This window comes from Nonomuraea antimicrobica (assembly GCF_039536965.1).
GTDB lineage: Bacteria > Actinomycetota > Actinomycetes > Streptosporangiales > Streptosporangiaceae > Nonomuraea > Nonomuraea antimicrobica.
On the sequence record NZ_BAAAZP010000016.1, the window covers coordinates 1 to 56,463 of the forward strand.

51 protein-coding genes, 6 tRNA genes and 1 riboswitch (1 of these 58 only partly in view) are annotated in these 56,463 nt (G+C 71.1%); of the genes, 29 read left to right on the forward strand and 28 right to left on the reverse strand.

Annotated features, from left to right (window positions below; all coding sequences use genetic code 11):
- The 3 genes from ABD844_RS05500 to ABD844_RS05510 form a co-directional block, all read left to right on the forward strand.
- Positions 1-1,542, forward strand: a 1,542-nt coding sequence (locus ABD844_RS05500) for an ATP-binding cassette domain-containing protein (RefSeq protein ID WP_344873599.1), incomplete at its 5' end; no start/stop codon positions are given.
- A complete protein-coding gene (locus tag ABD844_RS05505) occupies positions 1,539-3,236 on the forward strand; it encodes an ATP-binding cassette domain-containing protein (RefSeq protein WP_344873601.1) in 1,698 nt (565 codons plus the stop codon). The genes ABD844_RS05500 and ABD844_RS05505, both read left to right, overlap by 4 nt.
- On the forward strand, positions 3,233-5,239 hold the full coding sequence (locus ABD844_RS05510) for a prolyl oligopeptidase family serine peptidase (RefSeq protein ID WP_344873603.1): 2,007 nt from the start codon (positions 3,233-3,235) through the stop codon (positions 5,237-5,239). Before ABD844_RS05505 ends, ABD844_RS05510 begins: the two co-directional genes overlap by 4 nt.
- A 53-nt stretch (positions 5,240-5,292) precedes the next feature.
- Here the strand turns inward: ABD844_RS05510 and ABD844_RS05515 are convergent, their stop codons facing one another.
- Positions 5,293-5,898, reverse strand: coding sequence for a response regulator transcription factor (locus ABD844_RS05515; RefSeq protein WP_344873605.1), 606 nt, complete (start codon positions 5,896-5,898; stop codon positions 5,293-5,295).
- A gap of 174 nt (positions 5,899-6,072) precedes the next feature.
- On the opposite strand from ABD844_RS05515, the gene ABD844_RS05520 reads away from it, so the two are divergent.
- Positions 6,073-6,558 carry a carboxymuconolactone decarboxylase family protein gene (locus ABD844_RS05520; RefSeq protein ID WP_344873607.1) on the forward strand — a complete coding sequence of 162 codons (486 nt, stop codon included), beginning with the start codon at positions 6,073-6,075 and terminating at the stop codon, positions 6,556-6,558.
- A gap of 3 nt (positions 6,559-6,561) precedes the next feature.
- Here ABD844_RS05520 and ABD844_RS05525 read toward each other — a convergent pair whose 3' ends face one another.
- Both ABD844_RS05525 and ABD844_RS05530 read right to left on the reverse strand, forming a co-directional pair.
- Complete coding sequence (locus ABD844_RS05525) at positions 6,562-7,599, reverse strand: zinc-dependent alcohol dehydrogenase family protein (RefSeq protein WP_344873609.1); 1,038 nt, start codon at positions 7,597-7,599, stop codon at positions 6,562-6,564.
- Position 7,600: 1 nt separating this feature from the next.
- Positions 7,601-8,431, reverse strand: a complete 831-nt coding sequence (locus ABD844_RS05530) for a helix-turn-helix transcriptional regulator (protein ID WP_344873611.1) — start codon at positions 8,429-8,431, stop codon at positions 7,601-7,603.
- A gap of 103 nt (positions 8,432-8,534) precedes the next feature.
- Between ABD844_RS05530 and ABD844_RS05535 the strand changes: the two genes are divergently transcribed.
- From ABD844_RS05535 to ABD844_RS05545, 3 genes are all read left to right on the forward strand, one after another.
- Positions 8,535-9,245 (forward strand): SDR family oxidoreductase, encoded by a 711-nt coding sequence (locus ABD844_RS05535; protein ID WP_344873613.1) that lies wholly within the window; start codon positions 8,535-8,537, stop codon positions 9,243-9,245.
- A 35-nt stretch (positions 9,246-9,280) separates the two neighbouring features.
- Entirely contained in the window at positions 9,281-10,678 is a 1,398-nt protein-coding gene (locus ABD844_RS05540) for a glutamate-cysteine ligase family protein (protein WP_344873615.1), read from the forward strand.
- 189 nt (positions 10,679-10,867) lie between these two features.
- Positions 10,868-11,896, forward strand: a complete 1,029-nt coding sequence (locus ABD844_RS05545; protein WP_344873617.1) for a hypothetical protein — start codon at positions 10,868-10,870, stop codon at positions 11,894-11,896.
- A gap of 88 nt (positions 11,897-11,984) precedes the next feature.
- On the opposite strand, the gene ABD844_RS05550 is transcribed toward ABD844_RS05545, so the two are convergent.
- Positions 11,985-12,704 (reverse strand): PaaX family transcriptional regulator C-terminal domain-containing protein, encoded by a 720-nt coding sequence (locus ABD844_RS05550; RefSeq protein WP_344873619.1) that lies wholly within the window; start codon positions 12,702-12,704, stop codon positions 11,985-11,987.
- A 46-nt stretch (positions 12,705-12,750) separates the two neighbouring features.
- Here ABD844_RS05550 and ABD844_RS05555 point away from each other — a divergent pair, with 46 nt between their 5' ends.
- The 3 genes from ABD844_RS05555 to ligD all read left to right on the forward strand — a co-directional run bounded on the left by ABD844_RS05555 (position 12,751) and on the right by ligD (position 16,635).
- On the forward strand, positions 12,751-14,409 hold the full coding sequence (locus ABD844_RS05555; protein WP_344873621.1) for an acyl-CoA dehydrogenase family protein: 1,659 nt from the start codon (positions 12,751-12,753) through the stop codon (positions 14,407-14,409).
- Between the two features lie 95 nt (positions 14,410-14,504).
- Entirely contained in the window at positions 14,505-15,254 is a 750-nt protein-coding gene (locus ABD844_RS05560; protein WP_344873623.1) for a crotonase/enoyl-CoA hydratase family protein, read from the forward strand.
- A 190-nt stretch (positions 15,255-15,444) separates the two neighbouring features.
- The gene (ligD, locus tag ABD844_RS05565; protein ID WP_344873624.1) at positions 15,445-16,635 is read left to right on the forward strand and encodes a non-homologous end-joining DNA ligase; all 1,191 of its coding nucleotides are present in this window, start codon (positions 15,445-15,447) and stop codon (positions 16,633-16,635) included.
- An 83-nt stretch (positions 16,636-16,718) separates the two neighbouring features.
- Here the strand turns inward: ligD and ABD844_RS05570 are convergent, their stop codons facing one another.
- Positions 16,719-18,146: an NAD(P)/FAD-dependent oxidoreductase gene (locus tag ABD844_RS05570; protein ID WP_425568508.1), complete on the reverse strand. Its 1,428-nt coding sequence runs from the start codon at positions 18,144-18,146 to the stop codon at positions 16,719-16,721.
- Positions 18,147-18,206: 60 nt separating this feature from the next.
- Positions 18,207-19,106, reverse strand: coding sequence for an SDR family oxidoreductase (locus tag ABD844_RS05575; RefSeq protein ID WP_344873628.1), 900 nt, complete (start codon positions 19,104-19,106; stop codon positions 18,207-18,209).
- Positions 19,107-19,309: 203 nt separating this feature from the next.
- Here ABD844_RS05575 and ABD844_RS05580 point away from each other — a divergent pair, with 203 nt between their 5' ends.
- Entirely contained in the window at positions 19,310-19,621 is a 312-nt protein-coding gene (locus tag ABD844_RS05580) for a DUF6401 family natural product biosynthesis protein (protein ID WP_344873630.1), read from the forward strand.
- A gap of 225 nt (positions 19,622-19,846) precedes the next feature.
- Here ABD844_RS05580 and ABD844_RS05585 read toward each other — a convergent pair whose 3' ends face one another.
- The 8 genes from ABD844_RS05585 to ABD844_RS05620 form a co-directional block, all read right to left on the reverse strand.
- Positions 19,847-20,659 (reverse strand): mechanosensitive ion channel family protein, encoded by an 813-nt coding sequence (locus ABD844_RS05585; protein WP_425568510.1) that lies wholly within the window; start codon positions 20,657-20,659, stop codon positions 19,847-19,849.
- A 93-nt stretch (positions 20,660-20,752) separates the two neighbouring features.
- On the reverse strand, positions 20,753-21,421 hold the full coding sequence (locus tag ABD844_RS05590) for a TetR/AcrR family transcriptional regulator (protein ID WP_344873634.1): 669 nt from the start codon (positions 21,419-21,421) through the stop codon (positions 20,753-20,755).
- On the reverse strand, positions 21,418-22,932 hold the full coding sequence (locus ABD844_RS05595; protein WP_344873636.1) for an N-acyl homoserine lactonase family protein: 1,515 nt from the start codon (positions 22,930-22,932) through the stop codon (positions 21,418-21,420). The genes ABD844_RS05590 and ABD844_RS05595 overlap by 4 nt, the downstream gene beginning before the upstream one ends.
- Before the next feature lie 301 nt (positions 22,933-23,233).
- A tRNA-Val gene (locus ABD844_RS05600) sits at positions 23,234-23,308 on the reverse strand.
- A gap of 19 nt (positions 23,309-23,327) precedes the next feature.
- Positions 23,328-23,399 (reverse strand) — tRNA-Gly (locus ABD844_RS05605).
- Between the two features lie 48 nt (positions 23,400-23,447).
- Positions 23,448-23,518 (reverse strand) — tRNA-Cys (locus ABD844_RS05610).
- A 15-nt stretch (positions 23,519-23,533) separates the two neighbouring features.
- Positions 23,534-23,605 (reverse strand) — tRNA-Gly (locus tag ABD844_RS05615).
- Positions 23,606-23,703: 98 nt separating this feature from the next.
- Entirely contained in the window at positions 23,704-25,818 is a 2,115-nt protein-coding gene (locus ABD844_RS05620; RefSeq protein ID WP_344873638.1) for an N-acetylmuramoyl-L-alanine amidase, read from the reverse strand.
- Between the two features lie 244 nt (positions 25,819-26,062).
- On the opposite strand from ABD844_RS05620, the gene ABD844_RS05625 reads away from it, so the two are divergent.
- The 9 genes from ABD844_RS05625 to ABD844_RS05665 all read left to right on the forward strand — a co-directional run bounded on the left by ABD844_RS05625 (position 26,063) and on the right by ABD844_RS05665 (position 35,198).
- Complete coding sequence (locus ABD844_RS05625) at positions 26,063-26,338, forward strand: hypothetical protein (RefSeq protein WP_344873640.1); 276 nt, start codon at positions 26,063-26,065, stop codon at positions 26,336-26,338.
- A gap of 12 nt (positions 26,339-26,350) precedes the next feature.
- On the forward strand, positions 26,351-28,171 hold the full coding sequence (glmS, locus tag ABD844_RS05630) for a glutamine--fructose-6-phosphate transaminase (isomerizing) (RefSeq protein WP_344873642.1): 1,821 nt from the start codon (positions 26,351-26,353) through the stop codon (positions 28,169-28,171).
- A gap of 60 nt (positions 28,172-28,231) precedes the next feature.
- Positions 28,232-29,017 carry an SAM-dependent methyltransferase gene (locus ABD844_RS05635; RefSeq protein ID WP_344873644.1) on the forward strand — a complete coding sequence of 262 codons (786 nt, stop codon included), beginning with the start codon at positions 28,232-28,234 and terminating at the stop codon, positions 29,015-29,017.
- A 137-nt stretch (positions 29,018-29,154) separates the two neighbouring features.
- On the forward strand, positions 29,155-30,096 hold the full coding sequence (locus tag ABD844_RS05640; RefSeq protein ID WP_344873646.1) for a Bug family tripartite tricarboxylate transporter substrate binding protein: 942 nt from the start codon (positions 29,155-29,157) through the stop codon (positions 30,094-30,096).
- 4 nt (positions 30,097-30,100) lie between these two features.
- Positions 30,101-30,298: riboswitch (cobalamin riboswitch) on the forward strand.
- A gap of 122 nt (positions 30,299-30,420) precedes the next feature.
- Complete coding sequence (locus ABD844_RS05645) at positions 30,421-32,601, forward strand: ribonucleoside-diphosphate reductase subunit alpha (protein WP_344873648.1); 2,181 nt, start codon at positions 30,421-30,423, stop codon at positions 32,599-32,601.
- 12 nt (positions 32,602-32,613) lie between these two features.
- Positions 32,614-33,609: a ribonucleotide-diphosphate reductase subunit beta gene (locus ABD844_RS05650; RefSeq protein WP_344873650.1), complete on the forward strand. Its 996-nt coding sequence runs from the start codon at positions 32,614-32,616 to the stop codon at positions 33,607-33,609.
- Positions 33,610-33,627: 18 nt separating this feature from the next.
- Positions 33,628-34,698: a mechanosensitive ion channel family protein gene (locus ABD844_RS05655; RefSeq protein WP_344873652.1), complete on the forward strand. Its 1,071-nt coding sequence runs from the start codon at positions 33,628-33,630 to the stop codon at positions 34,696-34,698.
- Between the two features lie 240 nt (positions 34,699-34,938).
- Positions 34,939-35,014, forward strand: a tRNA-Pro gene (locus ABD844_RS05660).
- A gap of 110 nt (positions 35,015-35,124) precedes the next feature.
- Positions 35,125-35,198, forward strand: a tRNA-Leu gene (locus ABD844_RS05665).
- Between the two features lie 36 nt (positions 35,199-35,234).
- Here the strand turns inward: ABD844_RS05665 and ABD844_RS05670 are convergent.
- Entirely contained in the window at positions 35,235-36,614 is a 1,380-nt protein-coding gene (locus ABD844_RS05670) for a serine hydrolase (RefSeq protein WP_344873654.1), read from the reverse strand.
- 537 nt (positions 36,615-37,151) lie between these two features.
- Here ABD844_RS05670 and ABD844_RS05675 point away from each other — a divergent pair.
- Positions 37,152-37,790: a hypothetical protein gene (locus ABD844_RS05675; RefSeq protein WP_344873656.1), complete on the forward strand. Its 639-nt coding sequence runs from the start codon at positions 37,152-37,154 to the stop codon at positions 37,788-37,790.
- Between the two features lie 3 nt (positions 37,791-37,793).
- Here ABD844_RS05675 and ABD844_RS05680 read toward each other — a convergent pair whose 3' ends face one another.
- Both ABD844_RS05680 and ABD844_RS05685 read right to left on the reverse strand, forming a co-directional pair.
- Positions 37,794-38,183: a VOC family protein gene (locus tag ABD844_RS05680; protein WP_344873658.1), complete on the reverse strand. Its 390-nt coding sequence runs from the start codon at positions 38,181-38,183 to the stop codon at positions 37,794-37,796.
- Entirely contained in the window at positions 38,180-38,521 is a 342-nt protein-coding gene (locus ABD844_RS05685) for an ArsR/SmtB family transcription factor (protein WP_425568511.1), read from the reverse strand. The genes ABD844_RS05680 and ABD844_RS05685 overlap by 4 nt, the downstream gene beginning before the upstream one ends.
- Before the next feature lie 83 nt (positions 38,522-38,604).
- Between ABD844_RS05685 and ABD844_RS05690 the strand changes: the two genes are divergently transcribed.
- From ABD844_RS05690 to ABD844_RS05700, 3 genes are all read left to right on the forward strand, one after another.
- Positions 38,605-39,453, forward strand: coding sequence for an alpha/beta fold hydrolase (locus ABD844_RS05690; RefSeq protein WP_344873662.1), 849 nt, complete (start codon positions 38,605-38,607; stop codon positions 39,451-39,453).
- A gap of 95 nt (positions 39,454-39,548) precedes the next feature.
- Positions 39,549-41,351, forward strand: coding sequence for an alkyl/aryl-sulfatase (locus tag ABD844_RS05695; protein ID WP_344873664.1), 1,803 nt, complete (start codon positions 39,549-39,551; stop codon positions 41,349-41,351).
- Between the two features lie 222 nt (positions 41,352-41,573).
- Positions 41,574-42,860: an ArsB/NhaD family transporter gene (locus ABD844_RS05700; protein WP_425568509.1), complete on the forward strand. Its 1,287-nt coding sequence runs from the start codon at positions 41,574-41,576 to the stop codon at positions 42,858-42,860.
- Here ABD844_RS05700 and ABD844_RS05705 read toward each other — a convergent pair.
- The 3 genes from ABD844_RS05705 to ABD844_RS05715 all read right to left on the reverse strand — a co-directional run bounded on the left by ABD844_RS05705 (position 42,848) and on the right by ABD844_RS05715 (position 45,231).
- Entirely contained in the window at positions 42,848-44,149 is a 1,302-nt protein-coding gene (locus ABD844_RS05705) for a HAMP domain-containing sensor histidine kinase (RefSeq protein ID WP_344873667.1), read from the reverse strand. The two genes, ABD844_RS05700 and ABD844_RS05705, sit on opposite strands and share 13 nt — an antisense overlap.
- Before the next feature lie 353 nt (positions 44,150-44,502).
- Complete coding sequence (locus ABD844_RS05710; protein ID WP_344873668.1) at positions 44,503-44,739, reverse strand: hypothetical protein; 237 nt, start codon at positions 44,737-44,739, stop codon at positions 44,503-44,505.
- A 15-nt stretch (positions 44,740-44,754) separates the two neighbouring features.
- On the reverse strand, positions 44,755-45,231 hold the full coding sequence (locus ABD844_RS05715) for an AraC-like ligand-binding domain-containing protein (RefSeq protein ID WP_344873670.1): 477 nt from the start codon (positions 45,229-45,231) through the stop codon (positions 44,755-44,757).
- A 26-nt stretch (positions 45,232-45,257) separates the two neighbouring features.
- Between ABD844_RS05715 and ABD844_RS05720 the strand changes: the two genes are divergently transcribed.
- The 3 genes from ABD844_RS05720 to ABD844_RS05730 all read left to right on the forward strand — a co-directional run bounded on the left by ABD844_RS05720 (position 45,258) and on the right by ABD844_RS05730 (position 46,836).
- A complete protein-coding gene (locus ABD844_RS05720) occupies positions 45,258-45,455 on the forward strand; it encodes a hypothetical protein (RefSeq protein WP_344873672.1) in 198 nt (65 codons plus the stop codon).
- Positions 45,452-46,210 carry a thioesterase II family protein gene (locus ABD844_RS05725; protein ID WP_344873674.1) on the forward strand — a complete coding sequence of 253 codons (759 nt, stop codon included), beginning with the start codon at positions 45,452-45,454 and terminating at the stop codon, positions 46,208-46,210. The genes ABD844_RS05720 and ABD844_RS05725 overlap by 4 nt, the downstream gene beginning before the upstream one ends.
- Positions 46,211-46,344: 134 nt before the next feature.
- Positions 46,345-46,836: a cupin gene (locus ABD844_RS05730; protein ID WP_344873676.1), complete on the forward strand. Its 492-nt coding sequence runs from the start codon at positions 46,345-46,347 to the stop codon at positions 46,834-46,836.
- On the opposite strand, the gene ABD844_RS05735 is transcribed toward ABD844_RS05730, so the two are convergent.
- From ABD844_RS05735 to ABD844_RS05760, 6 genes are all read right to left on the reverse strand, one after another.
- On the reverse strand, positions 46,778-47,983 hold the full coding sequence (locus tag ABD844_RS05735) for a hypothetical protein (protein ID WP_344873678.1): 1,206 nt from the start codon (positions 47,981-47,983) through the stop codon (positions 46,778-46,780). The genes ABD844_RS05730 and ABD844_RS05735 overlap by 59 nt on opposite strands.
- A complete protein-coding gene (locus tag ABD844_RS05740; RefSeq protein ID WP_344873680.1) occupies positions 47,980-49,047 on the reverse strand; it encodes a HesA/MoeB/ThiF family protein in 1,068 nt (355 codons plus the stop codon). Before ABD844_RS05740 ends, ABD844_RS05735 begins: the two co-directional genes overlap by 4 nt.
- Positions 49,048-49,345: 298 nt before the next feature.
- Positions 49,346-50,494: an oxalate decarboxylase family bicupin gene (locus ABD844_RS05745; RefSeq protein ID WP_344873682.1), complete on the reverse strand. Its 1,149-nt coding sequence runs from the start codon at positions 50,492-50,494 to the stop codon at positions 49,346-49,348.
- Positions 50,491-50,829, reverse strand: a complete 339-nt coding sequence (locus ABD844_RS05750; protein ID WP_344873684.1) for a hypothetical protein — start codon at positions 50,827-50,829, stop codon at positions 50,491-50,493. Before ABD844_RS05750 ends, ABD844_RS05745 begins: the two co-directional genes overlap by 4 nt.
- 109 nt (positions 50,830-50,938) lie before the next feature.
- On the reverse strand, positions 50,939-52,210 hold the full coding sequence (locus ABD844_RS05755) for an Nramp family divalent metal transporter (protein ID WP_344873686.1): 1,272 nt from the start codon (positions 52,208-52,210) through the stop codon (positions 50,939-50,941).
- Positions 52,211-52,594: 384 nt separating this feature from the next.
- Positions 52,595-53,044: a cupin domain-containing protein gene (locus ABD844_RS05760; protein WP_344873688.1), complete on the reverse strand. Its 450-nt coding sequence runs from the start codon at positions 53,042-53,044 to the stop codon at positions 52,595-52,597.
- Between the two features lie 259 nt (positions 53,045-53,303).
- Here ABD844_RS05760 and ABD844_RS05765 point away from each other — a divergent pair, with 259 nt between their 5' ends.
- Together ABD844_RS05765 and ABD844_RS05770 are read left to right on the forward strand one after the other, a co-directional pair.
- Positions 53,304-54,386, forward strand: coding sequence for a multicopper oxidase domain-containing protein (locus ABD844_RS05765; protein ID WP_344873690.1), 1,083 nt, complete (start codon positions 53,304-53,306; stop codon positions 54,384-54,386).
- Positions 54,387-54,615: 229 nt separating this feature from the next.
- Positions 54,616-55,767 carry a ZIP family metal transporter gene (locus ABD844_RS05770; RefSeq protein WP_344873692.1) on the forward strand — a complete coding sequence of 384 codons (1,152 nt, stop codon included), beginning with the start codon at positions 54,616-54,618 and terminating at the stop codon, positions 55,765-55,767.
- Positions 55,768-55,801: 34 nt separating this feature from the next.
- Here the strand turns inward: ABD844_RS05770 and ABD844_RS05775 are convergent, their stop codons facing one another.
- Positions 55,802-56,116, reverse strand: a complete 315-nt coding sequence (locus ABD844_RS05775) for a hypothetical protein (RefSeq protein WP_344873694.1) — start codon at positions 56,114-56,116, stop codon at positions 55,802-55,804.
- Positions 56,117-56,272: 156 nt separating this feature from the next.
- Positions 56,273-56,463 carry the 3' portion of a DoxX family protein gene (locus tag ABD844_RS05780; protein ID WP_344873696.1) on the reverse strand. It continues 163 nt past the right edge of the window, so 191 of the gene's 354 nt are visible here — the last part of the coding sequence; its start codon lies beyond the right edge, outside the window — the gene reads right to left on this strand; its stop codon occupies positions 56,273-56,275.

Genomic DNA, 56,463 nt, shown 5'->3' on the forward strand with positions numbered 1-56,463 from the left:
GCCGCCGCCGCCCTCCGCTCCGGCCTGCTGCGCCACGTGCTCGGCGCCGGGCCCGCGGCCACCCGCCGCTTCCCCGAGGGCGAACTCGTCACCCGGGCGGGGCTGAACGCCGAGGAGGTCGGCCGCGCACCCGAGACGGTGACCAGCGCGCTCGCCCTGCTCGTGCCCACCGTCGGCGCCCTGGTCGCGCTCACCCTCATCGCCCCCGTCCTGACGCTGACGCTCGGCGTGGGCATCGTCGTCATCGTCCTCGTGCTGCGGGCGTTCCTGCGGACGACGACGGCCATCGCGGGCGGTTACCAGGAGGTGCAGGGCGAGATCGCCGCCCGGCTCGTGGACGCCATGGAGGGCGCGCGCACGCTCGCCGCCTCGGGCACCGCCGCCCAGGAGGCGCGGCGGGTGCTGGCGCCGCTGCCCCGGCTGCGCGCGCACGGGATGGAGCTGTGGCGGGCGGGCGCCTCGGCCGCCGTCCGGTCGGGGCTGGTCGTGCCGCTGCTGGAGGTCGCCGTGCTGGCCGTGGGCGGCTTCATGCTCGCCGCCGGTGACCTCACGGTCGGGGAGCTGTACGCCGCCGCCCGCTACGCCGTGCTCGGGGCCGCGCTCAGCACCGGGCTCGGCCACGTGGGCGGCCTGGCCAGGGCGCGGGCCGCCGCCGGGCGGGTGGTGGAGGTGCTCGACCTGACGCCTGTCGCGCACGGCACGCGTACGCTGCCGCCCGGACCAGGGACGGTCGAGTTCCGCGACGTCGCCGCGCACGGCCTCACGGTCGGCGACCTCACGCTCCCCGGCGGGTCGGTGACCGCCGTGGTGGGACGCTCGGGGGCGGGAAAGTCCCTGCTGGCGGCGCTGGCGGGGCGACTGGCCGCGCCGGAACGCGGGAGCGTGCTGCTCGACGGGGTCCCGCTGGAGGAGCTGCGGGCGGAGGAACTGCGGCGGGCCATCGGGTACGCCTTCGAACGCCCCACCCTGATCGGCCACACGCTCGCCGACACCCTCACCCCCGAACCCGCCACCCCCGAGCCCGCCACCCCCGAACCCGCCACCCCCGAACCCACGCTGCCTGCCGGACCCGCGCTCCCGCTTGAAGCGGTGCGCGGTGGTGCGTTCGCGGGTGGCGGCGAGGTGCCGGAGCGGGTGAAGGAGGCGGTGAGGGGGGCGTGCGCGGACGGGTTCGTACGGCGGCTGCCGCTCGGCTACGCCACCCCGCTGCGCGACGCGCCCATGTCCGGCGGCGAACGCCAGCGCCTCGGCCTGGCCAGGGCCTTCGCCCAGGGGGAGCGGCTGCTGGTGCTCGACGACGCCACCTCAAGCCTCGACACGGTGACCGAACGCCAGGTCGGCCACGCCCTCACCACCGACCCCCTGGGCCGTACCCGGCTGATCGCGGCCCATCGGGTCGCCACGGCCGCCCGCGCCGACCGGGTCGTCTGGCTCGACGACGGGACCGTGCGCGGATACGGGCCCCACCACGAACTCTGGCGGGATCCGGCCTACCGGGCGGTCTTCCAGGGAGCCCAAGGAGTCCAGGGAGCGGCCTCATGAGTGGCTCCCGGCAGGACGCGGGGCGGCCGGGCCTGCGGCAGGCGCTGCGGCGCGAGCCGCGCCGCCTGGTCACGATCGGGCTCTGGTCGCTGGTGGAGGCGGCGCCCGCGTTCCTCATCGGGCACGCCGTCGCGCGGGCCGTCGAGGACGGCTTCGCCCCGGCCGAGCCGCTGATCGGGCTCGCCTGGCTGGCGGCGCTGGGTCTGGCCTGGGCGGCGGGGGCGGTCGCCGCGCGGCAGGTGGTGCTGGCCGTGGCGGCGGTGGCGGAGCCGTTCAGGGACGACCTCATGACGTACGTGGTCGAGGGAGCCCTGCGCCGCGAGCCCGCCACGGGCCGGGACAGCGGCGCCGTGGCCCGCGCCGGGCTCCAGGTCGAGCTGGCCAGGGACGCCTTCGCGGCCGTGGTCACGACCGTGCGCGGGTTCGTGTTCACGGTCGCCGGCGTCGTGCTCGGGCTGCTGACGCTGGCTCCGGGGACGCTCGTGCTGGTGCTGCCGCCGTTCCTGCTGGGGCTGGGGCTGTTCCTGGCGTCGCTGCCCGCCCTGGCCCGGCGGCAGCGCGCGTTCCTGATGGCGGACGAGCAACTGGCCGAGGCGATGACGGAGACGGCGGCCGGGCTGCGCGACATCGAGGCGTGCGGCCTGCGGGACCGGGTGGCCCGGCGGCTGGACGGCCGGCTGGGGGCGCAGGCCGCCGCCGCGCGTTCGCTGGCCGGGGTCACCGCCGTGCGCACCGCCGCGCTGGCGGTCGGAGGCTGGCTGCCCGTGGTGCTCGTCCTGGCCGGTGCCCCGTGGCTGCTGGACGGCGGGGCGGGGCCGGGTGTGATCGTGGGGACGCTCGCGTACGTCACCCAGTCGCTGGCCCCCGCGCTCGGCGGCCTGGTGCAGGGCCTGGGCGTCAGCGGCGTCCGGCTCTCGGCCTCGCTCGCCCGCATCCGCGCCATGGCCCCGCCCGTGCCGCCCGCCGTGCCGCTGATCCGCCCCTTCGCCTCGGAGGTCCGGCTCGACGCCGTCACCTTCGCCTACGGCCCCCGCTCCGCGCCCGTCGTGGACGGCCTCGACCTCGTCATCCCCGAGGGCGACCACCTGGCGGTCGTGGGGCCCAGCGGGGCGGGCAAGTCCACGCTCGCCGCGCTGGTCAGCGGCCTGTTGCGGCCGGGCGAGGGAGAGGTGACGGTCGGCGGCGTCCCCGCCGGGCGGCTCGACCCGGCCGCGCGGGTGCTCATCCCGCAGGAGGCGTACGTCTTCCGCGGCACGCTGATGGAGAACCTGGCCTACTACGGCAGCCCCACCGGCGACGAGGTGGCGGCCGCTGCGGCAGCCGTCGGAGCCGCCGAGCTGGTGGCCGGGCTGGGCGGCTACGGGGCGCGGGTCGAGCCGGGCGCGCTCTCGGCCGGGCAGCGCCAGCTCGTCGCCCTCGTCCGCGCCTATCTCGCCCCCGCGCCCCTCGTCATCCTCGACGAGGCCACCTGTCACCTCGACCCCGCCGCCGAGGCGCGCGCCGAGAGCGCGTTCGCGAGCCGCGGCGGCACGCTGATCGTGATCGCCCACCGTCTCACCTCCGCCCTGCGTGCCCGCCGCATCCTGCTCATGGACGGCGCTCACGTCTCGATCGGCACCCACGACGAGCTGGTCAGGACCTCTCCCTTGTACGCCGACCTGGCCGGCCACTGGCATCCGGAGCCCGTTTCATGAGATTTCCCGATGATTACCCCTCCGCCGACCGTCTCCCCCTCACCGAGCACCGCCACGGCCACCCGATCGACGACCCGTACCGCTGGCTGGAGGATCCCCTCGACTCCCGCACCCGAGCCTGGCTCTCGGCCCAGGACCGGCTGTGGCGCGACAGCGCCGCCCGGCTCCCGTGGCGGGAGCGGTTCACCCGGCGGCTGACCGAACTCACGGAGACCGGGCTGGTGACCGCGCCCGTGTGGCGCGGCCCGCGCCGCTTCCACCTGCGCCAGTCCACCGACCAGGAGCACCCGGTGCTCTGCTGCGACGACCGCGTGGTGCTGGATCCCATGGCGCTCGACCCCTCCGGGCTCACGACGCTCGACGACTGGCAGCCCGACCTGGAGGGACGCCGCCTGGCGTACCAGATCTCGCGCAGCGGCGACGAGAAGGCCGAGCTGTACGTCCTGGATCTCGCCACGGGAGCCCTCGCCGACGGCCCGATCGGGGGCTGCCGCTACTCGGCGGTGGCCTGGCTGCCCGGCGGCGCGGCGTTCTATTACGTACGTTTCCGCCAGGGCGTGTTCCTGCACCGGATCGGCGACCCGGGCGCGGACGTCCCGGTCTTCACCAGGGGCCCGATCGCGTACGGCGTGCAGATCAGCGCCGATGGCCGCTGGCTGACGATCTCCGCCGGCACCGCGTCGGGCAACGGGCTCTGGCTGGCCGACCTGTCACTCGGGGATCCGGCGAACCCGCGGCCTCGCGCGGTGCAGGAGGGGGCGCACGCCCGTACGGCGGGTGCGGTGGCCTGTGACGGCCGCCTCTACCTGCTGACCGACCGCGACGCGCCCAGGCGCAGGCTGTGCGTGGCCGATCCCGGCGAGCCGGAGGTCTGGCGCGAGCTGGTCCCGGAGGACCGGGAGGCGGTGCTGGGGACGTTCACCGTGCTCGACGGTGACCGGCTGCTGGTGTCCAGGACGCGGCACGCGGTGGGGGAGATCGCCGTGCACCACGCCCGTACGGGGGAGCGGCTGGGCACGGTGCCGCTCCCCGGCAGCGGCTCGATCGCCACGCTCACCTCGCGTCCGGAGGGCGGCTCCGAGGCGTGGTTCACCTACACCGACGCCGTCACCCCCGCCGAGATCTGGCGCTACGACGCCCGCACCGCCGCCACGACGCCGTGGGCGGTCGCGCCCGGCCGCGTCACGCTGCCCTCGGTGAGCAGCCACCACATCGAGTACTCCTCCGCCGACGGCACCCCCATCCGCATGGTCGTCGTCGCCCGCCCGTGGGACGGCGGCCCGCGCCCGGCGATCCTCAGCGGGTACGGCGGCTTCGGCATCCCCCTGATGCCCGGCTACGCCGCCGACTCCCTGGCCTGGGTGGAGGCGGGCGGCGTGCTGGCCATCGCCAACCTGCGCGGCGGCGGCGAGGAGGGCGAGGCGTGGCACCGGGACGGCATGCTGGACCGCAAGCAGAACGTGTTCGACGACTTCGTGGCCGCCGCCGAGAAACTCGTCGCCGACGGCTGGACGACTCCGGAGCAACTGGGCATCTGGGGCGAGTCGAACGGCGGCCTGCTCGTCGGCGCGGTCGTCACGCAGCGGCCGGACCTGTTCGCCGCCGCGGTGTGCTCGGCCGGGCTGCTCGACATGGCCCGCTACCACCTGAGCGGCCTCGGCCCCTCCTGGACCGGCGAGTACGGCGACCCCGACGACGCCGAGCACCTCGGCTGGCTGCTCGGCTACTCGCCCTACCACCGAGTCGCCGAGGGCGCCGGCTACCCCGCGACGCTGTTCACGGTGTCGGCGGCCGACACGCGCGTGGATCCGATGCACGCCCGCAAGATGTGCGCCGCGCTGCAGTGGGCGAGCGGCGGTGCCCGGCCGATCCTGCTCCGGCACGAGCCGGACGTGGGCCACGGGGCGCGGGCGGTCAGCCGCTCGGTGGCGCTGGCCGCCGACGTGCTCGCCTTCCTCGCCGCCCACACCGGCTGCCCGGCCGACGGCCCGGACCCTGTCTGAGAGGCCCGGAGCCTGCCTGAGGGGGTCGGGGCCTGCCCGAGGGGCCCAGGCCGTCAGATCCAGCCCGACTCCCTGGCGATGCGGATGGCGTCGATCCGGCTGCGCGCCCCCAGCTTGGCCGTGGTCTTGGCCAGGTAGTTCCGTACCGTGCCCTCGGCCAGGTACAGCGAGGCCGCGATCTCGCCGATCGAGGCACCGTCGGCGGCGGCCCCGATCACGTCCAGCTCGCGCGGCGTGAGCGGGGCCTCCGCCGGGCGCATGGCCGCGATGGCCAGCTCCGAGTCGATGACCCGCTCGCCCGCGGCCACCCTCCTGATGCCGTCGGCCAGCCGGCCCGGTGGCGCGTCCTTGGCCATGAAGCCGCGTACGTGCACCTCGAGCGCCTTCTTGAGCAGCCCCGGCGTGCCGACCCCGGTCAGGATGAGCACCCCGCACTCGGGCAGTTCGCGGTGCAGCTCGCCCGCGGCGGTGAGCCCGTCCTTACCGGGGAGTGAGATGTCGAGCACCGCGACGTCGGGGCGGCAGGCGCTGGCCGCGGCCAGGATCCGGTCTCCTCGTTCGACCTCGGCCACGATCTCGATGTCCTCTTCGTAGGCCAGCAGTGCGATGAGTGCCCCGCGTACCAGGTGCATGTCCTCAGCGAGCAACGTTCGAATCACCAATGCGTCCTTGCGGTCGACCAGGCTTGCAACGTCTGCGGGCCCCCCAATCCTGCCGTATTGACCTCATGGTGAATAGTCCCTTTGTTTTGGGGTCAATCACTTTTCGATCCGCGCGTGTTACGGATGACAGAAAACCCGCCGAACGCGCGGTTATTTGGGAATGTAACGACCATGAGACCCCGCGTGCAGCCCCTTCCCCCTGAGGAATGGGACGCCTTCACGAAGGCCAATCCGTACCATGTGTTCGCCACCCTGGCCCGCCATCCCGGTCTATATCCGGCATATCGGCGTTTCGAAGGCGCGCTGCTCGACGGCGCCCTGCCCGCCCGCGATCGCGAGCTGGCGATCCTGCGCACGGCCTACCACTGCGGCAGCGCGTACGAGTGGGCCCAGCACACCATGCCGGCCCGTGCGGCCGGCCTCACCGACCAGGAGGTCGAGTCGGTGCGCCAGCCGCACGCCCTCTGGTCGGTCGAGGACCAGCTCGTGCTCCAGGTGGCCGACGACCTGCACTACGCGGGCGACCTGACCGACGCGACCTGGGCGGCGCTGTGCGACCGCTACGACGAGGTCAGCAGGATCGAGCTGGTCCTGCTCGTGGCCCACCACAGCATGCTGGCGCTGGTGCTCAGGACGCTGCGGGTGCAGATCGAGTAGTGATCACGCACCCGACCTGGGGGTGATCATCGTGACGCCCGGCACCGAGCCGATCGAGGCCAGCGCCTTGCCGGCGTCCGCCAGGCCGATCGTGCGGGTGACGAGCTGGTCGGGGTGGAGCACTCCTGCCCTGATCAGCTCCAGCATCGGCGGGTACGCGTGCGCGGCCATGCCGTGGCTGCCCAGCAGCCGCAGCTCGTGGCCGATCACCCGGTCCATCGGCACCGGCGTGGCGCCGCCGGGCAGCAGCCCCACCTGCACGTGCCGGCCCCGGCGGCGCAGGCTCTCGACGGAGGCGGCGCAGGTGCGAGGGCTGCCCAGCGCGTCGATCGACACGTGCGCGCCGCCCCTGGTCAGCTCTCTGACCTGGGCCGCCGCGTCGCCGGCCGAGCCGTTGACGAAGTGCGTGGCGCCCGCCAGCTCCGCCAGGTGCAGGGCGTCGGTGCTGATGTCGACGGCCACGACCCGGGCCCCGGCCGCGGTCGCGATCATCACGGCCGACAGGCCCACGCCGCCGCACCCGTGCACGGCCACCCACTCGCCCGGACGTACCTCGCCCACCTGGGCGACGGCGCGGAAGGCGGTGGCGAAGCGGCAGCCGAGCCCGGCCGCCGTGACGTAGGCCATGTCCTCGGGGATGGCGACCAGGTTGACGTCGGCGTGGTCGATGGCGACGTACTCGGCGAACGAGCCCCAGTGCGTGAACCCCGGCTGCGTCTGCCGTTCGCAGACCTGCTGGTCACCGGTCGCGCAGGCGGCGCAGGTGCCGCACGCGCAGATGAACGGCACCGTCACGCGCGCCCCCGGCCGCCAGCCCCGCACGTCGGGGCCGACCGCCTCGACCACGCCCGCCAGCTCGTGGCCGGGCACGTGGGGCAGCGCCTTGATGTCGGGGTCGTGCCCCTTCCAGCCATGCCAGTCGGACCGGCACAGCCCCGTCGCCTCGACGCGGATCACCGCTCCGTGCGGGGCGGGGGACGGGTCGGGCAGCTCGCGCACGTCGAGCTCTCCACCGAAGATGTCAAAGGCAACCGCTCGCATCTCATGAGCTTAGGGTCAGTTGCCGCAGGTCGCGCAAGGCCCGGTGGGAGGGTGAACCGGGTTCGGTCGTGTAGAGCACCAGGCGCAGGTCCTCGCGGTCGGGCACCGGCATGACCTGGCAGATCGCGTCGATGACGCCGACGATCGGGTGGATGACGCGTTTGCGCTGCTCCCTGCGCACCTGGACCTCGTGCCTGGCCCACAGCTCGGCGAACTCGGGGCTGAGCGCGAGCAGCTCGGCCACCAGCGCGTGAAGGGCCCGGTCGTCGGGGTAGCGGCCGGCGGCGGCGCGCAGGTCGGCGACCGAGGCGCGGGCGAAGCGGCCCTTCTCCTCGTCGCTCAGGTGCTCGGCGAGGTCGGGCGCCATGAAGACCCAGCGGATGACGTTGCGCCGGTCGGGCGGCATGGCGTCGAGGTTTCCCATGAGCAGGCTCGCCAGCGGGTTCCAGGCGCGGATGTCGTAGCGGGCGTCCAGGACGTAGGCGGGGACCTCCTCCAGGAACGAGATCAGGTGCAGCAGGCTCTGCGGCACGTCCTCGCGGATGCGCGGCGGGTCGAGCGGCTGCCCGGCCAGGTGGAACAGGTGGGTGCGCTCGTCGTGGTCGAGGATGAGCGCCCGGGCCAGCGCGTTGAGCACCTGCCTGGACGGGTGCGGGCCCCGGCCCTGCTCCAGCCGGATGTAGTAGTCGATCGACATGCCCGCGAGCTGCGCGATCTCCTGTCTGCGCAGGCCCGGCGTACGGCGGCGCTCGCCGCTCGGCAGCCCGACCTCTGCGGGGGTGACGCGGGCGCGCCTGACACGGAGGAATTCGGCGAGTTCGTCGCGGTGCATGCCTCCATCCTCGCGGACGGGCGCCGCCGCCTGGGTGGTACCCCTGGTACCAGCCTTCGCAGGACTCTCCCGCACCCCTGTTGACCTGCGCGAACGTGGAGCCATGACGAAGATCGCCCTTATCACGGGTGCCAACAAGGGAATCGGCCACGAGATCGTCCGGCTGCTGGCCGGGCAGGGCGTCACCGCGATCGTGGGGGCGCGTGACGAGGAGCGCGGCCGGGCCGCGGGGGAGCGGCTCGGGCAGCCGTACGTGCGGATCGACGTGACCGACGAGGCGAGCGTCGCGGCGGCGGCCAAGTGGATCGAGACCGAGTACGGCAGGCTCGACATCCTGGTCAACAACGCCGGCATCGTCGGCGGCCCGGCCGCCCACCAGCCCAGCGCCGCCGCCGCCGAGCAGGTCAGGGAGGTCTACGAGACCAACGTGTTCGGCGTCGTCACGGTGACCAACGCCATGCTGCCGCTGCTGCGCAGGTCGGAGGCGGGCCGGATCGTCAACGTGTCGAGCGAGCTGGGCTCGCTGGCCATGGCGGGGGACCCGGAGAGTCCCTTCCTCGCGTTCAACGCCCTGGCGTACAACTCCTCCAAGTCCGCGCTCAACATGGTCACCGTCTGCTACGCCAAGGAGCTGAAGGACACCCCGATCAAGGTGAACGCGGGCACCCCCGGCTACTGCGCCACCGACCTCAACGGGCACACCGGGCCCCGTACGGCCGAGCAGGGCGCGGCGATCGCGGTGCGGCTGGCGACCCTGGACGCGGACGGCCCTACCGGGGCCTACATGAACGATGACGGCGCCGTCCGCTGGTGAAGTGTCAAAGCTGGCAGATCGGACATAGGGGGGTGATGGGCAGAGATCTGGCGAAGGAACGTTTCACCGAAGCGGAGTACGTGCGCTTCGGAGAGCGCATCCAGGAGCAGCTCGGCGTGCTGCGCAAGCTGCTCGACACCCCCGGCTTCGGCCAGGGCCCCGTGACGATCGGGGCCGAGTTGGAGCTGTTCCTGATCGACGAGGAAGGACGGCCGCTGCCGCGCAACAGCGAGGTGCGCGACAGCCTGGACGACCCCCGCGTGGTGCTGGAGCTGGGCCGCTACAACATCGAGGTCAACCTGACCCCGACGCTCCTGGCGGGCAGGCCCTTCGAGGCGCTGGCCGCGGAGGTGCAGGAGACGATCGTCAAGGTGGACCGGGCGGTGGAGGGCGGCGGCGCGCTGCCGATCGGCATACTGCCCACGCTCGACACCGAGGACTTCACGCTGGGCGCGATGAGCGACCAGAACCGCTTCCGCGCCTTGAGCAGGGGCTTCAGGAGGCTGCGGCTGGAGCCGTTCCTGGTGAAGATCGGCGATCTGGAGCTCTCGGTCGAGGACGTGATCCTCGAAAGCGCCAACACCTCGTGGCAGGTGCACATCCGCACGCCGCCGGAGCGCTTCGCGCGGCTCTTCAACGCCGCCCAGCTCGCCATCGGGCCGGTGCTGGCGGCGTGCGGCAACTCCCCGTGCTTCCTGGGGCGTGAGCTGTGGGAGGAGACCCGCATCGCGCTGATGGAGGAGGCCGTGGACGACCGGGACGTGCAGCGGCGCGAGCGCAGGGACGGGCGGGTGACGTTCGGCTCGGACTGGGTGCGCGAGGGCGCGCACGAGCTGTTCGAGCGGTACGTGCGCGACTACGACCCGATCGTGCCCGACCTCGCCGAGGAGGCGCGGCCGTACGAGGTGCCGGAGCTGCGGCTGCACCAGAGCACGATCTGGCAGTGGAACCGCCCCGTCTACGACCCGGCCGACGGGGGCCACCTGCGGGTCGAGATGCGCGCGCTGCCCGCCGGGCCCTCGTGCGCGGACATGGCGGCGAACACGGCCTTCCTGCTCGGGCTGACGTTGTCGCAGGCCGAGCGGGACCTGACCGGGTACCGGTTCGCGCAGGCGTACCAGAACTTCTACCGCGCGGCCATGGACGGGCTGGGCGCCAGGTTGTCGTGGCCCGGCAGGGAGGGCGACCACGAGGCCGCGGAGCTGGTGCTCTACCTGCTGCCCGAGGCGCGGGAGGGGCTGCTCAAGGCGGGGGTGACGCCGTCGGACGCCGACCGGGCGCTGGGCGTGATCGCGGAGCGTACCCGGCTGCGGCGTACCGGCTCGGTCTGGCAGCGTGAGGCGCTGGCGCGCTTCGGCGGCGACCGGCGGCGGCTGGTGCGGCGTTATCGGGAGCTAGCGCTGTCGGGCATGCCCGTCCATTTGTGGACGTAGCCGCTCAGCCTTTTGGCCGAATCCCGCACGGTGATTCCTGTGTTAGCCCCGGGGAGAATCTTGTGGCCCGAATCTCGCGGGTGATTTTCGCCGGACAATTCTCCCAGGGAGCATTTTGTGGGATGAATCGACAACCTCAACCCCTGCCCGTCCGTCAAACTGGTCAAGAGACGGAAAGGTGAGGTAGGTATGGCGGCAACGGGGATGGTTCCTGCGGATAAGTCGGCATTTGTCCTGAAGCGGGAGACGGGCGACCTGGCGGAGGGGGCCGCCAAACTGGCGGGCGAGGTCGGGAGCACGGCGGTCGAGGCGCTCCTCGCGCAGGCCAACAGGACCGCCAAGAGCAAGGGGGCCGGCGCGGCGATGGGCTCCATGCGCCCCAGACCGGCCGAGTGGTACGCCTTCGACGACAAAGACCAGGACACCGCCGACTGGTACCCGCAGGGCCTGACCGGCAGCGACGACTCGGGCAACCTCGGGGTGCCGGCGTTCCTGGTGAGCTGGTACTTCAAGCCGCGGGCGGGCGAGCGGGGGATCCGGGTGTCGTTCCTCAGCCCCACGTCGCTGCGGTACCAGCACGCGCTGCTGGTCGTGGCCAGGCCCGACGGCTCGTACGGGCCGATCGACATCCACGCGGGCGGCATCGCCTGCCACGGCGACCTGCTCTACGTCGCCGACACCACCCGCGGCCTGCGCGTCTTCGACCTGAACAACCTGCTCGACCTGCGCACCGCGCAACCCGACCTGGGCGACGGCAACCGCATCGGCCGGCACGGCGGCCGGCTGAACGCCTTCGGCTACCGCTACCTCGTCCCCCAGACCGACTTCTGGAAGGTGGCGCAGGCGGGCCCGCGCTTCTCGTTCGTGTCGATCGACCGCAGCGGGGCCACGCCCCGGCTCGTCACGGGCGAGTACCGCGACAACGACCCCGGCGGGTGGGTCGGGCGCTGGGATCTGGAGCTGGCGGGCGGCGAACCCGCCGACGCGTTCATCATGGGGCACGCCGACATCCAGGGCGCTGTGTCGCAAGGGGACAGGTGGTATCTGAGCCAGGGCGCCGGGTCCACCGCCAACGGCAGCCTGCTGGTGCTCGACGGGGAGAAGCTGGAGACCAGGCCGTTCCCGATCGGGCCTGAGGACCTGACCGTGCAGGGCGGCAGGCTGTGGAGCGTCACCGAGTTCAGGAACAAGCGAACGATCTTCGGCGTCGGCCTCTGACGTGCCGCCTCAGCCGCCTCAGTCGCCTCAATCGGCTCAGCGTCTCAGCGTCTCAGCCGTCTCGGTCGGCTCGGTCGCTTCAGCCGCCTCAGCCGCGGAGGTGCTTCCTGAGCACGTCGCGGTAGCGGCGGTCGAAGTCGTCGTAGCGGGCCCGCAGCTCCGCGCCCGGCCAGTCCTCCGGCAGCAGCTCCGCGGGCAGCAGCGGGTCGGCCAGCAGGTGGCGCAGCACCGCCGCCGAGACCAGGAACCCCTCCGCCAGGCCCGCCGCGCGGCCGAGCGCGTCCTCCAGTCGCCGCGCCTCGGCGGCCCAGCCGTCCAGGTCCCACAGCAGGGGAGTGGGGTCGTCGTGCGGGCGGCCGTCGATCAGCGTGCACTGCGCGGTGACGATCTCCGGCCAGGCCCGCACCAGGTTGGCCGGTCGCATCCAGGCGCCCTCGCGCAGCTCGGCCAGGCGCAGCGCGGTCATCGTGTGCCGCAGCGCGGCCCGGTCGGCGGGTGCGCGGCGCTCGGCGGTGACCACGGCCACCTCCCACGTGCCGTCCCAGGGCCTGGTGTGGGGGTCGCGGCTCTCGTCCTGCCTGGCCTGGCGTTCGACGAGCCGCTCCGACAGCGTGTACCGCCCGCCTGACTGCAGCAGGTCGCCGGTCGCGACCATCCGTGACAGCGCCACCCGCACCGTGCCCTCCGCGATGCCGAACAACGCCCCGATGCGCACCAGATGGCGGGCGGAGAGGCGGGGCGGGTGGCTGCCGAGCAGCGCGCTCAGCACGGCCGAGCGGGCGCTCAACGTGCTATTACGCTCTTCCATCGCGTGTCGAGTATATGTAACACTCGAGAGTATGGGCCGGTATCTCATGGAACCTTTCGATCACGGCGACCGCGGTGACCGCTACGCCACCGAGCGTTACCAGGGGGCGGCCGGGCGGAACTGGTGGCGCTGCGACCCGACGCTCCGCCTGCTCATGCGGCGGTACCTGGGTGACGGCTTCGCCTGGGCGCAGCCGCACCTCGACCGGCTGGGCGAGCTGACGGGCGGTCTCGTCGCCCAGTGCGCCGAGGAGAGCGACCGCAACCCGCCGCGACTGGAGAAGTACGACAAGTGGGGCAGGGACATCAGCCAGGTCGTCATGCCGCCGTCGTTCCACGCCGCCCGCGAGGCGCTGATGGCCGACAACTTCACCTCTCCGGCCTTCGCCGAACAGGCCCGTGCGAACGGGGCGGATCCGGCCGTGCTCGGCGCCGCGTGGACATACCTGCTCGACCAGGCCGACATCGGGATGGGCTGCGCGCTCGGCACGGGCGGGGACATGGTGGTCGCGCTCGCCGAGAAGCACGCGCCGCCGGACGTACGCGACCGGGTACGGGAGATCTTCGCCAACGGCTTCTATTCCGGCGAGGCCGCCCAGATGTTCACCGAGCGGTCCGGCGGCTCCGACCTGGCCGCGCTCGAGACCGAGGCCGTGCCCGCCGGTGACGCGTGGCTGCTGTCCGGGTTCAAGTGGTTCGCCTCCAACGCCAACGGCTCCGCGTTCGTGGTGCTGGCCCGGCTGCCGGAGGGGGCGGTGGCGCCGTTCCTGGTGCTGTGGGAGCGGCGCGACGGGAGCCGCAACGGCGTGCGCATCCGCCGGCTGAAGGACAAGCTCGGCACCAGGTCCGTCGCCGCCGCCGAGGTGGAGCTGACAGGGGCGGAGGCGTTCCTCCTGGCAGGAACGGGTTCTGGCTCGGGGCTCGGCACGATGATGCGGCTCACCAACGCCTCCCGGCTCGGCGTGGCCATGATGGGCCTGGGCGTGGCCAGGCGGGCGCTGGTCGAGGCCGTCTGCTACGCAGGGGCGCGGGAGGCGTTCGGCCGGCCGCTCGCCGAGCAGCCGCTGATGCGGCGCAAGCTGGCCGAGCTGGTCGTCGAGGTCGAGGCCGCGCAGGCGCTGGTGTTCGACTGGTACGCCGGTCCACGGCTGCGCCTCGCTCCCGCCCTGGTCAAGCTGCGCGCTGCCCGGCTCGGCGTGACCGCGGCCAGCGACGCGATCGAGGTGCACGGCGGCAACGGCTACATCGAGCAGTGGCCGGTGGCCCGGCTGCTGCGCGACGCGCAGGTCAACCCGATCTGGGAGGGCGGCGACAACATCCTCTGCCTCGACGTGCGCCGCGCCATGGTCAAGGAGCGGGCCCACCTGCCCTTCCTCGACCGCCTGCGCGCCCTGGCCACCTCCGACCTGGTACGCACCCGCGTCGAAGACCTGGCCAAGGCCATCGAGGCGTGGTCCGCGCTGGAGCACTCGGTGGCCGAGGCGCGGCTGTACCCGCTGGCGCAGTTCATGGCCGACGTCTACGCCGCCGCCCTGCTGGAGGACCAGGCCACGTGGGGCCTCGACGACGGCCGCAAGGCGCTCGTGGCCCGCCGGTACGCCGAGTCGCACCTCGTCGACCAGGGGCCGCTGCGCGGCATCGACCGCCCGGCGGGGGAGCCGTCCGACTTCGACACGCTCCTGTCGGGGGCCGTCACGCTTTCCTGACGCGCGCTTCCCGGCTCAGGCCGGGGCGGGAGCGTAGGCTCGGCACGGTCCACGAGGAGAGCCCGGAGATTCGCACGCTTCCCGAGGAGGGTCGCATGACCGTACGCGTGGAGCGCCAAGGCCCCGTCGTCACCGTGGTGATCAGCAGGCCGGAGGCGCGCAACGCCGTCGACCGCGAGACCGCCGACGCGCTGGCCGGGGCGTTCCGTGACTTCGAGGACTCCGACGCCGACGTGGCCGTGCTGTGGGGCGAGGGCGGCACGTTCTGCGCCGGAGCCGACCTCAAGGCGCTCGACAACCGCGTCTGCGAGGAGGGCGACGGGCCGATGGGCCCGACCCGCATACGCCTGACCAAGCCGGTCGTGGCTGCCGTCGCCGGGCACGCCGTGGCGGGCGGGCTGGAGCTGGCCCTCTGGTGCGACCTGCGGGTGGCCGAGGAGGACGCGGTGTTCGGGGTGTTCTGCCGCAGGTGGGGGGTGCCGCTGATCGACGGCGGCACCGTACGGCTGCCGCGGCTCATCGGCGAGTCCCGGGCCATGGACATGATCCTCACGGGCCGGCCGGTCGAGGGGCCGGAGGCGTACGCGTGGGGGCTGGTCAACCGCCTCGTCCCCACCGGCACCGCCCGGCGGCACGCCGAGGCGCTGGCCCGTGAGCTGGCCGCCTTCCCGCAGGCGTGCCTGCGCGGTGACCGGCTGTCGGCGCTGGAGCAGAGCGGGCTGGGGGAGGCGGAGGCGATGCGCAACGAACTGCGCCACGGCCTGGTCTCGCTGCCCGGCGCGGCGGAGGGCGCGGCCCGCTTCGCCGCCGGAGCCGGCCGCCACGGAACCTTCGGGGACATCTGACCGCCACGCGCCTTCCAGGACGTACGGCCACCGCTGAGCCTTCCGGACGTGCAGCCACCGCTGAGCCTTCCGGGACGTACAGCCGCCTACAGTCGCCTACGCCTACAGCCGCCTACATCCGCCACGGAGGCTTCCTGGACGTGCAGGCGGTCTCGGAGGGTTGTCGGTCGGCCCGCGTATGGTGGGCGCTATGCCAGACATCGAGGTCGCCGGGCGCGAGGTCCGCATCACCAGCCCCGACAAGGTGGTCTTCCCGCGGTCCGGCCACACCAAGCTCGACCTGGTCAGGTTCTACCAGCGGGTGGGCGAGGCGGCGCTGCGGGGCGTCCACGGGCGGCCGATGGTGCTCAAGCGGTTCGTGCACGGCATCGAGCAGGAGGCGTTCTTCCAGAAGCGGGCTCCGGCCAAGCGGCCCGACTGGATCGACGTGGCCGAGCTGAAATACCGTTCGGGCCTCAGCGCGGAAGAGGTGGTCTGCACCGATCTGGCGCAGCTCCTGTGGGTGGTCAACCTGGGCTGCGTCGACCTCAACCCCCACCCCGTCCGCTCCGACGACCTGTCCAGGCCCGACGAGCTGCGCATCGACCTCGACCCGGTGCCGGGCGTGGAGTGGGCCGACGTGCTGCGCACCGCCGAGGCCGCCCGCGAGGTGCTGGCCGATCACGGGCTGGTGGCCTGGCCCAAGACGTCCGGCTCGCGCGGGTTCCATGTCTACGCCCGCATCGAGCGCCGCTGGCCGTTCGCGAAGGTGCGCAGGGCCGCCGAGACGGTGGCGCGCGAGGTCGAGCGGCGCGCGCCCGACCTGGCCACCAGCCGGTGGTGGAAGGAGGAGCGGCACGGCGTGTTCGTCGACTTCAACCAGAACGCCTACGACCGCACGGTGGCCAGCGCCTACTCCGTCCGCGCGGTGCAGGATGCCCGCGTGTCCACCCCGCTGAGCTGGGACGAGGTGCCCGGCTGCCGCCCCGAGTCCTACACGATCGACACCGTGCCCGAGCGGCTGGCCGAGCGGGGCGACCCGTGGGAGGACATCGACCTGCACGCGGGTTCGCTCGACGGCCTGCTCGCGCTGGCGGAGGAGCTGGGCCCCGCGCCCAAGCCGCCCAAGGGCAGCGGGCGCAGGCAGCAGACCGTGCCGGTCATCGAGATCGCCAGGGCCGAGCACAAAGACGAGGCGATGGCGGGCCTCGATCGCTGGAAGGCCCGCCACCCCGGCGTCGCCGCCCGGCTGGAGCCCGCCGACGTGCTGGTCGACGGGATGCGCGGGCGCAGCAGCGTGTGGTACCGCATCCGGGTCAACCTCCAGCACGTCCCGGAGGCCGAGCGGCCCGCGCAGGAGCCGCTGGAGGTCGACTACGACCCCTGGCAGCGGAGCGGCTGACGGGCAGCAGCGGAGCGGGTGACAGCGGCGGCGGGGCAGGCGACAGCGGCGGCAGGGCGGATGAGGTCGGGGCCGGTGAGGGCTCAGCGGCCCGAGATGAGGTTCGCCAGGCGGGCGTAGGTCGAGGTCGTCGTCCCGCGCTCGTTCTCGTGCCGGTCGGCGGCCCGGAAGAGCGCGTAGATGAGCTGCACCCCGGCCCAGCGCAGCGGCTCCGGCTCCCACTGGCGCACCTGCCGCCCCACCCAGGGCAGCCCCGTCAGCGCGGTCTCCCTGCGCAGCACCAGGTCGCGCAGCGTACGCCCGGCCAGGTTCGTCGTCGTGACCCCGCTGCCGACATAGCCGCCCGCCCAGCCCAGACCGCTGGCGTGGTTGAGGTGCACCGTCGAGCACCAGTCGCGCGGCACCGCGAGCACCCCGCACCAGGCGTGTGCCACGCGCGCGTCGATCGTCGCGGGGAACAGCTTGACCAGCATCCGCCACAGCAGCGCGACCGTCCGGCGCTGCGTGGCGCCCCGCCGGTCGGTACGCGACCCGTACCGGTACGGCACCCCCCGTCCGCCGATCGCGATCCGGTCGTCGGCCGTGCGCTGCGCGTAGACGTAGGCGTGCGCGTGGTCCTCCAGCAGTTCGCTGCCCTGCCAGCCGATGTGCCGCCACACGTCGGGGGGCAGCGGCTCGGTGACGATCATGGAGCTGTTCATCGGCAGCCACTGCCGGTGCTGCCCGGACAGGCTCGCGGTGAAGCCCTCGGTGGCGCGGATGACGTACTCGGCCGTGACCACACCCCGCGTCGTGACCGCGGCGGCCCGGCCGTTGCGCCGGGGCAGGATCTCGGTCACCGTCGTGTCCTCGAAGAGGTCCACCCCCAGCCGGACCACCGCGGCGGCCAGCCCGATGGCCAGCTTGGCGGGCTGGATGCGGGCGCAGTGCGGCGAGTACGACGCCTCCAGGGCACCCGCCACCTGCACCCGCTCGCGCTGCTCGGCACGTTCCAGCAGCCGTATGTCGTCCTCGCCGTAGCCCCACCTGCGCAGGTCGGCGACCCCGGCGCGCAGGCGGCGCCGCTGGGCCGGGTTCGTCGCGACGTGGATCAGCCCGCCCTTGTGCACGTCGGCGTCGATGCCCTCGGCCCGCGCCACGTCGATGACCTCGTCAACGGACCGGAACATCGCGTGCTGCAGGTCGATCATGGCCTGCCGGCCGTGGGCCCTGGCGTACCGCTTGCGCGACCCGGCGAACTCGGCCGACAGCCACCCGCCGTTGCGCCCCGACGCGCCGAACCCGGCGAACTCCCTCTCCAGGATCGCGATCCGCAACCCCGGCTCGGCCCGCTTGAGGTAGTAGGCGGTCCACAGGCCGGTGTAGCCGCCGCCGACGATGGCGACGTCGTAGTCACGCGGGCCGGGCAGCGCCGGTCGGGGGCCTGGCAGGCCGATCTGCCGGTACCAGAAGGAGACGTCGCCGTTGGCGAAGTCTTTGGTCAGCGGGATGCCGTTGCTCACCGAACACATTGTCTAGTAGCGGACAGGTGCCCAACAAGTCGACGAAGTGTAAGAGGACCGGGCGCTCGGCTAGCCTCGTGTCGGACGTTCGTAACCCTCGTCGCCCCCGTATACGTGCAGGTCAGGATCGCACTCCGGCTGGTTGGCCGGGCTGGTGGGGGAGGCGGTGTGCTCGGAGGCGAAGTCGTCCGACTCGTCCGACATGGCCGGCGGCGGGAGCAGGTAGTCGTACCAGGTGATCTCGCCCTTGGGTACGGCGTCCGTGGTCAGGTCGCCCGCCCGTTGCGCCGCGTACAGACGCCCCGGATAGCGGACGAACAGGCACGCGCGGCGCAGCCCGGCGGCCCGCAGCCAGGTCCGCACCAGTTCCTCGGTGTTGATCACGTGCGGCCCGCCGAACTCGATCTCCCTGCCCGCCGGACCGGCGCTCAGCAGCGCGGCCGCCCGCGTGGCCACCTCGCCCGTGTGCACCGGCTGCCACGGCAGCGAGCGGTCCACCGGCAGCACCGGCAGCGCCGCGAACTCGCCCAGCCGCGCGTGCAGCCACTGGTGGAACGGGGTGGCGCGGAGAATCGTCCAGCCCAGACCGCTCTCGGTGACCAGGCGCTCGGCCGCCAGCTTGTGCCTGAGGTGACCGTGGGCGGCCCGATCGGCCCCGACCATCGAGGTGAACAGCACATGCGACACCCCGGCCGCGCGGGCCAGCGTGAGCAGGGTCCTGGTGCCGGGCACGTCCACCGCGCCGCGTCCCTTGCGGCCGCTCGTGGCCAGGTGGGCGATCGCGTCCACCCCGTCAACGGCCTCCCTGACGCCGTTGCCCGAGACGAGGTCGCCCCACATCCACTCGACGTTGCCGCGGCCGTTCCGCTTGGTACGGCTGAGGGCGCGTACCTCGTGACCCGCCTTGAGCAGGGCGGGAATGACCGCGCCGCCCAGCGTGCCGGTGGCTCCCGTGACCAGAATGCGCATGTCACATCTCCTACCCGTCAATCCCGAGAAATGCCAATGAATCCCATTCCGGTGCCGGCGAGCCGAGCGCCCCGGGGCCGGCTTGGGTCGCCGGAGGGGCGTCGTCGGAGGAGGCGGCGGCGGCCAGGGCATCGGCAGAGAACCGCATGGGTCTGTCATGAGAAAACAGCCGTTGACCTTGGGAAATGCTTTAAGGTTGGTGGGTGGTGTTTGAGGATGGTTGGGCGGTTTCGCCCCTGCGCTGGCTGATGGACGCACTGGGTGACACCCAACTCGCCAGGATGGGCGGGGATCCGGGGCTGGTGGCCGCGGTCGACCAGCACGCGGCGGTGCTGCGCGACGCGATCCCGCTCGACCGCGAGACGCTGGGCGACTACCTGCTGGGCTTCCTCGACGAGTTGCGGCACCGGGGCTGGGCCTTCACCGGCGAGCCCGACCCGCCGTCCCTGCGGCTGACGGCGGTCTGCTGGCTGACCCGCGAACTCGGCCTCCTGGAAGACGGCCACCCGGCCTGAACGGCATCGTCCCGGACCTCTGCCCGCTTCCGCCCGTGGCGGCGTCGTCCCGGACATCTGCCTGCTTTCCGCGCGTGTCGGCGTCGTCTCGGACCTCTGCCTGCTTTCCGCGCGTGGCGGTGGCGTCCCGGGTGGGCCTCCCCGTCGCGGGGAGGGGCCACCCGGGTCCTGCGCGTCGCACGGAGCCGCCCGGGGACGGTGCCGGGCTCTGGGCTCGGGCGGATGTCAGCTCGGCGGCTGGTCCGAGCCGGTCGTCGTCGTACCGCCGCCGGTCGTCGTCGTACCGCCGCCGGGCATCGTCCGGATCCGCGCGCTCTCCTCCTCGGTCATCGACCGGGCGTCCTCCCGCCCCCGCTGGTACGCCTCCGCGTGCGCCCTGGCCTGCGGAGCCTCCTGCTCGATGCGCCCCAGCCACCGTTCCCAGCGCTGCTGCATGGGCCGGATGAGCCCGCCCCCGATGCCGATGGCCGCGATCGCCCCGAGGGTGGCGAGCACCGTGATCAGCACCGGCGTCGTGACGGACGTGGCCACGCCGATCTGGTTGAGCGCCGCGATGATGCCCAGCGCCCAGATGAACACCGCCGCCATGATGGCCAGCCAGCGTCCGTACGACAGACCGCCGAGCATGCCGCTCAGGATGTCCTTGACCGCCCTGGCCACGGCACCGGCCACCACGATGATCACGATGGCCACGATGGCCTTGGGCAGCCAGCCCACCACTGAGGCCAGCAGGCCGGAGACCGGGTTGGGCCCGAAGACGTTGAAGGCTATCTGCAGGGTGACCAGCAGGATCGCATAGAAGACGATCCTGGCGAGCAGGCTGCTGGCGTCGTACCTGCTGCGGGCCAGCCAGTTTCGTACGCCGCTGCGCTCCACCGCCCGATCGAAGCCGACCCGTTCGAGCACCTTGTCGACGATCTTCTCGAGCGCCTTGGCCACGAGCCACCCGATGAAGAGAATCACCAGGAACGCGACCAGCTTCGGGACGAACGTCGCTATCCCCCGCCAGGCATCCGATATGCCTTGGCCAATGTTGATGTCCACGGTTCCCTCCTCCGAGGAGCCAATGCCTCGGCGCTACCCGGACAGAAACCGTATATACACGCAGTGCATCCAAAACTTCGCAGAAAGCTATATATCCGGCTCCATCTGCTCGTTGTGGCCGCCGGGATGCCGCAGCAGCCGGTCGGCCTGGCGGAGGACGGCCGCCAGGTACTGGCGGGTGGCGGCGGGATCGGCCGGTTCGGTCGGATCGGTCGGTTCGGCCGGGTCGAGGAGCATGCGGTACATCGCCGCGCCCACGACCATGTCGATCACGGTGTCGAGGTCGGCGTCCTCGGCCAGCAGCCCTTCGCCGCGGGCGCGCTCCAGCGCGGCGCGGATCACCCGGCGGCGGGGCTGGATGTACTGCTCGCGGTAGGTGGCCAGCAGCGCGGGGTGGCTGGTGCTGGAGCCGATGAGCTGGGCGAGGACCGTACGGAAACGGGCGTCACCGAGAGTGCGTACCCAGGAGTCCATGAGCCGCTCGTCGGCAGGTCGGGCCGTGGCGTCGGCCGTGGCCCAGATCTCCTCCTCAGGGACGAGGGTGCGGGCCTGCTCGATGGCCTGGGTGAGTAGTTCCTCCTTCGACGACCAGCGCCGGTAGACGGTCACCTTGGCCACCCCTGCGCGCTTGGCGATCTGCTCGAAGTTCGCGCCCTCCAGGCCGCGCTCCACGAACAACTCCAGCGCCGCCCGCATGATCGCCTCATCCGCCTCGGGGTCGCGCGGCCTGCCCCGCGTGCGCCGTACAGAGGTCATCCGAACGCCACCTTTCCCAAGCCCGTCCCCGAGGCGGGCGCGACGAAGCGAGGTGCGTGCCCGGGGCGCAGCCGCCAATCAGAGGTGAGGACGCTCTCCATGCCCCGGCGCAGCTCCCGCAGCCCCGCCTCGCCGGGCGCCCCGTCGGCGAACGCGGAGGCCACCAGATCGAACTGGTAGCGGGTGTTGTCGTGTGCGAACAGCGGCACCACTCCAGGATCCGAGGCCAGCAGCCGCTGGACGCGCCGGGCGGCCTCGATCTGGCGGACGGTGTCCTGGCCGCCGATGGTCATCTGCCGGACCTGGTCGGTGGCCAGGTGGGGCAGCGTGTAGAGGGTGTCGCCCATGAACAGCACGCCTCCGGAGTCCAGGCGCAGCAGCACGCACATGTGGCCGGGGGAGTGGCCCGGCGTGGGCAGCAGGATAACGCTGCTGTCGCCGAAGTGGTCCTGACTGCCGGGAAAGGGCCCGAACGCGCCGGAGTCGAAGGCGGGGAACGACAGGTTCTCCTTGACCAGACCGAAGGAGTGCGGATAGAGCACGCCGTGCTCCCAGTCGCGCCGATCCAGCACCACCGTCGCCCGGGGCAGGTAGCGCAGCCCTCCCGCGTGGTCGTCGTGGACGTGGGTGAGGAAGACCGTGGTGATCTCCTCGGCGGCGTAGCCGAGCCGGGCCAGCCGGACGCGTAGATCCTGCCCGGCGGTCATCCGGTACTCGTCGCGCTCGGTCAGCAGCCGCGAGGTCAGGCCGTAGTAGCCGTCGTGGTCGTGCGCCTGCTCCCAGTTGACGCCGGTGTCGACCAGCATGAGGCCGTGCCGGGGGTGGTCGATGAGGTAGGCGTGGACCGGCACCGCGATCTGCGCCTTGTCGACCAGGGTGCGTACGTAGCCGTTCAGCCCTTCCCAGCCGTCCAGGCCGCCGTAGAACTGGCCGTACGTGACGATGGTGTCGCCGGTGTGGATCGGGAACACCCGGACGGCTCCGTCCGTGATCCGCCGCCGTGCGCCAGGGGCGCGTACCGCCGCCTGTCGCTCCCGCTCGCCTCTGGCCATAGACGCGCGGCGCTGCCGGTCCACGAGGCCGCCCGACAGCCCGCTCGCCGTACCCAGGACCAGTCCCGCGCCGCCCATCAGGAAGGCCCGCCTGGCCTGCCGTGCGGGACGGCCGTCCGCGCTCCGGCGGCCACGTAGGACGGCGACCACCGCTCCGGCCAGGCACGCCCCGGCGGCCAGGGCGAGCAGCACCGGCAGGTCCGTGACGTGGTAGACGACCGCGAGGTAGAGCCCCAGCGTGCCCAGACCGGCCGCGACGCCGAAGAACGCCGGCGTCCGACGCCTGGCCCGCCCGCCGAGCGCCCTCGGCCAGAGCAGCCCGCACCCCAGCCCGGTCAGCACCAGCCCGTACGTCACCAGCACCGGCACCGGCACGCCCTTCAACCGCAGCACCAGCCAGACGGCCACGATCGCAAGGCCGAGAACGACCACCCCGACCCTGCCCAAGACCTTCAACACCGGGCCCACCCCAATTCGTAAACGCAAACGGACGCGTTTACATAATAACCAGAGGCCCTGAGCGGAGACCGACACCACCGACGGGCCGGCCGCCCTGGAGCGTGCCATGGCTGCTCGACGCGACTGACGTCAACACCTGCGATCAGGTCCCAGAGGTGGGGGTCATCACGACATTAGCGCCGATGCCGACCGCAGCCGTGATCGACCTGGAAACGACAAGAAGCCCCAGACTCACGAACCAGACCGTGAGCTGGGGCTTGACTCCTGTTCGACCAGGTCGGACCTGATCTGCCGGGGAGCCTGGTGGACGATACTGGGATTGAACCAGTGACCTCTTCCGTGTCAGGGAAGCGCTCTCCCGCTGAGCTAATCGTCCTTGTCGAGCCGGGAATCAGAGCGGAAGACGGGATTCGAACCCGCGACCCTCACCTTGGCAAGGTGATGCTCTACCACTGAGCCACTTCCGCGTGGCGGTGCACTTACCTTAGCGGATCCGGGAGGGCCGCCGATCATCGAGGTGGAGACGGGATTTGAACCCGTGTGGACGGCTTTGCAGGCCGCTGCCTCGCCTCTCGGCCACTCCACCAGGAGCCTCACTCCGAGCGGAAGACGGGATTCGAACCCGCGACCCTCACCTTGGCAAGGTGATGCTCTACCACTGAGCCACTTCCGCGTGAAGGCCCGGCCGTGTACGCCGGGCTACGGGAAAACCATATCGTCTCCGGGGAGTGCCTGTGCGCACCGCGACGCCCAAGGGGCGAAACCGGCGCGTCACGCGGACGGGTGCACCAGGCGCATGTCCTTGGCCATCACGAACATCACCCGGTGACCGAGCTGGATCTGGTAGTAACGCGTCCCGCCCGTGGTGGTCACGTGCTTGGCGGGACTGTACGCGTTCGCCGCGTAGTACGACCCGGTGATCGTGTCACCCACCGCGTACGTCTGCCCCGGCGCGATCTTGTACTTGAGCGGCGTCAAAGCCTGGTACGCCGCCCCCTTGTAGGCGGACTTCTCCGGATAGGCCCGCCCGTACACCTTCACGTCGGCCGACACCGGCGTCGCGATGGGCCCCTTGGCCGGGATGGCGGTCGGGTTCGAGGCCGGGTTGCGGAACCACGCCTTCTGCCCCAGGTACCAGATCGCCGTCCAGTCCCCCTGCCGCTCCGCGACCGCGTAGCGCTGGCCGGTCGAGGCGCGGGCGCTGTGGTCGTACACGCTGTGGGTGCTCGGCTTGCCCGGGTGTTTGCCCAGGTCGGTGACGAGGGGGGCGGTGTCGCTCGGCGACTTGTGCAGCCACACCGTGGACGCTCCGTGCGCGGGACACGCCTGGTTGGGCTTGGTGGACTCGCAGCCGGTGAAGCGCGGCCGGTGGGTGGCGTACGACGGGCGGATGATGACGGAGTCGCCGTCCTTGGCCGCCTTGAACGGCTTGTTCATGAGTTCGAAGTAGTGCGCCCAGTCCCAGTACGGCCCCGGGTCCTCGTGCATCCCCGCGACCGTCTGCGGGGTCGTCCCCGGCACGTTGTCGTGGCCCAGGATGTGGGCCCGGTTGAGCGGGATGTCGTACTTCCCGGCCAGATACTTGACCAGCCGCGCCGACGACCGGTACATCGCCTCCGTGTACCAGGCGCCGCCCTTGGCCAGGTAGCCCTCGTGCTCGATGCCGATCGAACGGGTGTTGACATCCCAGTTCCCCGCATGCCAGGCGATGTCGTTCGTCGCCACGTGCTGGGCGACATGTCCGTCGCGGGAGCGGATCGTGTAGTGCCAGCTCACGTACTTCGGGTTGCGGATCATGGACGGGATGCCCTGGTAGGTGCCCTCGGTGTCGTGAACGACGATGTAGTCGACGGCGCGGGCGCGTGACAGGCGGTCGTGGTTGCCGTAGTCGCGGCTCTTCTTCTTGCCGAAGCTCTTGTGGGCGGCGGGCATCCATTCGCAGGTGAGGGAGGAGGGGCACTCCGCCTGCCGGCCCCCCGAGTGCCCCTTCGGCCCGGGGGTGCCGGTCCACGTGAGGGGTCCGGCCTCCTCGTCCGCCAGGGGGTCGAGGTCGGTGCCGGTGTCGGCCTGTTCGTCGGTGGCGGGCAGGGTGTCGTCGTCCACGACGTGCTCGTTCTGGACGGGCGCGGCGTCCGGGTCGTGCCTCGTGACCGCCTCGGCGTCCTCGTCGCGCAGTTCGCGCAGGCCGGGGACGGGGGCGAGCCGTACCAGGTGGCCGTCGTCGGTACGCCGCTGCGCCCCCTCCCGCATCACCGAGAACACCTCGTCCGCGAACGCCCGGGACGCCGCCGGGTCGTCCGCCCCCGCGTACCGCCCGACGGCCTGGCGCCAGGCGGCGGGGTCGGCGCTGGGGCGGGCCTGGTAGGAGGCGAGGAGGGCGGCTCCGGCGCGGATGTTCGCGGCCGGGTCGTGCCGCAGCCGGGCGGCCCCCATCCCGGTCAGGCGACCGGCCTCGGGCAGGGTCGTCCGAGGCGCCGACTCGGACGCGTGCGCCGCCGAGTGGGTCACCGCCTCGACGCGCGCCTGGGACATCGGACGGGAGTCGTCGCCCCGAGGATCTCCCAGGGCGTCCCCGATGAGGGCGTGGTCGTGCCCGAGCGCGTCGGCGGGGAAGGCGTCCACCAGGTGCATCGGGCCGTACCCGCCCGCCGTGCTGGGCCGTCCCCCGTTCGCGTCCCACCGCGACTCCAGGTACGAGACCGCCAGCAGCACGCTCTCTGGCACCCCGTACTCGCGGGAGGCGGCGGCGAAGTCCCCCTGCCGCCCGGAGGCCGCCGGGACCGCCGAGACCGTTGCGGTCGCCGGAAGGGTGGAGGCTGCGGGCAGGACGTCGGCGGGTACGGCGAGGACGCCGGCGGCCAGGACGGCGGCGAGCCAGAGCTGCATGAACATCTCCCCAGGAACGTCACGATGCGACTACTCACCGTAGCCATTCCCAGAAAGGGATGTGTCAGACGGGTCGGATGTTACAGATGAGATCTAACAGATCCCCGGCGAATTCGGCCCGACTGCCCGGAAGCCCCGCCCTCGCCTGGCGCCACGCCCCGCCATCTCCCCGAAGCGTTAAATCCTGCCCGATTTCGGGCAGGATGTTGGCGTGCCTTGTTCCAGAGCCGTAGGGTCCTCGTCTGTGTCCACGGCGCGACATCCATACGAAGATCTCATCACCCACCTCACCAGGACGAGCCCCCTCGGTCCCGGCGAAGCGGCCCGCGTGGTCGCCGACGTGCTGGCGTACTTCTCCGAGTCCGTCGAGGAGTTCGTCCGCCGCCGTCACGGCGAGCTGAAGACGCGCGGCTTCACCAACGACGAGATCTTCCCCCGGATCGCCGGTGAATTACGGGGCCGCCGCGTGGCGGCCCCCGAGCTGTCGCTGAGGCAGCTACGCAGGATCGTTTACGGATAAGAGGAGACCTCGATGTGCGGAATCGTGGCCTACGTCGGCCCCAAGGACGCCGCGCCCATCCTGCTGGAGGGCCTGCAGCGGCTGGAATACCGGGGCTACGACTCGGCCGGGGTCGTGGTGTCCAACAAGGGCCTCAAGGTACGCAAGGTCAAGGGCCGGGTGGCCGATCTGGCCAAGGTCGTGCCGGGCAGGTTCAAGGGCAACCTCGGCATCGGGCACACCAGGTGGGCCACGCACGGCGTGCCGAGTGACGTCAACGCCCATCCGCACCTGTCCGCCGACGGGCGCGTCGCGGTCGTGCACAACGGCATCATCGAGAACGCCGGGGAGTTGCGCGCCAAGCTGGAGGCCGACGGGGTGGTGTTCGCCTCGGAGACCGACACCGAGGTGCTCGCGCACCTGATCGCCCACGCGGTCGACGAGAACGACTCGCTGGAGGAGGCCGTCAGGAAGACGCTCAAGGCCGTCGTGGGCACGTACGGCATCGCCGTGATCGACTCCGAGCGGCAGGGCGAGGTGGTCGTGGCCCGCAACGGCAGCCCGATCGTGCTGGGCATCGGCGAGAAGGAGATGTTCGCCGCCTCCGACGTGGCCGCGCTGGTCCGCTACACGCGCCAGGTCGTGCACCTGGAGGACGGCGAGCTGGCCGTGCTCAAGGCCGACGGTTTCCACACCTTCGCCAGCGACGCCCGTGAGACGGCCAAGGAGCCGTTGACCGTCGACTGGGACGCCGGCCACTACGACACCGGCGGCTATGAGCACTACCTGCTCAAGGAGATCTCCGAGCAGCCCGAGACGATCACCAGGACGTTGAGCGGGCGGCTCGACGAGCGGTTCCACGTCGCCCACCTCGGCGGTCTCAACATGGACGCCCGCGAGACGCGCTCGTTCCGCCGGGTGAAGATCATCGGGTGTGGCTCGGCGTACTACTCGGGGCAGATCGGGGCACAGCTCATCGAGGAGTTGGCGCGCATCCCGTCCGACGCCGAGCCGGCCAGCGAGTTCCGCTACCGCAACCCCGTCGTCGACCCCGACACGCTCTACGTCGCGATCAGCCAGTCGGGCGAGACGTACGACACGCTCGCCGCCGTGCAGGAGCTCAAGCGCAAGGGCGGCCGGGTCATCGGCATCGTCAACGCCGTCGGCAGCGCCATCGCCCGCGAGGTCGACGGCGGCATCTACCTGCACGCGGGGCCCGAGGTGTCGGTCGCCTCGACCAAGGCGTTCACCTCGACCTCGCTGGCGTTCGCGCTGCTCGCGCTGCACCTGGGCCGGGTGCGCGACCTGTCGCCCGCCGACGGGCGGCGCGTCGTGGAGGGCCTGCGCCGGCTGCCGGGGCAGATCGAGCAGATCCTCCAGCAGGGCGACAAGATCGCCGAGCTGGCCAAGAAGTACGCCCACCACCCGAGCATGATGTTCGTCGGCCGGGTGCGCGGCTACCCGGTGGCTCGCGAGGGCGCGCAGAAGCTCAAGGAGATCTCCTACATCCACGCCGAGGCGTATCCGGCCAGCGAGCTGAAGCACGGCCCGCTCGCGCTGATCGGCCCCGACATGCCGACCGTCGCGGTCGTGCCCGACGACGAGCTGCTCGACAAGAACCTCACCACGCTCGGCGAGATCCGCGCCAGGGGCGGCCAGGTGCTCATGGTGGGCCACCGCGAGCCCGGCGCGAAGCTGGCCGACGACGTCATCGTGATCCCGAAGAACGAGATCGAGCTGGACCCGATCCTGCTGACGATCCCGCTTCAGCTCCTGGCGTACTACGCGGCGGTGGTGCTCGGCCGGGACGTCGACAAGCCTCGCAACCTTGCCAAGAGCGTTACAGTCGAGTAGCTGTGCCAAATTCGTCGCAAAGTATCGTTATCTCGGTGCTGACGACATAAATTCAATACTGTGCGGCAGTTCGACCATCAGAGGCCCAATCCCGCACGCATGTATGACTACATGCTCGGCGGGAAGGACAACTTCGCGGTCGATCGCCTGGCCCTCGACCAGCTCACCGAGCTGATCCCGGAGGCGGTCCCGCTGGCCCGCGCGAACCGGGCCTTCCTTCAGCGTGCGGTGCGCTATGTGGCCCGCGCCGGGGTCGGCCAGTTCCTCGATCTCGGCAGCGGCCTGCCCACCCAGGGCTGCGCCCACGAGATCGCCCCAGAGGCGCGGGTCGTCTACGTCGACCACGATCCGGTGGTCGGTGCGCACGCCAAGGTCCTGCTCCGGCGCTCGCCGGGCAGGGCCTTTTTCGTTCAGGGCGACCTGCTCGACCCGGAGGACGTGCTGGCCAGGGCGGGTGAGTTCCTCGATCTCGACCGGCCGATCGGCGTGCTGCTGGTCTCGATCCTGCACTTCCTGCCCGACTCGGCCGATCCGCAGCGGGCGGTGGCCGTGCTGCGCGAGCGCATGGCGCCCGGCGGCTTCCTGGTGGTCTCGCACGCCACGACCCTGGCGCACGTGGACGGTGACGAACCGCCGGGAGGCAGTTCGCCCGGCGGTGGCGGGGCCGATCGCACCCCGTCCCGGATCAGGTCGTTCTTCGGTGACTTCCCGCTGGAGCCGCCGGGGCTCGTACAGGCCACCGACTGGCGTCCCGACCGTCCCAAGCTGGTGGGGGACTGGTCCCTGCCGTCGTCGCTCATGGCCGGAGTCGGACGGAAGCCGCCAGGAACTCTCGGCAGACGATAAAACGCCCAAAAACCCTATTAACCTATTAAATCCAGCAAAACACGGGAAAAGACTGTGGTCGGCCACGATTGAAATGTGTAACGCCGCGTAATGTGTCAATAACCTGAGGTAAGGGGGAAATTCGGGGGAGAGGCACCATGCGGCGTCGGCGATTCTTCGCCTGGGGGGCGGGCCTGGCCGCCTGCGTGACCGGCTGCGGCACGCAGTACGCCGGCGGGGACATGCCGCACGCCCGGTTCTCCATCGTGTCCGGCGGCGACCGCTGGGCCAGGGCGGGGCAGGTGTTCACCGACGCGGTCCGGGCGGCCGGGTTCGAGCTGGGTCCTGGTTCCAAGATCAGGGTGAGCGGCCTGCCCGCGCTGGCCGCCGACGAGCTGAACAACGGTCGGAGCGTGCTCGACACCGCCACCCCGCTGGCCAGGCTCACCGGAGAGGCCGAGGTCGTGGTCGTGCCCGGCCGCTCCCCTGTGCAGGACTTCGGCGACCTCGGCGAGCGGCTCCTCTCCCGCCCCGGCCAGACGCAGTTGGTGGGCGGGCCGCAGGGTGAGCCCGACCACCTGCTCTTCGGCCTGATCGCCAGGGCGCTCGGCGCGGACACCAGGCAGGTCTACTACACCGGCTACCCCAGCAGGGGCGAGGCCGCCGCCGCGCTGCTGTCCGGTCAGGCGATCGCCGCGGCGGGCCCGTTGTCGGACTGGCGTACCGCCATCGGCCGTGGCCGGGTCAGGGCGCTCGCGGTCTCCTCGGCCCAGCGGGTGCCGGACCTCGACGTGCCGACCCTGCTGGAGTGCGGGGTTCGGGTGGACTTCGCGGACTGGGCGGCCGCGTTCGGTCCCGAGCACATGTCCCAGGGGAGCCGCGACCGGGCTGTGCGCATGTGCGACCAGGTGCTGCGATCCGGTGTCTGGGAGGCGGCCTGCCGGGGCGAGGGGTGGCTGACGATCCCGCTGACCGGAGACGACTTCAGCCGCTGGCTCGGCACCGAGATCGCCAGAACGCGGGCCGTCCTGCGGGACCTCGGACTGCTCGACACCACCAAAGCCACAACATGCTGGGGTAGTTGCGGGAACGGCCACTAGATGTAGGATCCTGGTCGTCGCTGGTTCGCCTCTACGGAGGCGGAGCAAAAGGGAACCCGGTGAGATTCCGGGGCTGCCCCGCAGCGGTGAGTGGGAACGACCGCCGTCATTGACGCACTGGAGAGATCCGGGAAGCGACGGCCAGTAGGTGCCTTTGCGCGTGCCCGCGAGCCCGAAGACCTGCCAGCGGCGTGCCGGGCGTGTGCCCGGCAGGAAGTGTTCAGGGTCTCGAGGGCGGGCCAGGGCACGACGCGGCCGTACACACGCGCGCCGCCGTGCTCTCGCGTGCCCTCACGGGGATGAGCTCGCGAGGAGAGAGAGCACGTGACGCAGATCGTTGAGGTTGACCGCCGGCTGGCCATCGAGGAGGCCGCCGCCCGGGTGATCACCGACCCGGCCAACTCCCGCGTCGCCGCCCGGCTGCTGGCCGAGGAGATCGCCGACGAGGCCGCCGGGCACGGCGTGCGCTCGTTCTCCGAGTCCGTCGCCGCCACCCACGCGGCCGGGCTGGTCCAGGACGGGCTCGCGGAGTTCGTCGCCGCGCACGCCGCCGAGCTGGACGCGCTGGTCTCGGCCGAGGCGGACGACCGGTTCGAGTATTTCGGGCTGCGTACGGTCTACGACCGCTACCTGCTGCGTGACCCCGAGACGCGGGCGGTGCTGGAGCGGCCCCAGCACTTCTTCCTGCGCGTGGCCTGCGGGCTGTCGCAGACCGTGGCCGAGGCGGCCGAGCTGTACGGGCTGATGTCCAGGCTGGCGTACCTGCCCAGCTCGCCCACGCTGTTCAACTCCGGGGCCCGCCGCCCGCAGCTCTCGTCCTGCTTCCTGCTCGACTCGCCGCGCGACGAGCTGGAGGGCATCTACGACAGGTACGGCCAGGTGGCCCGGCTGTCGAAGTACGCCGGAGGCATCGGCATCTCGTGGACCAGGGTGCGCTCGCGCGGCTCGCTGATCAGGGGCACCAACGGCCACTCCAACGGCATCGTGCCGTGGCTGCGTACGCTCGACTCCTCGGTGGCTGCGGTCAACCAGGGAGGGCGGCGCAAGGGGGCGGCCTGCGTCTATCTGGAGACCTGGCACGCCGACATCGAGGAGTTCCTCGAACTGCGCGACAACACCGGCGAGGACGCCCGCCGCACCCACAACCTCAACCTGGCCAACTGGGTGCCGGACGAGTTCATGCGCCGGGTGGAGGCCGACGAGCCGTGGTCGCTGTTCGACCCGAAGGAGACGCCCGACCTCACCGACCTGTACGGCGAGACGTTCACCGCCGCCTACCGGGCCTACGAGGCGGCCGGTCGCTTCACCCGCCAGATCCCCGCCAGGACCCTGTACGGCCGCATGATGCGCACGCTCGCGCAGACCGGCAACGGCTGGATGACGTTCAAGGACGCCGCCAACCGCACCTCCAACCAGACCGCCCGCCCCGAGAACGTCATCCACCTGTCGAACCTGTGCACCGAGATCCTCGAGGTCACCAGCGACGGCGAGACCGCCGTGTGCAATCTCGGCTCGATCAACCTGGCCGCCCACCTGGCCGGGGACGACGTCGACTGGGAGCGGCTGGGCCGCACCGTGCGCACGGCCGTCCGGTTCCTCGACTGCACCATCGACCTGGGCTTCTACCCGACGCCCGAGGCCGAGGCGGCCAACAGGCGCTGGCGGCCCATCGGGCTCGGCGTGATGGGGCTGGCCGACGTGTTCTTCACGCTGCGGCTGCCGTTCGACTCGCCGCGGGCGCTGGAGCTGTCCACCCGGATCGCCGAGGAGATCGCGCTGGCCGCGTACGACACCTCGGCCGACCTCGCGGTCGAGCGCGGCCGGCACCCCTCGTACGCCGACACGCGGGCGGCCGGGGGAGTGCTGCACCCCGACCACTACGGCGCCGGCGGCAGGCCGCGCTGGGACGCGCTCCGCGAGAAGATCGCGGCCACGGGCCTGCGGAACTCGCTCATGATCGCCATCGCGCCCACCGCCACCATCGCCTCGATCGCGGGCTGCTACGAGTGCATCGAGCCGCAGGTGTCCAACGTGTTCAAGCGGGAGACCCTGTCGGGAGAGTTTCTGCAGGTCAACCGGTATCTGGTGGCCGACCTGCAAACACGCGGGCTGTGGACGCGGCAACTGCGCGACGACCTCAAGCGCGCCGACGGCTCCGTGCAGCAGGTGCCCGGCATCCCCGACGACCTCAAGGTGCTCTACCGGACGGCCTGGGAGCTGCCGCAGAAGGCGCTCATCGACCTGGCCGCGGCGCGGCAGCCGTACATCGACCAGTCGCAGTCGCTCAACCTCTTCATGGCCAGCCCGACCATCGGCAAGCTCTCCTCGATGTACGCCTACGCCTGGAAGCAGGGGCTGAAAACGACGTACTACCTGCGTTCGCGCCCGGCCACCCGGATCGCCCAGACCACGGTGGCGGCGCCCTCGGCGGAGTCTGTGGCGGAGTCTACGGCGGCGATCGCCTGCTCTCTCGAGAACCCCGAAACCTGCGAAGCCTGCCAGTAAGGAGACCCGCCCATGCTGCTCGACCCCGGAATGGACCTCACCCTCCGGCCGATGCGCTACCCCGACTTCTACGAGCGTTACCGCGCGGCCATCCGCAACACGTGGACCGTCGAGGAGGTGGACCTGCACTCCGACCTCGCCGACCTGGCCAGGATGACGCCGCAGGAGCGCCACCTGATCAACCGGCTGGTCGCCTTCTTCGCCACCGGCGACTCCATCGTGGCCAACAACCTCGTGCTCAACCTCTACCAGCACGTCAACGCCCCCGAGGCCCGCCTGTACCTGAGCAGGCAGCTCTTCGAGGAGGCCGTGCACGTGCAGTTCTACCTGACGCTGCTCGACACGTACCTGCCCGATCCGGACGAGCGGGTCAAGGCGTTCGCCGCGATCGAGCACATCCCGTCGATCCGCGACAAGGCGGAGTTCTGCTTCAGGTGGATCGACTCGATCAACGGGCTGGACCGGCTGGAGACCGTCGACGAGCGCCGGCGGTTCCTGCTCAACCTCATCTGCTTCGCGGCCTGCATCGAGGGCCTGTTCTTCTACGGCGCGTTCGCGTACGTGTACTGGTTCCGCTCCCGGGGCCTGCTCGGCGGCCTGGCCACCGGGACGAACTGGGTGTTCAGGGACGAGTCCATGCACATGGAGTTCGCGTTCAGCGTGGTCGACACCGTACGGGCCGAGGAGCCGTCGTTGTTCGACGACGAACTCGGCAAGCAGGTCACGCTCATGATCGAGGAGGCCGTCGCCGCCGAGCTGGCCTTCGCCGAGGACCTGTGCGGCGACGGCATGCCCGGCATGGGGGCCGCGCAGATGCGCGAGTACCTGGAGTACGTCGCCGACCAGCGGCTGGTCCGCCTGGGCCTGCCCAGAAGGTACGCTTCGGCCAACCCCTTCGCCTTCATGGAGTTGCAGGACGTCCAAGAGCTGGCCAACTTCTTCGAACGGCGGGTCTCCGCCTACCAGGTTGCGGTGGAGGGCAATGTCACCTTTGATGAGACTTTCTAGGACGTTGGGGGCATAAACGTGCAGTCTCCGGCAGACTGGCCGATCCTGGCGATCTCCGTGGTCGGGGCGATCCTCCTGGTGGAGCTGGCCAGGCGGGTGCTGAACAGGGTGGGGCGCAACTGGGCGCTCGCCCGGCATCTGGTGGAGCACTGCACGTGGTCGGCGTACTGGGTGGCCGCCGTCGTGGCGGCCAACCTGGTCTTCGGGCCGGGGATGCTGGGCGACTCGCCCGGCGACCGGGCCCTGGCCGCCACGGTCGAGCGGGTGCTCGGCCTGGTCACGATCGCCGCCGTCACCTGGCTGATCGTGCAGGCCACGTACGCGCTGACGGACGTCGTCCTCGACCGGCTGGTGCTGATCAAGGGCGACGACAACCGCCGGGCGCGGCGCATCATGACGCAGATCGCGCTGGTCCGCCGGATCGCCGCCGCCGCCATCATCGTGATCGCGCTCGGCGCCATGCTCTTCTCCTTCCCCCAGGTACGCGCGCTCGGGGCCGGGCTGCTGGCCTCGGCCGGGATCGCCGGGGCGGTCGTCGGCATCGCCGCCCAGCCCACCCTCGGCAACGCGCTGGCCGGGCTCCAGCTCGCCTTCAGCGACGCGCTCCGCCTGGACGACGTGGTCGTGGTCGAGAAGGAGTGGGGCCGGATCGAGGAGCTGACGCTCACGTACGTGGTGCTGCGGCTGTGGGACGAGCGCCGGCTCGTGCTCCCGGTGTCGTACTTCACCCAGAACCCGTTCGAGAACTGGACCCGCCACGGCAGCAGGGTGCTCGCCGTGGTGTTCCTGCGCGTGGACTGGTCGGTGCCGGTCCCGAAACTGCGCGAGGCCCTGTACGCGTTCCTCCAGGGCAACCCGCTGTGGGACCAGAAGGACTGGACGCTCCAGGTCACCGACGTGCTGCCGAACGGCCTGGTGGAGGTGCGGGCCCTGATGAGCGCCGCGGACGCGCCGTCCTCGTGGGACCTCAAGTGCGACGTCCGCGAATTCCTGGTCGAGTACGTACGGGAGCACCACCCCGAATCGCTGCCCCGTTTCCGCGTCGAAACCCCGGAGTCCCGCCTGGAGGCCGGGAAAGACCCGCGATAAATAAGTGGCACCCGGTTGGATCAACCGTTTACCGTGGACATCGTCCAGCACGGCAAAAGGTAGGAAAAGGAGGGCGGCGACGTGCGTCACCAGTGCCGACTGAGCACCTCACGGCTGTCCGAGCCACTGCCCGGGCCGTGCCGCAGGCTTTCCGGATAAACGTTTCAACGGAATTCCGGGAAGCCGCCTCGACCACCGTTCGAGGCGGCTTCTTTCCGGTCGCGAACATTTCATGAGAAACCGAGTGTGGGGCAGCTTGGTCAGCCCGCCTGCCTTGGGAGCAGGAGCACCGCAGGTTCGAATCCTGCCACTCGGACGACGGCCCTGAATGGACGGGGCCGCGGGCCTGGCCGACGGGAGCGGCGTCCCCCGGCCGGACCTCGCCCTCACCCCGGGCCGGCCCACGCCAGCCGGGCCCGGGGTCCAGCCGCTCTGGCCCAACTGGCAGAGGCGCCGTCTTCAGGAGGCGGAGGTTCAGGGTTCGAATCCCTGGAGCGGCACGATCGACCGGCCGTCCCCCTGGTCGCCCGCCTGGCTCAGCGCTTGGAGAGCCGGGCGTAGCGGGTGGTTTCGTAGCGGTCGATCGCGGCGCCGAGCTGGGCGAGCTTCTCGGTGTAGAGGACGGGCAGGACGCCGGGCTCGGCGGCCGGGCGGTCGGCGTCGACGTACTGGGTGCCGAGGTTGGTGAGGGCCACGACGATGTAGTGGCGGCCGGCCTTGCCGGGCAGCGACCTGACGATGCCGGCGTCGGCCCCGGAGTTGCCGACCCAGCCGGTCTTGTGCGCGAACGTGACCTGCGCCTGCTGGTTGCAGTGGCGTACGTCCCGGCCGTACTTGTTGCCCGCGACGGTCACCGTGCCGTCGGCGGCCACCCAGCGCTCCGCCACCTGTTGCGGGAGGCCGGGGGCCGGATAGCCGGCGCCGCACCGGTTGGTCGTGGAGAGCATGTCGTTGAAGCCCTGCTCGGCGAGCAGCCTCTTGAACACCTGGCGGGAGGCCGGGCTCAGCACGGCGGAGGTCACGGGCGTGCCGTCGGGAGCCGTCCACGCCTTGCCGGGTACGCCGTTGACCAGCGCCAGGAGCTTGGCGGTGTCCAGTGAGCTCATCGTGACCGGGTTGGACCAGCGGCCGCCGTTGGCCGGGTTGGTGTTCTTGAGCTGCATGGTCTCCAGGCCCAGGTCCTGGAACGTCTGGTTGAGCCCGTCGACCGCGCCGCGGTCGTGCAGCAGCTTGACCAGGGCACAGGCGGCGCTGTTGGCGGAGGAGGTGATGGCGGCGTCCAGGTAGGCGCGCACGGTGTTGCTGGTGGGGCCGCCGCACAGCGGGCTGACGACCGTGGGCTCGTAGGCGTAGGTGTCGTCGAGGCCGAGCTCGCCCTGGTCGGCCAGGCGGAGCACGCCGAAGGCCACCATCAGCTTCAGCACGGACGCGGGGTAGGGCGACATGAAGTCGATGGGGGCGTTCTCCCTGCCCGGCACGATGTCGATGGTGCCCTTGCCCTGGTTGGCGTACCAGCCGGAGTCGTCCCACTGCCGCCAGCGCACCTGGGTGGTGTGAAAGTCGCGGTCCACCGGCACGACGATCCCTTGCGGATGCTGCGGGCTCATCAGCACGGTGCCGGACGACACCGGTTTGCCGTACCGGTCCAGCTCCAGCACCGTCACGTCGAGCTGCGGCTGCTGGACGATCGGCTCGGGATCGGCGGCCGAGGCGAACAACCGGGCGTGGTCGGCGGGCGTCCTAGCCTCCTTGTCCACCTCCTGCGACAGCGTACGTGCCTGTGGCGAGCCCGGCGGAGCCAGATCGAGCACCTGCTCGAAGCGGGCGGTGGCCATGGCCTGCCGGAGGAAGGCGGCCACGGCGCCCGCGTCCTCGCCGTCGGCCTGGGCCGGGGCGGCAGCCAGCAGTAACGACACGGTGGTCAAGGCGGCTACGGCGAATCGCCGCGTCCTGGTGTGGAAAATGGACAAGAGAGCTGGTTCCCATCGGTAGACGAGCTTTTCATCGGTCGTGGCGGAGCCCGGCAGAGACGCGCACCGCCATGATCGAAAAATCGAACGGCGCCACCCTATCCGGAGCGCGCCCGATGATCGTCCACAATGGCGTGGCCCGCCATAAGAAAGGTTTCTTTGCCGCAGCTCCGACCTGGTATTGCGCGTGAGCCGGCCGCCTTTTCCACGACCCGAGAGGGCTTTCCTCCCGGCGATGGCGGGCGGCATCCGCCGGGGAAACCATGGCACTTCCGCCTTTCCCGCACGTGTCGGGTCGCTGTCGCCGCCGCACGACCGGCCCACGCCGTGCCCTCTGACCTGCGTTCGGCGGTCCTGGGCAGAGGGGAATCTTCGCCTGTGGCCTTGACCGCCGTCACCATCCATGTCTAGATCGAAAAGGCCCGCCGTTCCGTCTTCGCAGCCCTGGGAGGAACCCATGACAGCGACCAGAACGCCCCGACGGTGACGGATCACCCTCACCAAGCCGCCGACGAGCAGCGGCACCTACGCGGGCGGGCGATCCGCATCGCCACCGTCCTGGCGGGCATACTCCAACTCGTCCTGGCCGCGCTGCTGATCGGCATCCCGTCGAGCTCGCCCATCCTCAACGAGGTCCCGGCCCAGGAGAACGACGCCACCAGCCCGCCCCCGGCCGTCCTCGCCGTCCGGCCCCAGGCCACCCCGGCGAGCCCCACCCCGCGTCCGATCAGGACCGCGGCACCCACCGCACCCGGCGCCGCCGCCCCGGCGCCCGCCCGGCAGGCCACCCCCACCGCACGCCGGAACCGCACCGGAACACCCGCCCCCACCCGGGTCGCACCGCCACGGCCTCGTCCGCAGGCCACAACAGCGCCACCCGACGTCCCCGCGTCGGCGAGACCCACCGCCCGGCCCACCACGACGGCCCCGCGGCCGACACAGTCGGATACGTCACCCGAGACGAGCCGCGACCACACCCCGCCCGGGCAGACCAGGCAACCGCCTGGACAGGAGAAGAAGCCGGTCCAGGAGTCCGAGACGAACGGCCTGCCCATCCAGGCCCCGCACACCCAGGCCCCGCACACCCAGGCCCCGCACACCCCACCCGGTCAGGCCCGCTGATGGCTAGTTCGGCTGCTGGGCGATCTGGATCAGGTTGCCGCAGGTGTCGTCGAGCACGGCGGTGGTCACCGGGCCCATTTCGGTGGGCTCCTGGGTGAAGTGCACGCCGAGGCGGCGCAGGCGTTCGTACTCGGCCCTGACGTCGTCGACGGCGAACGAGGTGATCGGGATGCCGTCGGCGACCAGCGCGTCCTTGAACGGCTTCACCGCCGGATGGCTGCCGGGTTCGAGCACCAGCTCGGTGCCGTCGGGGTCCTGCGGGGACACCACGGTGATCCACCGGTCCTCGCCGAGGGGGACGTCGTGCTTCTTCACGAAGCCCAGCACCTCGGTGTAGAAGCGCAGCGCCCTCTCCTGGTCGTCGACGAGCACGCTCGTCAGGTGGATTCTCATGTCGGTTTCCTCTCCCCGTCCGGGTCGGTGCGGTTCTCAAGGCGGTCGTCGTGCCGGGGCCTGCCGAGCCATCGCTCGACGATCGGTTCGAGCGGTTCGGTGTTGATGTAGTGGAGCTTGTACCGGCCCTCGCGCCTGGTCTCGACCAGCCCGGCCTGCTCGAGAACGTCGAGGTGCTGCGAGATCGCCTGCCGTGACGAACCGAGCCCGTGCCTGGTCGCCAGCCGGGCGCAGATCTCGAAGAGCGTCTGTCCGTCGCGGTCGGTCAGCTCGTCGAGGATCGTCCGGCGGGTGGAATCGGCCAAGGCTTTGAAGACATCACCCACCCGCCGCACCATAGGCAAGTCCATGCTTGCATGTCAAGCCGAGTGGCCATCGCGCCGACTTGACTCCTTAGCGCTGCTAAGTCACTCTGGCGAGTATGGAATTTAGCGGTGCTAAGGTCACCTCGGCCGACGGTACGACGATCGGCTACCGGCGTCTGGGCGAAGGGCCGGGGCTCCTGCTGATCAGCGGCGGCTATCTCGCCGCCCAGCACTACATGGGGCTGGCGCGGGCGCTGTCGGACGGGTTCACCGTTCACGTGCATGACCGGCGGGGACGAGGCCGCAGCGGGCCGCCCGGTGAGAGGTACGGCATGGCCAGGGAATGCGAGGACGTCGAGGCGCTCGTCGCCGGGACCGGCGCCCGCCTGGTGTTCGGGCACAGCTCGGGCGGGCTCATCGCGCTGCAGGCCGCGCTGACCGTGCCCGCCATCAGCGCGGTCGCGGTGTACGAGCCCGCCCTGTCCATGTACGGCGCCTTCGACCTGTCCTGGATCCCGCGCTTCGAACGCGAGATGGACCGGGGCGACGTCGCCGCGGCCATGGTGACCTTCGCCAAGGGCGTACGGGCCGAACGCCTGTCCGCCGCGATGCCCCGCTGGCTGTTCGAGCCCGCGCTCCGCTGGTACCTCCGCCGGCAGCGCAGGGCGCCCGGCTCCGACGAGGAGTCCGTGGCCGAGCTGATTCCCCTGCAGCGTCTCGACGTCCAGATCTTCGCCGAGCTGTCCACCAGCGACGGCTACGCCGAACTGCGCGCGGACGCCCTGCTGATGGACGGTGAACGCACCCCGCCGCCGATCCACCGCGCCCTCGACGCGCTGCAGGCGACCCTGCCGCGGGCGGAGCGCGTCGTCCTGGACGGCGTCGGGCACGAGGCGCCGCTCGACGGCCGCGGCTCACCGGGGCGGGTGGCGGCGGAGCTGAGACGGTTCTTCAGCCGGCGCTGACCTGAAATGGTGGCCTTATGTGAGTCACATCCCATGTGTCCTTTCTTGGGGCTTTGCTGGCCCTCGTCGAACACGATTCCGGGCACCTCCGTTCTATGGCGGACCTTCCTTTTCACGACCGTGCCGACTTCGACAACGCCGAGCGCGGCTTCATCGCGAAACTGACGCCGGGAGTGGTCAGCGCCACCGATGGCCGGGTCGTCTGGGACAACGACTCGTACGACTTCCTCGACGGCGACTGCCCGCAGACCGCGCATCCGAGCCTGTGGCGGCAGGCGCAGCTCTGTGCCAAGCAGGGGCTGTTCGAGGTGACCGACGGCATCTACCAGGTGCGCGGCCTCGACCTGTCCAACATGACCCTCGTCGAGGGCGAGCGCGGCGTCATCGTCATCGACCCGCTGATCTCCACCGAGTGCGCTGCCGCCGCGCTTCGGCTCTACCGCGAGCACCGGGGCGACCGCCCGGTCACCGGCCTGATCTACACCCACTCCCACGCCGACCACTTCGGCGGCGCGCGCGGCGTCACCGACGGCGACGGCATCCCGATCATCGCGCCCGCCCACTTCATGGAGCACGCCGTCTCCGAGAACGTCTACGCCGGCACCGCCATGAACCGCCGTGCCCTGTACATGTACGGCCAGCTCCTGCCGCACTCCCCGGAAGGCCAGCTCGGCTGCGGGCTCGGCATGGGCACCTCGGCCGGCACCTTCTCCCTCATCCCGCCCACTCTCGACATCACCAGGACCGGCCAGGAGGAGACGGTCGACGGCGTACGCATCGTCTTCCAGCTCACCCCCGGCACCGAGGCCCCGGCGGAGATGAACTTCCTGTTCCCGGAGCGCCGCGCCCTGTGCATGGCCGAGAACGCCACCCACAACCTGCACAACGTGCTCACCCTGCGCGGCGCGCTGGTCCGCGACACCCGTATCTGGGCGCGCTACCTGACCGAGGCCATCGCGCTGTTCGGCGACGAGGCGGACGTGGCCTTCGCCTCCCACCACTGGCCCACCTGGGGCAAGGAGAACATCGTCACCTTCCTGGCCCAGCAGCGCGACATGTACGCCTACCTGCACGACCAGACCGTACGCATGCTGAACCGCGGCATGACCGGCGCCGAGATCGCCGAGGCCATGCAGATGCCGCCCGCCCTGGAACAGGTCTGGCACACCCACGGCTACTACGGCTCGGTCAGCCACAACGTCAAGGCGATCTACCAGCGCTACCTGGGCTGGTTCGACGGGAACCCGGCCCACCTGTGGGAACACCCGCCCGTCGAGCAGGCCCGCCGCTACGTCGAATGCCTCGGCGGCACCTCCGCCGTGGTCGCCCTGGCCGAACGCTACGTAGGGGAGGGCGACCTGCGCTTCGCGGCCTCCTTGCTCAACCACGCGGTCTTCGCCGACGAGGGCAGCTCCGCGGCCCGCAGGCTGCTGGCCCAGGTCTACACCCGGATGGGCCACGGCGCCGAGAACGCCACCTGGCGCAACTTCTACCTCACCGGCGCCACCGAGCTGACCGGCCGCCCCTCGGCGGGCACGACCGACACCACCTCGCCGGACCTGCTCGGCGCGCTCACCGCCGAGCAGATCTTCGGCTCCTTCGCCATCCGCGTGCACGGGCCGAGGGCGTGGAGCGAGCGCTTCGCCATCGACTGGCACCTCACCGACCTGGACGAGCACCACCGCACCACGATGTCCAACGGCGCGCTGATCCACGAGAGGTCACCGTCGGGCGGGGGAGCGGACCTGACCCTGCGCCTGACCAGGCAGCGCCTGCTGGGCCTGCTCGGCGGGGGCGACGCCGACGGCATCGACCACGAGGGCGACCTGTCCGTCCTGCACCGGCTGACCGACGTACTGGAGAACCCCGCGCGGGACTTCGCCGTCGTCACGCCCTGAGAGGATCTGACGCGGGACTCTCGGCCGCCCACCCTGACCGTCGGCGGCGGCGGTATAGGCGATCTTGACGGTACTTGATAGGTTCCCTACAGGTGTGCCGGGAAGTCTGGTCGGCAGGTTGTTGTCCCGTTGACGTGCGAAGGATGTGCCGGTGCGCGCCCGTGACCTGATCGCCGACCTCCCCACGATCGCCGCCCCGCCGCTGGATCGGGTGCTCGCGGCGTGAGCATGCTGTCGTGGGTGAGCGTGGCGGTGTTCCTGGCCGCGTACACGCTGATCGCCACCGAGCGGATCCATCGGGTGGCCGCGGCGCTCGGCGGTGCCGGGATCATGCTGTTGATCCATGCCACCGGTGCGAAGGCGGCGTTCTTCTCCGAGCATTCGGGCATCGACTGGAACGTCGTCTTCCTGCTGCTCGGCATGATGATCATCGTGGGGGTGCTGAAGGAGACCGGGGTCTTCGAGTACCTGGCGATCTGGGCCGCCAAGCGGGCCAGGGGGCGGCCGTTCCGGTTGATGGTGCTGCTGGTGCTGATCACCGCGGGGGCCTCGGCGCTGCTCGACAACGTCACGACGGTGCTGCTGATCGCGCCGGTGACGTTCCTGGTGTGCGAGCGGCTGGCGGTGAACCCCGTGCCGTTCCTGATCGCCGAGGCGATGGCGTCGAACATCGGCGGCGCGTCCACGCTCGTCGGCGATCCGCCGAACATCATCATCGCCAGCCGGGCGGGCCTGAGCTTCAACGACTTCCTGGCCCACATGGCGCCGATGGTCATCGTGCTGATAGTGGTGTTCGTCGGGTTGTGCTGGCTGATGTTCGGGCGGACGTTCCGGTACGACCCCGAGCGGGCGGCCGAGGTCATGGCGTTGAACGAGCGGGAGGCCATCGCCGACCGCAGGCTGCTGTGGCAGTCGCTGGCGGTGCTCGCGCTGGTGCTGGCCGCGTTCGTGCTGCATCCGGTGCTGCACTACGAGCCGTCGGTGGTCGCGCTGCTGGGCGCGGGGGTGCTGGTGGCCGCGACCAAGGTGACCACCGAGCAGGCCCTCGCCGAGGTGGAGTGGCCCACGCTGGTGTTCTTCGCGGGGCTGTTCGTCATGGTCGGCGCCCTGGTGGAGACCGGCGTCATCGAGGAGCTGTCGCGGGCGGCGGTCGAGGCCACCGCCGGGCAGCTCACGATGGCCACGATGGGGGTGCTGGGCGGCTCGGCCGTGCTGTCGGCCGTCGTGGACAACATCCCGTACGTCGCCACCATGAGCCCGATCGTCGAGCAGCTCGTGCAGGCGGGCGGCGAGGGCGCGCGGGTGTTGTGGTGGGCGCTGGCCTTCGGCGCCGACCTCGGCGGCAACGCCACCGCCGTCGGCGCCGCCGCCAACGTGGTCGTGCTCGGGATCGCCGCCCGCAACGGCACCCCGATCAGCTTCTGGCAGTTCACCAAGTACGGCCTGATCGTCACCGTGGTCACCGTCGCGCTCGTCGCCCCGTACCTGTGGCTGCGCTACCTGCCGTGACCCGCGCCCGGTGACGAGAGGGGGAGGCGTACCTCGAAGCAGGCGCCGCCGTGGGCGCTGTCGCGGATGGTGATGGTCCCGGAGTGGGCACGGACGATGTCGTCGGCGATCGCGAGCCCGAGGCCGGTGCCGCCGTGGTCGCGGCTGCGGGCGGCGTCGAGGCGGGTGAAGCGTTCGAAGACCCGCTCGCGGTCGGCCACGGGGACTCCTGGGCCGTCGTCGGAGACCGCCATGATGGCGTAGGTGCCGTCGCGGGAGACCCGTAGCTCCACGCGACCCCTGGCGTAGCGCTGGGCGTTGTCCAGCAGGTTGGTCAGCACCCGGCCGAGCTGTCCGGGCACGGCCTCCACGATGACGCCGCCGAGCAGGCTGGGCGTGACGGGGATGGGGTCGGCCCGCCGGCTCAGCTCCGTGTACGACAGGTCGGCCAGGTCGATCGTCTCGCGTGCTCCGGCGGCGCTGGATTCGAGCCCGGTCAAAAGGAGCAGGTCGGTCGTGATCGCCTGCAGCCGGTCGATGTCGTAGAGACCTTCGTGGATGAGTTCGCCCACGTCGATGTCCTGCGGATGCATCTCGGCCTCCTCCAGCTTGAGCCGCAGCCCGGCCAGCGGGGTGCGCAGCTCGTGCGAGGCGTCGGCGACGAACCGCCGCTGGGCGTGCGTGGCGCGCTCCAGGCGGAGCAGCGTGTGGTTGAGCGTACGGATCAGCTTGGCGATCTCGTCGTTTCCGCTCGGCTGCGCGATGCGGTGGCTGAGATCGCTGAGGGTGGTGGTGGCCAGCTCCGATCGGATCGCCTCCACGGGGCGCAGCATGCGGCCGGTCACGTACCAGGTGATCCCTCCGACGGCGGCGGCGAGCAGGGCCGCCTGGACCGCCAGGATGGTGTCGTCCATGGTGGTCGACGTCATCACCGCGGTACGGGCGGCGGCATAGACCAGAGGAGAGCCGTCCCCGGGATTCACCCGGAGCGCGCTGACGCGCAGACACCCCAGCTTGCCGCCGGTACAGGTCTGCAGGTCCTGGATGCCGTCGCCGGAGGGACGCGCGCTGACCATCGGCGCCGTCCTCCCCGCGTGGTCGGACGCGGCCAGCACGTGACCGTTCGGCTCGACGACCTGGACCAGGTCGACCCCCGGCACCGAGGGCACGATCCGGCTGGACAGGGCGCCCTTGCGGACGGCGGCCGCGACCAGGACCACCTGTTGCTGGGTCGCTTCCCACATGACATCGGAAATGGTCTGGGAGACGATGACGCTCACAGCCACGGCCGTGGGGACGAGGATCAGCAATGTACACAAGATGCTCAGCAGCGTGAGCCGCCCGCGGATCGACCGTGGACGAAATCCTCTCAGGAGACTGCCCACTCCCTCACGGTAATGAAGACCAGGCCCCGGTCCCGACAACGATGGGGGAAAGCCTGTCCCAAGAAATGACAAGTGAGGTGTGAAGCGGCCAGGACTTGACCCGGGCCGGGGCCCCTGCGTGGTGCGGTGGCGCGCGGGGCCGGTCGGGCCGGAGATGCGCGAGGTACGCCTGGGACCGCCGCGACGGCCCGCGCTTCCGGCGATCGGGCCATCACCGGAAGCGCCTCACCGGCCGTCACAAGACCATGACGGAGTGTCCGACGGCCGCGCCGTGCTGCCTAGCTGGTCTTCCAGGGGCGGCAGATGTGGGCCGAGCTGCCACGATCCGAGCACACGTAGTAACGGGCTATCGCCGGGGTCGCCAGTCCGGGCGGCCCCAGGCCGCACCCCGACGCCGAACCGTTGGGGTCGCGGACGATGCCCGTCCCGCCGTCGTGCTTCTCGAACACCAGGTAGAACCCGTAGCTGTCGGCGTAGCTGTCACATGCCCCCGCTTGACGGTGGTCCGATGACACCCACCCGTTCGGCGATCATCGCGGGGGACAGGCAGGGATCGGGCAGGTTCCGGCGGATGAACGCCTGCACCCGCGCGAGCAGCGAGCGCTGGACGGTCTCCGCCGGGAGCGGGTGGCCCACTCCGTTCTCGTGGGCGAGCATGGCCGGTGGGGTTGCAGGGCGACCGTCCGTCCCCGCTGGGAGATGTGGGTGGTGCCCCGCAGGCAGACGGCGAAGTAGTAGATCTCCGGATCGGAACGCCGGATCAGCCGGGTGCTCCGGTGCCCCTCCACCCGCGGGAAGTCCAGCATCGACGCCTGCATCCGCGCCAGGTCGATCACCCGGATCGTGGCGTCGAAGTCGGTGGTGTCGTCACTGCGCACCTCTACCGGGACCACCAGTTGGCAGACCATCTCCCGCCAGAAGTCGAACCGCTCTCTGGCGGGTAACACCGCCGTGCGGACCACCGTCTCCACGGACACCCCGATCACCTGCCGCCGTCGCTCCAGCACGTCCCCTGAGACAGAAGATAACCGCCGTGTTTCCGGCCGCAACAGAGGCCGATCGGCGTCGCCGTCCGGGGGCGTACGTCACGGGCAGGCACGCGGCGGCGTTCACGGGCTGTGCGATCCTGGCGATCACAGGCGTGCCGGCGGTGGCCTTCCTCCGGCACGTCGCCGTCGCCGGCGATCCCCCGCCCGGCGACGACCACGGAACGCGAGAGGTGAACACGTGACATCGCCCAACGGCCCGGCCGGCATGTGGCTGCGGCGCTTCCACGACGGCGCCGGCGACCCGCAGCTCGTCTGCTTCCCCCACGCGGGCGGCTCGGCCAGCTACTTCCACCAGCTCTCCGGGCTGCTGAGCCCGTACGCCGACGTCCTCACGGCGCAGTACCCCGGAAGGCAGGACCGGCGGCTGGAGCCGCTCATCGACAACATCGCCGAGCTGGCCGACCGGCTCGCCGAGGTCCTGTCCGGGCACGAGCCTGGCCGCCGGCGGGTCTTCTTCGGGCACAGCATGGGCTCGGTCGTCGCCTTCGAGGTGGCCCGCCGCCTCGGTGCGGACGGCCCCTCCTGGCTGTTCGCGTCCGGACGGCGCGCGCCCGCCGCATACCGTCGCGGCGAGGTCCACCTGCTCGACGACGCGGGCCTCGTGGCCGAGATGCGCAGGGTGGGCGGCACCGATCCGCGCGTGCTCCAGGACGAGGAGCTGCTCGCCATGGTGCTGCAGATCGTCCGCAACGACTACAAGGCCGTGGAGAGCTACCTGTGGACGCCGGGCGAGCCTCTGAACTGCCCGATCACCGCCGTCGTCGGCGACCGCGACCCGAACACCACGATCGCCGAGGCGTCGGCGTGGGCCGAGCACACCACCGGGCCGTTCGACCTTCAGGTCATGCCCGGCGGGCACTTCTACCTCGACACCCGGCTGAACGACCTGGCCGGGCTCCTCGTCAAGGCCGTCCAGGGGCCGCCCCGCCAGGGCTGAGGCCGCTCACTTCACGGACGCCACCGCCTACTCCCCGGGGCGTAGTCCGGCCGGTCGCCGGTCCCTGCGTGGTAGGGGTGGATGACTCCGCTCGCAGGACGCCCTTGGGCGGCGGAAGGACGACGATGGCGGTCATGAGCACGATCCCCAAGGATTCGCGCGAAAAGGGCCGTCCCGGCACGACCGTGACCCCGTTCGATCTCTTCGCTTCCGTCCTCCACCTCCACCCCGACGGCACGATCCACGCGGGGACACGGCCGGCGGGCTCCGGCCAGGACGGCTGGCAGTTGACGGCGCTCCACGCCAAGACCGGCGCCGACGTCCACGCCGGTCACTGGCAGGTGCACCCCGGGGCCGAGCGGGTCGTCTGCTGCCTGGTCGGGAAGATCCGCCTGCACCTGCGCCCGCAACGACCGGGGCAGCGGGAGGAGGAGATCAAGCTGATGGCCGGGACCGCCGCTATCGTCCCGCGCGGCCGATGGCACCGCGTCGAGCTGGACATCCCCAGCGCCGTCATGGCCGTCACCCTGCCACCGGGCACCCGGCTCGAAGAGGAGCCCCGCGGGCCTACGGACGACGGGCCCGCTCGCGTACGGCCAGCCAGCCCGCAACCACCCACGGCGTGATCACGACGGCCAGACAGCAGAGCGCGTACCAGAAGGCCCACGCGCCGGGCCCGGCCGCGAGGCCGGTCGCCGCCCACTGGACGAGCCCGACGATGACCGGCAGCACGAAGACGCCGAGCCAGGCCACCACGACCGCCACTCCGGCCAGCCAGAGCCAGCGGAACCAGCGGCCCACGCGAAGGTCGTGCGGGTCGGCCGCGGCCAGCTCCTCCGCCTCCGCCGCGCTGAGGCGGCCGAAGGCCCGGCGGCGGAGCAGGGCCTGCACGCGCCACAGGTTCTTGCACCTCAGCCAGGTGACCAGCACGGCGTACAGGTCGGTACGCAGGAAGATCATGCACTGCCAGGCGATCTGGAAGACCAGGACGTACGCCAGGGCGGGCAGCAGCGCCAGGTCCGTCACCCACTGGAGGGCGAGGGAGAGGGCCAGCAGGAGCGAGTCGACGGCCAGACCCGCGAGGAGGGGGCCGTAGCGCCGGCGCCGGGGCACGGACCACAACTGCGACAGGTCGGTCTCGAAGACCACGAACACCATCCGCCGGTCCACGCCGAACCGGGCCGGGATCCCGAGCGCGCGGGCGGCCAGCCAGTGCCAGCATTCGTGCAACGCGGCCACGGCCAGGAACATCGGGTAGAGCAGGATCGTGCTGAGCCCGACGTCGGCGAAGAAGACGTCGTGGGCGGGGTCGGGCCGCAGCCCGGGTACGAACAGCAGGGCCACCACGTTGAACCCGGCGGCCAGCGCGTACACCGTCCAGGCGATCCGGCCGAACAGCGGGCGGGCGAGATCGGCGCGTACGCCGCGCAGCCAGCGCCTGCCCTGGATGGGCGCGGTCGCCACCGGGGCCCGTTCTCCGGCGGGTTCCGGCGCGGTGGCCTCAGCCGTGGCCTGGGCTGTGCCATCGGACGGGTCCTCGACGAAGCCCAGTTCGCGCAGCGCGTCCACGAAGGCGGGCACGTCGACGGGCTCCCCGGCGAACTCCGCCGCCCGCCTGGCCGTCTCCTCGACGGTCGCGCCGTCCTGGAGCGCGTTGATCACCACCCCGCCGACCGCGGGGATGGCGACGAACGTGCCCGTCGCCGGATCCCCGACCAGCACCTCGTCGTCGCCCTCCGGCACGACGCTCAGTGGCCGCAGCCGAACGGTCATGATCCGCCGCACACGGGACAGTCGGGGGTCGTGGCGAACGGCTGCCGCTCCGGCTGGAGGCCGTCGCGCAGGTCGAGCTTGATGTAGGCGCCGGCCGCGACCGGCGGCTCCAGCCCCGTGAGGTAACGCAGCGCCTCGTACGCCACCAGCGAGCCGATCTGCATGGCCAGCGGGCCGATGAGGGTGTTCGTGACCGTGATGCCGGCCCTGTTGCGCTCGAAGAAGCCGCCCGCCGACTCCTCGCCGAGATCGGCGCGGTTCTCCCAGTCGCACTGCACGCAGGCGCTCTTGCCCGGGTCGACGGAGTAGTACATCACCTGGGTACGCGTCATGCCGCCCACCACGATGGGCACACCCGCGCGGGCGGCCGCCTCGTTGACCCACAGGTGCGCCTCGGGGTCCCCGTCGAGCCCGCCCGCCACCAGGTCGACGCCGTCGATGAGGTCTTTGAGGTCGTCCGGGCCGTTGATCCAGCGGTCCACGGCGCGGACCGAGATGGTGGGGTCGTACTCGCGTACCCATTCGGCCGCCCGCTCCACCTTGGAGCGGCCGAGGTCGGAGTGCCGGTAGAGGAACTGCCTGGCGAAGTTGCGCGGCTCGACGTCGTCCCGGTCGACGAGCGTCAGGGTGCCGATGCCCAGCCCCGCCAGGGACTGCACCAGGGATGAGCCGCCGCCGCCGACTCCCAGCACGAGGACGTGGGCCTCGCGCAACCGGCGCAGGTACTCCGTCCGCGGCCGGTCGAGCCTGGCGAAGGTGCCGAAGAAGGCGAGGTTGGAGAAGTGCCGCGCGTCCATGGCGGGATCGCCCAGCGTGCGGGAGTCCGCGTCCTCGACCAGGCCCAGCGAGTCCAGTGCGGCCAGGGCCTCGGTCACGTCCTCCTCGGGCACGGACAGGGTGCGGGCCAGGGACTTCGCGGTCTGCGGTGCGCGGCTCAGCTCCGTGAGGAGGGCGGCCACGCGGCCGTCCGGATCTCCCAGAGTGATCACCTCGCGTGGGTCGAAGAGGACGAGCAGTTCGTCGCCCATCGACTCCCACAGGCATTCCTTCAGCACGATCCGCATTGCGACTCCTTGAGAACGGGGTGGAGGCGAGGGTGGTCGCCCCCACCCCGGCACACTGTCTAGTGGGGGCCGTTCACGGTGGCCTTGATGGCCTCGACCTTACGAATCTCGATCTTCATGGTGATCCTCCTATCCTGCGAAGTGCGATCAAGGAATGATGTACCGTCCGCGCCATAGAGCCTCTACAAAGCCGCTACAGACTCGGGCACGACCTATAAAAAGGGGCGAAATGCGCACGCGCCCGGCCCAGGGCACGCATGCTGGGCCGGGCGCGACGTCAGCGCCTCCGGGCGTCGGCTCAGGCGACGACGGGACGCTTGTCCTTCGGGAGCGCCTCGATCATGGAACGGGGCATGTTGATGGTGTCCGCGCTGACCTGAGGCGGCAGGTTGGCCATCCACTGGGTGGCCGAGATGTCCTCGAACCGTGGGTTGCGGAACATCTCCAGGAAGACCAGCGGCTCCTTGCCCGTGTTCTCGACGTAGTGCCCGAAGGCGAACGGCACGTAGCCGACGTCGCCCGCCCGGAAGTCGAAGGTCCGGTTCAGCCCCGAGCTGGCGAACACCCCCATCCGGCCCTGACCGGAGATGTAGTACTGCCACTCGTCGTCGGTCGGGTGCCAGTGCAGCTCACGCAGGCCGCCGGGCTCGATCTCCACGAGCGCGGCGGAGATGGTGGTGGCCGCCTTGAAGGTCGTGGAGTCGACGATGCGGACGGTCCCGCCGGAGAACCGCTGCGGTTTCCCCGAGAGCATCCGGTGCTTGAAGGTACGGGGCACGTCGCCGGTGGGGCTGACGACCCGGTCGGAGTCCAGGCGAGGCGGCACCTGGCCCTTGAAGATGTACTTCTCCTTCTCCGGCATCTTGGCCATCTGCTGCGGCGTCCAGCCGAAGTTCTTGGCCAGGATGCTCTTCGGGGTGTGCGCGAACCAGTCGCTGATCATGAAGGTGGAGTTCTCGGAGAAGTTGCCGTCGTCGAAGACCAGCAGGAACTCCACGCCCTCCTCCAGCGCCTGGATGTAGTGCGGCACCCCCTTGGGGAAGAACCACAGGTCACCCTTCTGCACGTCGTCGAGGAAGTTGCAGCCCTCCTGGTCGACGGCGCCGATGCGGCAGCTCCCCTCCAGCACGTACGCCCACTCGGCCTCCTTGTGCCAGTGCAGCTCGCGGTAGGCGCCGGGGTTGAGCTTCATGTCCACACCGGCCAGCGTGGTGGCGATCGGCAGCTCCCGCTGGGTGACCTCGCGCGTCCAGCCGCCCTCCTCGATGCGGGTGTGCGCCATCGAGAAGGAGAACTTCATGTTGGGAACGGTGCCGTGGTCGGTCTCCGGCGGCGTGAGCATGTCGGGGTTCTGCAGGTCCAGCTCGATATTGCGGGGCCCGGTGTCCAGGCCGCCCTTGCCGTTGCGCTTCGGATGCGGGATGCGCTGTTCCATGGGCTTGGTCATGGGTGATCGTCCTTTCGGATGGTTGCGGATGGGTTCGGTCGTGGTGGCAGCAGGAACAGCTCGCGGACGAGGTCCGCGCCGCCCAGTGCCGCCACGGCCGGCGGTATGGCCAGGCACGTGAGCGTCAGTGCCGACGTGAGCCACACCGGGGCATCGAAGACGGGTGCCGCCGCGGTCAGCAGGACCGTCGCGACGAGCTTGATCCGGATCCGCGCCACCGGGACCGGCAGGCCCGCAGGGCCCGCGGGGTCGCGTTCCGGCCCTCGGGTGGGGCCGGTCTGGGTGAGGCCGGTTCTGGGGAAGACGGTCCGGTAGTGGTCGCTCGGCGCTGGCATCGGTCACCTCGGTGGCGGGATCTGGTCACAAAAGGCTTCTCAACGGCTCTCGACGGCCCTCAGCGGCCCTCGAACGGCTCGGCAAGCTCACAGCGGCCTCACAAGAGCCTCACAACAGCAGGGTGAGGGGCAGGGAACAGGCCAGCAGGGCGACCACCGCCGCGGCCGTGGCCGCGATCGCGGTGGTGAGCGGGGCGTTGGTCAGCGGGCCCATGAGCGTACGGTCCCGGCAGAAGTGGACGAGCAGGAACAGCGCGACGGGCACGCCGAGGGAGATGACCACCTGGCTGAGGACCAGCAGGCCGGTCAAGGGCGCGCCGGCCAGCAGGGCGAGCACCGCCGGGGCCATGGTGACGATCCGCCGTACGTGCACGGGCACCCGCCGGCCCAGGAAGCCCTGCATCACGACGTCGCCGGCCAGCGTACCGATCCCGGCGGACGACACCCCCGACGACAGCAGCGCGATGGCGAACGCCAGGGCGGCGGCCCCGCCGATCCGCGTGGCGAGTTCGCCGTGCGCGGCCACGAGGTCGCCGGTCCAGGCGCCGCCGGTCGCCGCCCCCAGCCCGGCGCCCAGGGCGATCATCGAGACGTTGATCACCGTGGCCAGGCCCAGCGCGAGCGAGCAGTCCAGCCGCAGGATCCGGCGGACCAGAATCGGATGCTGATTGGCGGCCTCGGTGGAGATGCCGCGCCCCTGTACGAGCGCCGAGTGCAGATAGACGGCGTGCGGCATGACCGTGGCGCCGACGATGCCCATGGCCAGCAGCAACGCCCCGTCGCCGGCCAGACTGGGCATCAACCCGGAGACCAGGCCCTCGGCGGACTGGTGACCGGCGAACACGATGTCATAGCCGACTCCCGCGCCGACCAGGACCAGGGCCGCCGCGCTGGCCAGTTCGAAGGGGCGGGTCCGCCCGTGCCGCCGCAGTTCGAGCAGCAGGAGGGAGAGCACGGCGGTCACCCCGGCCGACGCCGCGACCGGCATGCCGAACAGCAGTCGCAGGCCGATCGCGGCGCCCACGAACTCGGCCAGGTCCGTGGCCAGCACCACGATCTCCGCCTGCAGCCACAGCACGCGGTTGCCCCATCGGCCGAACCTCTGGCGACACAGCTCCGACAGGCTCCGCCCGGTCGCCATGCCCAGTTTGGCCGCCTGGAACTGCACGAGGATCGCCACCAGGCTGGCCATCACGACCACCCACACCAGGGTGTAGCCGAGGGTCGCGCCCGCGGTCAGGTTGGTGGCGATGTTGCCGGGATCCACGTACGCGATCGCCGCGACGAAGGCGGGCCCGAGCAGGGGCACGATCCGGACGCCCGTCCAGACGGGCGCACGCCTGCCTGTCGGCCTGTCGGAGACCGCACCGGGAACGATCACTGCCCTCTCCCCAAATCGCCTGAACACGACGGATCACTGCACCTACGACGTGATCCGTCGAAAGTGGCGATGCGGGCGAGGAATACCCCCGCAAAGAGACGCATGAAACTAAGTTCACGCCAAAATCCCCTTACCGGGGGGCGATTTCCCCGGAAATATCAATCAATTACACGAGCTACCTCTAATGTGTGATTCCCTGCAAATCCCTACAGGGCTAACGAGCCAGACAAGCAGGCAAAATCCGACAAATGGCACGACTCGCAAACCATGGCTCGCCCCGGGCAGGTCGGCGGTCAGGCGGAGAGGGCCGCCGGGCATGGCGCTCAACTGGGGAGCGCTCAACTGGGGAGCGCTCAACTGAGGAGCGCTGAACTGAGGGGCGGTCTACTGAGGGGTGGTGTACTCGATCGCGGCATGCTCGATATAGGCGTCAAGCTCGGGAAGATTGACCACCACCGGGTTCACGCCCGAGCGCACCACGGCCCAGACCGTCTCGAACTCGGTGGAGGCGTTGATCTCCTGGTGAATGAGGTGGGAGGGGACGAACACGAAGTCTCCGGGGCCTGCCTCGGCCGCGTGCTCCAGTCGCTCTCCCCACCTGAACCGGGACCTGCCGCTGACGACGTAGAGGACGGTCTCCTGGTCGCCGTGGTGGTGGGCGGCGGTCACCGCGCCGGGCCTGACGACGCTCAGGAACGCCGACAGGTGTTCGGCGTCCGGGTTGCGTCCGTCGAAGGCGACGTTGCGGATGAGCCCGGGGGTCTGCACCGTGTCGTCGTCGAGAGTGCCGTGGCGTGCGATCCTGACCTGTTTGCCGGCGAAGGTGTCACTCATGGCCGTCGTTCTCCAGCGTCAAAGTGTGCTGTTCGTTTCCGTGACCGCCCGCCGGGGCCGACCTCGGGCCATTGGGCGGGGCGGCCGTACGATCGCATGAATCCGAGTCCGCTTTGAGTAATTATATCCGGATTGATGTCGGGGCTCGCGGACAGGCCCCCCCAGTCAGGGCAAATAGGGATAAAAGCGGATTTGCTAAGAAATGGACGGTGTTTGCGTGATTTTAATTTACGTATTGCCTCGGCAGGATTGACAATTTATGGTATTGATCGTGTCAGAAATCTCGCGACGCCTGGCGATCGCCGCGCTGGCTCCTATGGTCGGCGGCGCAGTCGCCGCAAATCTGGCCGGAAACTCGGCAACCCGCACGGACGAACCGGATCACCACCAGCACGAGCCCGCGCACACGGCCGGATCGGCGCACGCCGGATTTCGATCCGGGACGAGCGTCGACAATGCGGCGAACGGTTTTCACCCGACCGCCCTGCTCCGGGACTTCGACGGGGGAAAGATCTCACGCCTGCCCGATGGGCGGACTCTCCGCGAATGGACCCTGACGGCCACGGAGAAGAGCATCGAGGTGGCGCCGGGCGTGACGATGCCGGCCTGGACCTACAACGGCAGGGTGCCCGGCCCCACCTTGCGCGCGACCGAGGGCGACCGCCTGCGGATCACCCTGGTCAACGAGTCGTCCCACCCGCACACCATCCACTTTCACGGGGTGCACGCCCCGGAGGTCGACGGCGTCGCGGGGCTCGGACCAGGGCTGATCCAGCCGGGCGGGCGAACGGTCTACGAGTTCGACGCCCTGCCCTTCGGCCTCCATCCGTACCACTGCCACGTCACACCGCTCGCCGCGCACATCGCCAAAGGTCTGTACGGCACCCTGCTCATCGACCCGAAGGCCGGCCGCCCCGCGGCGGACGAACTCGTGATGGTGATGAACGGATTCGACACCAATTTCGACCGCGCCAACGAACTGTACGCCGTCAACAGCATTCCCTTCGCGTATATGAGCGAGCCCGTCCGGGTGAAACTGGGCGAGCTGATCAGGATTTATCTCGTCAACATCCTCGAATACGATCTGATCAATTCCTTCCACGTGCACGGCAATTTCTTCGACTGGTATCCCACCGGCACGTCGCTGCGGCCCGCCGAGTACACCGACACGGTGATGCTCTGCCAGGGCCAGCGCGGCATTCTCGAGCTCCGGTTCGGCAGTCGCGGACGTTTCATGTTCCACGCCCACCAGTCGGAGTTCGCCGAACTCGGCTGGATGGGGTTCTTCGAGGTCGGCTCCGGGGCCACCCCTTCGGACGCCTCGCACGAAGGAGGGCTCTGAGATGCCGCCCCGCGACCCCACACCTCATGACCCCCCACCTCACGACCCCACGCCAGGCGACTCCCCACCTCACGACCCCACGCCAGGCGACTCCCCGCCCCACGACCCCACGCCAGGCGACACCGTCCCCCACGAGACCGCCTCCCACGAGACCGCGCCTCACGAGACCGCGCCTCACGACACCGCACCTCACGACCCTGAACGCCTCGCGCCCGGACCCCGCGACCCCGTGCCCGGACGGGCTGGAGGGCGGTTCGGCACGTGGGTGTTCGGCCTGCTCCCGCTGTGCATCGTGGCGTTCGCCGTGGCCGCCTTCTCCCTCCTCGACGTGCCCGGCCTCACCGGGCGGGCCGGACCGCCCGCCGAGGAACTGACCGTCGAGCGCACGGTGCTCGGCCCGGGTGCGATCGAGCTGGTCGTCCGCAACCAGGGCCAGGACCCGGTCGCCATCGCTCAGGTCTCGGTGAACGACGCGTTCTCCGACTTCAGCGCCGAGGAGTCGGAGCTCGGCCGGTTGCGCGCCACCACCGTCAGGATCACCTACCCCTGGGTCGAGGGGGAGGCGTACGAGATCGGCCTGCTCACCTCCACCGGCGGCCTGATCAGCCACGAGATCCCCGTGGCCGTCACCACGCCGGACCCGGCCGGGTTCCTCGGGCTGATGGCGCTGCTCGGCACGTACGTCGGCGTCATCCCCGTCGCCATCGGCATGCTCTGGCTGCCGTGGCTGCGCCGGATCCCGCCGCGCTGGATCCAGGCGCTGATGGCGGTGACCGTCGGCCTGCTGGCCTGGCTGGCGATCGACGCGGGCGTCGAGGGCCTGGAGATCGCGGGCGAGTCCGCGGGGGCGTTCGGCGGCGCGGGGCTGGTGTTGTTCGGGGCCGTGGCGGCGTACCTGCTGCTGTCCGGCGTGGGCGTCTGGCTGGCCGCCCGGCCCGACGGGCATCGCCTGGCGCTGCTCGTCGCGGTCGGCATCGGCCTGCACAACCTGGGGGAGGGGCTGGCGATCGGCTCGGCGTACGCGGTGGGCGCGCTGGCACTCGGCGCCACGCTCGTCGTCGGGTTCGCCGTGCACAACACCACCGAGGGCCTGGCGATCGTGGCCCCGGCCGCCGACCGCCGCGTCGCGCCCGGCACCCTGATCCTGCTCGGCCTGGTCGCGGGCGCACCGGCGATCGTGGGCGCCTGGCTCGGCGCCGCCGCGGTCCAGCCCGCGGTCGGGGCGTTACTGCTCGGGTTCGGCGTCGGGGCGATCGCGCAGGTGATTCTGCAACTGGCCCCGGCGGTACGCGACCGCGCCGGGCGGGCGCTGCACCCGATGAGCGTCGGCGGGGTGCTGGCCGGGATGGTCCTCATGTGGGCGACGGGACTGCTGGCCTGATCTCTCCCCGGCCGGGCCGGGCGGGTCCGGCGGGTCAGGTAGGCCGGTAGTCCTGGCCGTCGGTCGTGCCGCTCGTGCCGGTGGTGCCGGTCGTGCGGGTCGCGCCGGTCGTGCCGGACGCGTGGGCCGCGCCGAGGAGCAGGGCCCGCACCAGGCGCGGGCCGCCCAGCGCCACCACCGCGAGCAGGATGCCCACGCAGGTGCCCGCCAGAGCGAGCGTGACCCAGGGAGACCCGCCGTACACGGCCGCGGCGATGGTCAGCAGCACGAACGCGCCCAGCTTGATTCGCGTACGCACCAGGCAGATCGGAACGTCGATCACCTGCGGCCGGTGTGCGCCGGTCTCCAAGGGCCGTTCCTTTCGGGGGGAGATCCATCTGTACGTGGGTAGTGATCCGGATACGCGCCGTGACGCGAGGTGGGGATGCCCGGCCGTCAGGGCGTGAAACTGGCCGGGAAGCCAGCCTTCTGAGTGCCTCCCGTCGCCGGTGGTGTGGCGCTCGGGTCACGACGAGGCGGCCAGGACGAGCGACGCGACGGCCAGCGCCAGGAACACCCCGGGAAAGGCCATGTTGGGGAAGAACACGCGGGCGCGGACGTGGGTGGCGATGGCGCCGACGAAGAACAGCACGAGCCCGGCGGCCGCCGCGACGCCGACGAGCCGCAGGCCGAGGAGCCCGAGCAGGAGCCCGGCGG

Excerpts from the sequence above, each read along its gene's own strand:
- ABD844_RS05520 (WP_344873607.1), top strand. The coding sequence starts at position 6,073 with ATGAGACCCCGCGTGCAGCCCCTTCCCCCTGAGGAATGGGACGCCTTC.
- ABD844_RS05740 (WP_344873680.1), bottom strand. The coding sequence starts at position 49,047 with ATGCGGATCGTGCTGAAGGAATGCCTGTGGGAGTCGATGGGCGACGAA.
- ABD844_RS05745 (WP_344873682.1), bottom strand. The coding sequence starts at position 50,494 with ATGACCAAGCCCATGGAACAGCGCATCCCGCATCCGAAGCGCAACGGC.
- ABD844_RS05575 (WP_344873628.1), bottom strand. The coding sequence starts at position 19,106 with ATGCGCATTCTGGTCACGGGAGCCACCGGCACGCTGGGCGGCGCGGTC.
- ABD844_RS05590 (WP_344873634.1), bottom strand. The coding sequence starts at position 21,421 with ATGACCTCTGTACGGCGCACGCGGGGCAGGCCGCGCGACCCCGAGGCG.
- ABD844_RS05730 (WP_344873676.1), top strand. The coding sequence starts at position 46,345 with ATGAGCACGATCCCCAAGGATTCGCGCGAAAAGGGCCGTCCCGGCACG.
- ABD844_RS05560 (WP_344873623.1), top strand. The coding sequence starts at position 14,505 with ATGACCGTACGCGTGGAGCGCCAAGGCCCCGTCGTCACCGTGGTGATC.
- ABD844_RS05545 (WP_344873617.1), top strand. The coding sequence starts at position 10,868 with ATGGCGGCAACGGGGATGGTTCCTGCGGATAAGTCGGCATTTGTCCTG.
- ABD844_RS05540 (WP_344873615.1), top strand. The coding sequence starts at position 9,281 with ATGGGCAGAGATCTGGCGAAGGAACGTTTCACCGAAGCGGAGTACGTG.
- glmS (WP_344873642.1), top strand. The coding sequence starts at position 26,351 with ATGTGCGGAATCGTGGCCTACGTCGGCCCCAAGGACGCCGCGCCCATC.
- ABD844_RS05695 (WP_344873664.1), top strand. The coding sequence starts at position 39,549 with ATGGCGGACCTTCCTTTTCACGACCGTGCCGACTTCGACAACGCCGAG.
- ABD844_RS05550 (WP_344873619.1), bottom strand. The coding sequence starts at position 12,704 with ATGGAAGAGCGTAATAGCACGTTGAGCGCCCGCTCGGCCGTGCTGAGC.
- ABD844_RS05760 (WP_344873688.1), bottom strand. The coding sequence starts at position 53,044 with ATGAGTGACACCTTCGCCGGCAAACAGGTCAGGATCGCACGCCACGGC.
- ABD844_RS05685 (WP_425568511.1), bottom strand. The coding sequence starts at position 38,521 with ATGGTGCGGCGGGTGGGTGATGTCTTCAAAGCCTTGGCCGATTCCACC.
- ABD844_RS05680 (WP_344873658.1), bottom strand. The coding sequence starts at position 38,183 with ATGAGAATCCACCTGACGAGCGTGCTCGTCGACGACCAGGAGAGGGCG.
- ABD844_RS05535 (WP_344873613.1), top strand. The coding sequence starts at position 8,535 with ATGACGAAGATCGCCCTTATCACGGGTGCCAACAAGGGAATCGGCCAC.
- ABD844_RS05765 (WP_344873690.1), top strand. The coding sequence starts at position 53,304 with ATGGTATTGATCGTGTCAGAAATCTCGCGACGCCTGGCGATCGCCGCG.
- ABD844_RS05640 (WP_344873646.1), top strand. The coding sequence starts at position 29,155 with ATGCGGCGTCGGCGATTCTTCGCCTGGGGGGCGGGCCTGGCCGCCTGC.
- ABD844_RS05650 (WP_344873650.1), top strand. The coding sequence starts at position 32,614 with ATGCTGCTCGACCCCGGAATGGACCTCACCCTCCGGCCGATGCGCTAC.
- ABD844_RS05555 (WP_344873621.1), top strand. The coding sequence starts at position 12,751 with ATGGAACCTTTCGATCACGGCGACCGCGGTGACCGCTACGCCACCGAG.
- ABD844_RS05570 (WP_425568508.1), bottom strand. The coding sequence starts at position 18,146 with ATGTGTTCGGTGAGCAACGGCATCCCGCTGACCAAAGACTTCGCCAAC.
- ABD844_RS05510 (WP_344873603.1), top strand. The coding sequence starts at position 3,233 with ATGAGATTTCCCGATGATTACCCCTCCGCCGACCGTCTCCCCCTCACC.
- ABD844_RS05735 (WP_344873678.1), bottom strand. The coding sequence starts at position 47,983 with ATGACCGTTCGGCTGCGGCCACTGAGCGTCGTGCCGGAGGGCGACGAC.
- ABD844_RS05530 (WP_344873611.1), bottom strand. The coding sequence starts at position 8,431 with ATGCACCGCGACGAACTCGCCGAATTCCTCCGTGTCAGGCGCGCCCGC.
- ABD844_RS05505 (WP_344873601.1), top strand. The coding sequence starts at position 1,539 with ATGAGTGGCTCCCGGCAGGACGCGGGGCGGCCGGGCCTGCGGCAGGCG.
- ABD844_RS05750 (WP_344873684.1), bottom strand. The coding sequence starts at position 50,829 with ATGCCAGCGCCGAGCGACCACTACCGGACCGTCTTCCCCAGAACCGGC.
- ABD844_RS05690 (WP_344873662.1), top strand. The coding sequence starts at position 38,605 with ATGGAATTTAGCGGTGCTAAGGTCACCTCGGCCGACGGTACGACGATC.
- ligD (WP_344873624.1), top strand. The coding sequence starts at position 15,445 with ATGCCAGACATCGAGGTCGCCGGGCGCGAGGTCCGCATCACCAGCCCC.
- ABD844_RS05620 (WP_344873638.1), bottom strand. The coding sequence starts at position 25,818 with ATGCAGCTCTGGCTCGCCGCCGTCCTGGCCGCCGGCGTCCTCGCCGTA.
- ABD844_RS05525 (WP_344873609.1), bottom strand. The coding sequence starts at position 7,599 with ATGCGAGCGGTTGCCTTTGACATCTTCGGTGGAGAGCTCGACGTGCGC.